This window comes from uncultured Clostridium sp. (assembly GCF_963515715.1).
Taxonomy (GTDB): Bacteria; Bacillota; Clostridia; order Clostridiales; family Clostridiaceae; genus Clostridium_AW.
On the sequence record NZ_CAUPZS010000002.1, the window covers coordinates 230,687 to 285,805 of the forward strand.

77 protein-coding genes and 1 pseudogene (1 of these 78 running past the window's edge) are annotated in these 55,119 nt (G+C 32.7%); 74 read left to right on the top strand and 4 right to left on the bottom strand.

Annotated elements, in window-relative coordinates:
- The 11 genes from RYO54_RS03200 to RYO54_RS03250 all read left to right on the top strand — a co-directional run.
- Nucleotides 1–240, top strand: the end of a protein-coding gene (locus RYO54_RS03200) for a GNAT family N-acetyltransferase (protein ID WP_315115601.1). 267 nt of this gene lie to the left of the window's left edge; 240 of the gene's 507 nt are visible here — the last part of the coding sequence; its start codon lies beyond the left edge, outside the window; its stop codon occupies nucleotides 238–240.
- A gap of 144 nt (nucleotides 241–384) precedes the next feature.
- Nucleotides 385–1,233 (top strand): PhzF family phenazine biosynthesis protein, encoded by an 849-nt coding sequence (locus tag RYO54_RS03205; protein WP_315115604.1) that lies wholly within the window; start codon nucleotides 385–387, stop codon nucleotides 1,231–1,233.
- A 332-nt stretch (nucleotides 1,234–1,565) separates the two neighbouring features.
- Nucleotides 1,566–2,036: a GNAT family protein gene (locus RYO54_RS03210; RefSeq protein WP_315115607.1), complete on the top strand. Its 471-nt coding sequence runs from the start codon at nucleotides 1,566–1,568 to the stop codon at nucleotides 2,034–2,036.
- A gap of 311 nt (nucleotides 2,037–2,347) precedes the next feature.
- Nucleotides 2,348–3,109, top strand: a complete 762-nt coding sequence (locus tag RYO54_RS03215) for a peptidase MA family metallohydrolase (protein ID WP_315115609.1) — start codon at nucleotides 2,348–2,350, stop codon at nucleotides 3,107–3,109.
- Nucleotides 3,110–3,404: 295 nt separating this feature from the next.
- Complete coding sequence (locus RYO54_RS03220; RefSeq protein ID WP_315115612.1) at nucleotides 3,405–4,178, top strand: nucleotidyltransferase domain-containing protein; 774 nt, start codon at nucleotides 3,405–3,407, stop codon at nucleotides 4,176–4,178.
- A gap of 220 nt (nucleotides 4,179–4,398) precedes the next feature.
- Nucleotides 4,399–4,617, top strand: a complete 219-nt coding sequence (locus RYO54_RS03225; protein WP_315115614.1) for a hypothetical protein — start codon at nucleotides 4,399–4,401, stop codon at nucleotides 4,615–4,617.
- Nucleotides 4,607–4,801, top strand: coding sequence for a helix-turn-helix transcriptional regulator (locus RYO54_RS03230; RefSeq protein ID WP_003492724.1), 195 nt, complete (start codon nucleotides 4,607–4,609; stop codon nucleotides 4,799–4,801). The genes RYO54_RS03225 and RYO54_RS03230 overlap by 11 nt, the downstream gene beginning before the upstream one ends.
- Before the next feature lie 308 nt (nucleotides 4,802–5,109).
- On the top strand, nucleotides 5,110–5,388 hold the full coding sequence (locus tag RYO54_RS03235; RefSeq protein WP_315115630.1) for a hypothetical protein: 279 nt from the start codon (nucleotides 5,110–5,112) through the stop codon (nucleotides 5,386–5,388).
- Between the two features lie 62 nt (nucleotides 5,389–5,450).
- Nucleotides 5,451–5,747: a YciI family protein gene (locus tag RYO54_RS03240; protein WP_315115633.1), complete on the top strand. Its 297-nt coding sequence runs from the start codon at nucleotides 5,451–5,453 to the stop codon at nucleotides 5,745–5,747.
- A gap of 101 nt (nucleotides 5,748–5,848) precedes the next feature.
- Nucleotides 5,849–6,496, top strand: coding sequence for a hypothetical protein (locus tag RYO54_RS03245; protein WP_315115636.1), 648 nt, complete (start codon nucleotides 5,849–5,851; stop codon nucleotides 6,494–6,496).
- An 81-nt stretch (nucleotides 6,497–6,577) separates the two neighbouring features.
- A complete protein-coding gene (locus tag RYO54_RS03250) occupies nucleotides 6,578–6,772 on the top strand; it encodes a hypothetical protein (RefSeq protein ID WP_315115639.1) in 195 nt (64 codons plus the stop codon).
- Between the two features lie 71 nt (nucleotides 6,773–6,843).
- Here RYO54_RS03250 and RYO54_RS03255 read toward each other — a convergent pair whose 3' ends face one another.
- Both RYO54_RS03255 and RYO54_RS03260 read right to left on the bottom strand, forming a co-directional pair.
- Nucleotides 6,844–7,710 (bottom strand): NmrA family NAD(P)-binding protein, encoded by an 867-nt coding sequence (locus RYO54_RS03255; protein ID WP_315115641.1) that lies wholly within the window; start codon nucleotides 7,708–7,710, stop codon nucleotides 6,844–6,846.
- 22 nt (nucleotides 7,711–7,732) lie between these two features.
- Entirely contained in the window at nucleotides 7,733–8,239 is a 507-nt protein-coding gene (locus RYO54_RS03260; protein ID WP_315115642.1) for a MarR family transcriptional regulator, read from the bottom strand.
- A gap of 478 nt (nucleotides 8,240–8,717) precedes the next feature.
- On the opposite strand from RYO54_RS03260, the gene RYO54_RS03265 reads away from it, so the two are divergent.
- The 5 genes from RYO54_RS03265 to RYO54_RS03285 all read left to right on the top strand — a co-directional run bounded on the left by RYO54_RS03265 (nucleotide 8,718) and on the right by RYO54_RS03285 (nucleotide 12,612).
- The gene (locus tag RYO54_RS03265) at nucleotides 8,718–9,473 is read left to right on the top strand and encodes a CPBP family intramembrane glutamic endopeptidase (RefSeq protein WP_315115643.1); all 756 of its coding nucleotides are present in this window, start codon (nucleotides 8,718–8,720) and stop codon (nucleotides 9,471–9,473) included.
- Between the two features lie 293 nt (nucleotides 9,474–9,766).
- Nucleotides 9,767–10,024, top strand: coding sequence for a CD3324 family protein (locus tag RYO54_RS03270; protein ID WP_315115646.1), 258 nt, complete (start codon nucleotides 9,767–9,769; stop codon nucleotides 10,022–10,024).
- A 248-nt stretch (nucleotides 10,025–10,272) separates the two neighbouring features.
- On the top strand, nucleotides 10,273–10,839 hold the full coding sequence (locus tag RYO54_RS03275; RefSeq protein ID WP_315115650.1) for a GNAT family N-acetyltransferase: 567 nt from the start codon (nucleotides 10,273–10,275) through the stop codon (nucleotides 10,837–10,839).
- A 320-nt stretch (nucleotides 10,840–11,159) separates the two neighbouring features.
- Nucleotides 11,160–11,600 (top strand): hypothetical protein, encoded by a 441-nt coding sequence (locus tag RYO54_RS03280; RefSeq protein WP_315115653.1) that lies wholly within the window; start codon nucleotides 11,160–11,162, stop codon nucleotides 11,598–11,600.
- 550 nt (nucleotides 11,601–12,150) lie between these two features.
- Nucleotides 12,151–12,612, top strand: a complete 462-nt coding sequence (locus tag RYO54_RS03285; protein WP_399548976.1) for a GNAT family N-acetyltransferase — start codon at nucleotides 12,151–12,153, stop codon at nucleotides 12,610–12,612.
- 398 nt (nucleotides 12,613–13,010) lie between these two features.
- Here the strand turns inward: RYO54_RS03285 and RYO54_RS03290 are convergent, their stop codons facing one another.
- Together RYO54_RS03290 and RYO54_RS03295 are read right to left on the bottom strand one after the other, a co-directional pair.
- The gene (locus RYO54_RS03290) at nucleotides 13,011–13,469 is read right to left on the bottom strand and encodes a DMT family transporter (RefSeq protein ID WP_315115657.1); all 459 of its coding nucleotides are present in this window, start codon (nucleotides 13,467–13,469) and stop codon (nucleotides 13,011–13,013) included.
- A 13-nt stretch (nucleotides 13,470–13,482) separates the two neighbouring features.
- The gene (locus RYO54_RS03295) at nucleotides 13,483–13,911 is read right to left on the bottom strand and encodes a DMT family transporter (protein ID WP_315115660.1); all 429 of its coding nucleotides are present in this window, start codon (nucleotides 13,909–13,911) and stop codon (nucleotides 13,483–13,485) included.
- An 87-nt stretch (nucleotides 13,912–13,998) separates the two neighbouring features.
- On the opposite strand from RYO54_RS03295, the gene RYO54_RS03300 reads away from it, so the two are divergent.
- The 58 genes and pseudogenes from RYO54_RS03300 to RYO54_RS03580 all read left to right on the top strand — a co-directional run bounded on the left by RYO54_RS03300 (nucleotide 13,999) and on the right by RYO54_RS03580 (nucleotide 54,542).
- Nucleotides 13,999–14,688 carry a helix-turn-helix domain-containing protein gene (locus RYO54_RS03300; protein ID WP_315115663.1) on the top strand — a complete coding sequence of 230 codons (690 nt, stop codon included), beginning with the start codon at nucleotides 13,999–14,001 and terminating at the stop codon, nucleotides 14,686–14,688.
- 97 nt (nucleotides 14,689–14,785) lie between these two features.
- Nucleotides 14,786–15,136: a DUF2200 domain-containing protein gene (locus RYO54_RS03305; protein ID WP_315115665.1), complete on the top strand. Its 351-nt coding sequence runs from the start codon at nucleotides 14,786–14,788 to the stop codon at nucleotides 15,134–15,136.
- A gap of 185 nt (nucleotides 15,137–15,321) precedes the next feature.
- Nucleotides 15,322–16,086 carry a MerR family transcriptional regulator gene (locus RYO54_RS03310; RefSeq protein ID WP_315115667.1) on the top strand — a complete coding sequence of 255 codons (765 nt, stop codon included), beginning with the start codon at nucleotides 15,322–15,324 and terminating at the stop codon, nucleotides 16,084–16,086.
- A 51-nt stretch (nucleotides 16,087–16,137) separates the two neighbouring features.
- Nucleotides 16,138–16,869 carry an ABC transporter ATP-binding protein gene (locus RYO54_RS03315; protein ID WP_315115669.1) on the top strand — a complete coding sequence of 244 codons (732 nt, stop codon included), beginning with the start codon at nucleotides 16,138–16,140 and terminating at the stop codon, nucleotides 16,867–16,869.
- On the top strand, nucleotides 16,856–17,599 hold the full coding sequence (locus RYO54_RS03320) for an ABC transporter permease (RefSeq protein ID WP_315115672.1): 744 nt from the start codon (nucleotides 16,856–16,858) through the stop codon (nucleotides 17,597–17,599). The genes RYO54_RS03315 and RYO54_RS03320 overlap by 14 nt, the downstream gene beginning before the upstream one ends.
- An 18-nt stretch (nucleotides 17,600–17,617) precedes the next feature.
- The gene (locus tag RYO54_RS20195) at nucleotides 17,618–17,722 is read left to right on the top strand and encodes a DUF6434 domain-containing protein (protein ID WP_399548999.1); all 105 of its coding nucleotides are present in this window, start codon (nucleotides 17,618–17,620) and stop codon (nucleotides 17,720–17,722) included.
- Between the two features lie 79 nt (nucleotides 17,723–17,801).
- Nucleotides 17,802–18,033, top strand: a pseudogene (locus tag RYO54_RS03325) (helix-turn-helix domain-containing protein); the annotation flags it as partial.
- A gap of 7 nt (nucleotides 18,034–18,040) precedes the next feature.
- Nucleotides 18,041–18,742, top strand: a complete 702-nt coding sequence (locus RYO54_RS03330; protein ID WP_315115675.1) for a response regulator transcription factor — start codon at nucleotides 18,041–18,043, stop codon at nucleotides 18,740–18,742.
- A 7-nt stretch (nucleotides 18,743–18,749) separates the two neighbouring features.
- The gene (locus tag RYO54_RS03335; protein ID WP_315115678.1) at nucleotides 18,750–19,667 is read left to right on the top strand and encodes a HAMP domain-containing sensor histidine kinase; all 918 of its coding nucleotides are present in this window, start codon (nucleotides 18,750–18,752) and stop codon (nucleotides 19,665–19,667) included.
- Nucleotides 19,668–19,825: 158 nt separating this feature from the next.
- On the top strand, nucleotides 19,826–20,749 hold the full coding sequence (locus RYO54_RS03340; protein ID WP_315115681.1) for an ABC transporter ATP-binding protein: 924 nt from the start codon (nucleotides 19,826–19,828) through the stop codon (nucleotides 20,747–20,749).
- Nucleotides 20,742–21,461, top strand: a complete 720-nt coding sequence (locus tag RYO54_RS03345) for an ABC transporter permease (RefSeq protein WP_315115683.1) — start codon at nucleotides 20,742–20,744, stop codon at nucleotides 21,459–21,461. Before RYO54_RS03340 ends, RYO54_RS03345 begins: the two co-directional genes overlap by 8 nt.
- Nucleotides 21,462–21,471: 10 nt before the next feature.
- Complete coding sequence (locus tag RYO54_RS03350) at nucleotides 21,472–22,206, top strand: ABC transporter permease (RefSeq protein ID WP_315115686.1); 735 nt, start codon at nucleotides 21,472–21,474, stop codon at nucleotides 22,204–22,206.
- Nucleotides 22,207–22,256: 50 nt separating this feature from the next.
- On the top strand, nucleotides 22,257–22,424 hold the full coding sequence (locus RYO54_RS03355) for a PspC domain-containing protein (protein ID WP_315115689.1): 168 nt from the start codon (nucleotides 22,257–22,259) through the stop codon (nucleotides 22,422–22,424).
- A 450-nt stretch (nucleotides 22,425–22,874) separates the two neighbouring features.
- On the top strand, nucleotides 22,875–23,609 hold the full coding sequence (locus RYO54_RS03360) for an MBL fold metallo-hydrolase (protein WP_315115692.1): 735 nt from the start codon (nucleotides 22,875–22,877) through the stop codon (nucleotides 23,607–23,609).
- A gap of 196 nt (nucleotides 23,610–23,805) precedes the next feature.
- Nucleotides 23,806–26,043 (top strand): excinuclease ABC subunit UvrA, encoded by a 2,238-nt coding sequence (locus tag RYO54_RS03365; RefSeq protein ID WP_315115694.1) that lies wholly within the window; start codon nucleotides 23,806–23,808, stop codon nucleotides 26,041–26,043.
- A gap of 194 nt (nucleotides 26,044–26,237) precedes the next feature.
- On the top strand, nucleotides 26,238–28,478 hold the full coding sequence (helD, locus tag RYO54_RS03370; RefSeq protein ID WP_315115696.1) for an RNA polymerase recycling motor HelD: 2,241 nt from the start codon (nucleotides 26,238–26,240) through the stop codon (nucleotides 28,476–28,478).
- 290 nt (nucleotides 28,479–28,768) lie between these two features.
- Nucleotides 28,769–29,626 (top strand): DUF6544 family protein, encoded by an 858-nt coding sequence (locus RYO54_RS03375; RefSeq protein WP_315115698.1) that lies wholly within the window; start codon nucleotides 28,769–28,771, stop codon nucleotides 29,624–29,626.
- 145 nt (nucleotides 29,627–29,771) lie between these two features.
- The gene (locus RYO54_RS03380) at nucleotides 29,772–30,224 is read left to right on the top strand and encodes a tetratricopeptide repeat protein (RefSeq protein ID WP_315115700.1); all 453 of its coding nucleotides are present in this window, start codon (nucleotides 29,772–29,774) and stop codon (nucleotides 30,222–30,224) included.
- Nucleotides 30,225–30,272: 48 nt separating this feature from the next.
- On the top strand, nucleotides 30,273–30,656 hold the full coding sequence (locus tag RYO54_RS03385) for a hypothetical protein (protein ID WP_315115702.1): 384 nt from the start codon (nucleotides 30,273–30,275) through the stop codon (nucleotides 30,654–30,656).
- A gap of 69 nt (nucleotides 30,657–30,725) precedes the next feature.
- A complete protein-coding gene (locus tag RYO54_RS03390) occupies nucleotides 30,726–31,034 on the top strand; it encodes a hypothetical protein (protein WP_315115705.1) in 309 nt (102 codons plus the stop codon).
- Nucleotides 31,035–31,095: 61 nt separating this feature from the next.
- The gene (locus RYO54_RS03395) at nucleotides 31,096–31,542 is read left to right on the top strand and encodes a hypothetical protein (protein WP_315115708.1); all 447 of its coding nucleotides are present in this window, start codon (nucleotides 31,096–31,098) and stop codon (nucleotides 31,540–31,542) included.
- A gap of 56 nt (nucleotides 31,543–31,598) precedes the next feature.
- Nucleotides 31,599–32,225 carry a T6SS immunity protein Tdi1 domain-containing protein gene (locus RYO54_RS03400; protein WP_315115710.1) on the top strand — a complete coding sequence of 209 codons (627 nt, stop codon included), beginning with the start codon at nucleotides 31,599–31,601 and terminating at the stop codon, nucleotides 32,223–32,225.
- Between the two features lie 72 nt (nucleotides 32,226–32,297).
- The gene (locus RYO54_RS03405) at nucleotides 32,298–32,969 is read left to right on the top strand and encodes a hypothetical protein (RefSeq protein ID WP_315115713.1); all 672 of its coding nucleotides are present in this window, start codon (nucleotides 32,298–32,300) and stop codon (nucleotides 32,967–32,969) included.
- 202 nt (nucleotides 32,970–33,171) lie between these two features.
- Nucleotides 33,172–34,431, top strand: coding sequence for a hypothetical protein (locus RYO54_RS03410; protein ID WP_315115715.1), 1,260 nt, complete (start codon nucleotides 33,172–33,174; stop codon nucleotides 34,429–34,431).
- Between the two features lie 84 nt (nucleotides 34,432–34,515).
- Complete coding sequence (locus RYO54_RS03415) at nucleotides 34,516–34,911, top strand: hypothetical protein (RefSeq protein WP_315115717.1); 396 nt, start codon at nucleotides 34,516–34,518, stop codon at nucleotides 34,909–34,911.
- A gap of 66 nt (nucleotides 34,912–34,977) precedes the next feature.
- On the top strand, nucleotides 34,978–35,514 hold the full coding sequence (locus RYO54_RS03420) for an SMI1/KNR4 family protein (protein ID WP_315115719.1): 537 nt from the start codon (nucleotides 34,978–34,980) through the stop codon (nucleotides 35,512–35,514).
- Between the two features lie 260 nt (nucleotides 35,515–35,774).
- Nucleotides 35,775–36,293, top strand: a complete 519-nt coding sequence (locus tag RYO54_RS03425) for a hypothetical protein (protein ID WP_315115722.1) — start codon at nucleotides 35,775–35,777, stop codon at nucleotides 36,291–36,293.
- Between the two features lie 36 nt (nucleotides 36,294–36,329).
- Nucleotides 36,330–36,815, top strand: a complete 486-nt coding sequence (locus RYO54_RS03430) for a hypothetical protein (RefSeq protein WP_315115724.1) — start codon at nucleotides 36,330–36,332, stop codon at nucleotides 36,813–36,815.
- Between the two features lie 119 nt (nucleotides 36,816–36,934).
- A complete protein-coding gene (locus RYO54_RS03435) occupies nucleotides 36,935–37,459 on the top strand; it encodes a hypothetical protein (RefSeq protein ID WP_315115727.1) in 525 nt (174 codons plus the stop codon).
- Nucleotides 37,460–37,534: 75 nt separating this feature from the next.
- Nucleotides 37,535–38,044, top strand: a complete 510-nt coding sequence (locus RYO54_RS03440) for a hypothetical protein (RefSeq protein WP_315115728.1) — start codon at nucleotides 37,535–37,537, stop codon at nucleotides 38,042–38,044.
- A 108-nt stretch (nucleotides 38,045–38,152) separates the two neighbouring features.
- On the top strand, nucleotides 38,153–38,599 hold the full coding sequence (locus RYO54_RS03445; protein WP_315115730.1) for a hypothetical protein: 447 nt from the start codon (nucleotides 38,153–38,155) through the stop codon (nucleotides 38,597–38,599).
- An 88-nt stretch (nucleotides 38,600–38,687) separates the two neighbouring features.
- A complete protein-coding gene (locus RYO54_RS03450) occupies nucleotides 38,688–39,239 on the top strand; it encodes a hypothetical protein (RefSeq protein WP_315115733.1) in 552 nt (183 codons plus the stop codon).
- Nucleotides 39,240–39,345: 106 nt separating this feature from the next.
- Complete coding sequence (locus RYO54_RS03455; RefSeq protein ID WP_315115735.1) at nucleotides 39,346–39,651, top strand: hypothetical protein; 306 nt, start codon at nucleotides 39,346–39,348, stop codon at nucleotides 39,649–39,651.
- 11 nt (nucleotides 39,652–39,662) lie between these two features.
- Nucleotides 39,663–39,863: a hypothetical protein gene (locus tag RYO54_RS03460; protein WP_315115738.1), complete on the top strand. Its 201-nt coding sequence runs from the start codon at nucleotides 39,663–39,665 to the stop codon at nucleotides 39,861–39,863.
- A 26-nt stretch (nucleotides 39,864–39,889) separates the two neighbouring features.
- Nucleotides 39,890–40,246, top strand: a complete 357-nt coding sequence (locus tag RYO54_RS03465) for a hypothetical protein (protein WP_315115739.1) — start codon at nucleotides 39,890–39,892, stop codon at nucleotides 40,244–40,246.
- Nucleotides 40,247–40,352: 106 nt separating this feature from the next.
- The gene (locus RYO54_RS03470; protein ID WP_315115740.1) at nucleotides 40,353–40,826 is read left to right on the top strand and encodes a hypothetical protein; all 474 of its coding nucleotides are present in this window, start codon (nucleotides 40,353–40,355) and stop codon (nucleotides 40,824–40,826) included.
- 108 nt (nucleotides 40,827–40,934) lie between these two features.
- Nucleotides 40,935–41,189 (top strand): hypothetical protein, encoded by a 255-nt coding sequence (locus tag RYO54_RS03475; RefSeq protein ID WP_315115741.1) that lies wholly within the window; start codon nucleotides 40,935–40,937, stop codon nucleotides 41,187–41,189.
- A gap of 13 nt (nucleotides 41,190–41,202) precedes the next feature.
- Complete coding sequence (locus RYO54_RS03480; RefSeq protein ID WP_315115744.1) at nucleotides 41,203–41,616, top strand: hypothetical protein; 414 nt, start codon at nucleotides 41,203–41,205, stop codon at nucleotides 41,614–41,616.
- 82 nt (nucleotides 41,617–41,698) lie between these two features.
- On the top strand, nucleotides 41,699–41,971 hold the full coding sequence (locus RYO54_RS03485) for a hypothetical protein (RefSeq protein WP_315115747.1): 273 nt from the start codon (nucleotides 41,699–41,701) through the stop codon (nucleotides 41,969–41,971).
- A gap of 49 nt (nucleotides 41,972–42,020) precedes the next feature.
- Nucleotides 42,021–42,374 (top strand): DUF6547 family protein, encoded by a 354-nt coding sequence (locus tag RYO54_RS03490; RefSeq protein WP_315115750.1) that lies wholly within the window; start codon nucleotides 42,021–42,023, stop codon nucleotides 42,372–42,374.
- Nucleotides 42,375–42,436: 62 nt separating this feature from the next.
- Entirely contained in the window at nucleotides 42,437–42,985 is a 549-nt protein-coding gene (locus RYO54_RS03495; RefSeq protein ID WP_315115752.1) for a hypothetical protein, read from the top strand.
- Between the two features lie 87 nt (nucleotides 42,986–43,072).
- Nucleotides 43,073–43,549: a hypothetical protein gene (locus RYO54_RS03500; protein WP_315115755.1), complete on the top strand. Its 477-nt coding sequence runs from the start codon at nucleotides 43,073–43,075 to the stop codon at nucleotides 43,547–43,549.
- A 65-nt stretch (nucleotides 43,550–43,614) separates the two neighbouring features.
- Nucleotides 43,615–44,004 carry a hypothetical protein gene (locus tag RYO54_RS03505; protein ID WP_216438716.1) on the top strand — a complete coding sequence of 130 codons (390 nt, stop codon included), beginning with the start codon at nucleotides 43,615–43,617 and terminating at the stop codon, nucleotides 44,002–44,004.
- A 65-nt stretch (nucleotides 44,005–44,069) separates the two neighbouring features.
- Nucleotides 44,070–44,444, top strand: coding sequence for a hypothetical protein (locus RYO54_RS03510; RefSeq protein ID WP_315115760.1), 375 nt, complete (start codon nucleotides 44,070–44,072; stop codon nucleotides 44,442–44,444).
- A gap of 132 nt (nucleotides 44,445–44,576) precedes the next feature.
- Nucleotides 44,577–45,020 carry a DUF4240 domain-containing protein gene (locus tag RYO54_RS03515; protein WP_315115762.1) on the top strand — a complete coding sequence of 148 codons (444 nt, stop codon included), beginning with the start codon at nucleotides 44,577–44,579 and terminating at the stop codon, nucleotides 45,018–45,020.
- Nucleotides 45,021–45,070: 50 nt separating this feature from the next.
- Nucleotides 45,071–45,934, top strand: a complete 864-nt coding sequence (locus RYO54_RS03520; protein WP_315115764.1) for a leucine-rich repeat domain-containing protein — start codon at nucleotides 45,071–45,073, stop codon at nucleotides 45,932–45,934.
- A gap of 44 nt (nucleotides 45,935–45,978) precedes the next feature.
- Nucleotides 45,979–46,449: a hypothetical protein gene (locus RYO54_RS03525; RefSeq protein WP_315115766.1), complete on the top strand. Its 471-nt coding sequence runs from the start codon at nucleotides 45,979–45,981 to the stop codon at nucleotides 46,447–46,449.
- A 95-nt stretch (nucleotides 46,450–46,544) separates the two neighbouring features.
- On the top strand, nucleotides 46,545–46,775 hold the full coding sequence (locus tag RYO54_RS03530) for a hypothetical protein (RefSeq protein WP_315115769.1): 231 nt from the start codon (nucleotides 46,545–46,547) through the stop codon (nucleotides 46,773–46,775).
- A 220-nt stretch (nucleotides 46,776–46,995) separates the two neighbouring features.
- Nucleotides 46,996–47,640 carry a hypothetical protein gene (locus tag RYO54_RS03535; RefSeq protein ID WP_315115771.1) on the top strand — a complete coding sequence of 215 codons (645 nt, stop codon included), beginning with the start codon at nucleotides 46,996–46,998 and terminating at the stop codon, nucleotides 47,638–47,640.
- Nucleotides 47,641–47,749: 109 nt separating this feature from the next.
- Nucleotides 47,750–48,241: a hypothetical protein gene (locus RYO54_RS03540; RefSeq protein ID WP_315115774.1), complete on the top strand. Its 492-nt coding sequence runs from the start codon at nucleotides 47,750–47,752 to the stop codon at nucleotides 48,239–48,241.
- An 89-nt stretch (nucleotides 48,242–48,330) separates the two neighbouring features.
- Entirely contained in the window at nucleotides 48,331–48,693 is a 363-nt protein-coding gene (locus RYO54_RS03545) for a hypothetical protein (RefSeq protein WP_315115776.1), read from the top strand.
- Between the two features lie 90 nt (nucleotides 48,694–48,783).
- Nucleotides 48,784–49,527 (top strand): SMI1/KNR4 family protein, encoded by a 744-nt coding sequence (locus RYO54_RS03550; protein WP_315115778.1) that lies wholly within the window; start codon nucleotides 48,784–48,786, stop codon nucleotides 49,525–49,527.
- 147 nt (nucleotides 49,528–49,674) lie between these two features.
- Complete coding sequence (locus RYO54_RS03555) at nucleotides 49,675–50,148, top strand: SMI1/KNR4 family protein (RefSeq protein WP_315115781.1); 474 nt, start codon at nucleotides 49,675–49,677, stop codon at nucleotides 50,146–50,148.
- 39 nt (nucleotides 50,149–50,187) lie between these two features.
- Nucleotides 50,188–50,931, top strand: coding sequence for a YwqG family protein (locus tag RYO54_RS03560; RefSeq protein ID WP_315115784.1), 744 nt, complete (start codon nucleotides 50,188–50,190; stop codon nucleotides 50,929–50,931).
- Nucleotides 50,932–51,135: 204 nt separating this feature from the next.
- A complete protein-coding gene (locus RYO54_RS03565) occupies nucleotides 51,136–52,083 on the top strand; it encodes an aminoglycoside phosphotransferase family protein (protein ID WP_315115787.1) in 948 nt (315 codons plus the stop codon).
- Between the two features lie 41 nt (nucleotides 52,084–52,124).
- Nucleotides 52,125–52,685: a DUF3795 domain-containing protein gene (locus tag RYO54_RS03570; RefSeq protein ID WP_315115790.1), complete on the top strand. Its 561-nt coding sequence runs from the start codon at nucleotides 52,125–52,127 to the stop codon at nucleotides 52,683–52,685.
- A 118-nt stretch (nucleotides 52,686–52,803) separates the two neighbouring features.
- Nucleotides 52,804–53,367 (top strand): hypothetical protein, encoded by a 564-nt coding sequence (locus tag RYO54_RS03575; RefSeq protein ID WP_315115793.1) that lies wholly within the window; start codon nucleotides 52,804–52,806, stop codon nucleotides 53,365–53,367.
- A 479-nt stretch (nucleotides 53,368–53,846) separates the two neighbouring features.
- Nucleotides 53,847–54,542 (top strand): flavodoxin family protein, encoded by a 696-nt coding sequence (locus tag RYO54_RS03580; RefSeq protein WP_315115795.1) that lies wholly within the window; start codon nucleotides 53,847–53,849, stop codon nucleotides 54,540–54,542.
- Nucleotides 54,543–55,119 lie beyond the last annotated feature (577 nt).

A 55,119-nucleotide genomic window follows, 5' to 3' on the forward strand; every position in this document is an offset into this window, starting at 1 on the left:
AAAGAGATAGGGTTTGTTTTATCTGAATTATGCTGGGGACGAGGGGTGGCAATCGAGGCAATTAAACAAATTGTTACTTATGCATTTATGGAAGAACAAGCTTGCTGTATTGTATGTTCTCACTTCCAAAATAATATACAATCTAAAAAAGTAATTGAAAAAAGTGGTTTTAAGTACAAATTAAAGTATAATGATAAGTTTTACTATTGCTTGGAAAATGTATTAAATTTAAGACAGTAATTTTAAACTATTACGAAGATAAAACTAAATATAAAAAAATGAAAATACCGTAGTATTCAAAATGAATATGCAGTATTTACACTATATGTTATAATTTTAGGTAAAATAAATGTTAATTATATTTTTATATAAGGAGGAATTAAAATGGAATATTTTCATGTTGATGTTTTTAGCAATGAAATTTTATCTGGCAATGGATTAACTGTTGTTTTTTGTAATGAGGAATTAGAAGATAATCTTATGTTGAAATTAACACAAGAGTTTAAGCAATTTGAAACAATTTTTGTGAGAAGAATAGATGATAGTATATTTAATGCAAGAATTTTTACAGTAGATGAAGAATTGGATTTTGCGGGGCATCCTATTTTGGGAGCAGCTGCTACTATTCATAGTCATATTTTTAAAAATGAAGAAGATATAGCAATTACATTTCAATTAAATCAAAAAACAATTATAGCTAATTCAAAAAAGATAGAGGAGTATTATGAAGTACAAATGAATCAAGGAAAAGCGGAATTCCTCTGTGAAGTTTCAAAAGAGAAGAGAAATAAATATGTACATGCATTGAACTTGTCAGAAGAGAATTTAAGCGAAGAATTTCCTATGGAAGTTGTATCAACAGGATTACCATACTTATTAGTACCATTAACGTCAGGAATAGAGAATGCAAAAATAATTAGTTCTAAATTTGAAGAAATGTTAAAAGAAGTAGGTGCTAAATTTGCTTATATATTTGATGTGAATTATATAGAAGGACGGACCTGGGATAATCAAGGAAACGTTGAGGATGTTGCAACAGGAAGTGCAGCTGGACCATTAGGTGCATATTTATATAAGCATAATATTTTTAATGTAGGTCATGAGATTATAATAAATCAAGGAAGATTTGTCGGCAGACCTAGTAAAATTAAGGTTTCTATGAGCATTTCTGAAAAAGAAATATTAGTGTCTGGAGAGGTAGCTATTTTGGCAAAGGGAACTATTTTACTATAATAATAAACGTAAAAAATCGCATTATTCAAGAGATTGAATTTGCGATTTTTTATTGCGCAATTCAAATATAAAGTGACGTATTTTGAAAATATTACGAAGTAACCATTAAAATTTAAAATACAAATGCTGTTCTTTGAAAATTGAATAATACGGTGTTAGGAAGTAAAATTACTTTATATTTATTACCATAATAACCATACGTTGGTGCATGAATGTGATATAATTGCTATTAGTTAAATCACAATAGTAAGATATTATAACTTTTTCTTAAATTTCAAAGATATAGTTAAGATAATAATATAACTTAATTTTATAAGTAGGAGGGGTGAACAGTGAATTATAAATTTGTTCCTATGAATAAAGAGTATGCGAATGAGATTGCATACAATTGGAAGTATAATGGAATTTACTCATTCTATGACATGACGGCTGATGAAGATGATTTAATGGAGTTTCTTAATGAGAATAGTTGGACAGACCATTATTTCACAGTATTAGATGATAAAAGTAAATTAGTTGGTTTTTATTTATTTTTCTTTGAAGGTGGAATTATGAGTATAGGTTTGGGGCTCAAACCTGAATTAACGGGAAGAAGAATTGGACCTGAATTTGTGATTGCAGGTATTAACTTTGGAGTGGAAAAGTTTAATTATAAACAGAACTGTATTATGTTGGCGGTTGCTTCATTTAATAAACGAGCAATAAGAGCATATGAGAAGTTAGGGTTTCAATATGTAGAGAAATATATGCAAAAAACAAATGGTGGAGAATTTGAATTTATTAAAATGAAGAAAGTTATATAAATGTACATTTTTCATTTTTAACGTCATAACTGAAAAAGCGAATAATTTAGTAAGACACCGTATTATTCAAGCTTGAATTTTACGGTGTTTTTGCGTCGTAATTTGATTAAAAGGCGACGTAACTTTTGAAAATATAGATACGAATAATGTTCTTTGAAAATTGAATAATACGGTGTTAAGAAGTAAAAACATTTTATATTTATTACCAAAATAACCATTGGTTGGTGCATAAATATGATATAATTACTATTAGTTAAATCACAATAGTAATTTATTGCGTATACACAACATCTTGGGAGGAGAAAACTAAAATGATAGGAAAAATAAAAGAAGAATGTTCGGATAATGTAGAGTTTAAAGAGAGAGAGATGGGGAAGGATTATAAATTAAATTTCAAAAAAGAAACTCAACATTTTATAATTCATTACACTGAATTTGATAAGACATGCATAGATAAAGTTTCAGATGTTCTTGAAAATAGTTATAATAGGATTACCAATAGACTCAATCAACAACTCCAAGAAAAGTTGATTATTGAGGTTCATCCAGACCGTAATCAACTTCATATTGCTTTAGGATTTCCAAATGCACCTGATTGGATAAGGGGAGGGCTTGGAATAGGTAAAATTGTAATAGCGTCTCCTTTAAATCCACCACCAGGTTCCCAATTCTATAACGTATTAAATACGGCAGTTCACGAATTTGTACATATAATAGTAAATAAAATAAATGAGGATACACCCAGATGGTTAAATGAAGGAATTGCTTGTTATGAAGCAAAAGACAATGATGAAAATTGGATAAGAAAAACCGTTAGGAATGGATTAGTAAATAATATGATTCCAACATTTAAAGATCTAGATACTGGCGAGGATTTTGAAACGTTTTTCAAGCGTAATGGATATCAATACTCATATACCATAGTAGAATCAATAATTAATTTATTTGGCTATGACAAGTTGTGTAACTTAATAAAATCACCAAATAGTTTTGTAGAGATTTTTAGTATAACCGAAGATGAACTTCAAGATAAATGGATTGATTATATAAAAGTGAATTACTTGTTAGATTAGACAAAATAGAAATTCTTAATAGTCATGATACACAATGTTCTCATTTAACGTCAAACAATAAAAAACGAATAATTGTTTTAAACACCGTATTATTTATAATTGAATTCTACGGTGTTTTTACGTCGTGATTCAAATAAATTACAACATAAATATAATATTTAAAATACAAGTAATGTTCTTCGAAAATTGAATAATACGGTGTTTGTATATATAATGGTTTATATAAAACACTTAATATTAAAAAAATCAATTATATAAGACAATCTAAAGACCAATAAGAAATGAAGGTGATTATATGAATTTTCCAACTCAGATAGGGACAGATAGAGAAGGATATATAATAAACTATACTTCAAAAGATAATATAAGTTTAAACTATTTATTAATATTAGAAGAGCTAATACAATTATTGAAGCAAGATCTGAATGATAAATTGCATAGCATATATGTATATGGAAGTGTTGGTAGAGGTGAAGCTATTTTGGGAAAATCAGATATTGATTTATCAATAGTATTAAATTTACAGCTCACTCGTCAAGAGTTAGAAAAGTTAAATAATCATAAGAACGAGTTTTTAGAAGAGAATAAAATGGTTCCTAAAATAGATTTTGATATTGGAACACTAAATGATGTTTTGAAAGAGGAAAATTTATACTATTGGGGATTTTGGATTAAGCATATATGTACTTGCATATATGGGGAAGATTTATCTATTAATTTTCCTAAAATGAAACCTAATAGAAGCATATGTCAATCGTTAAATCAAGATGTTATTAGTTCTCTTATAAATTATAAAGATAATATAATTAAAAATGAAGTAGATAGTAATATGCTAATCTCAGCTTTAAAAAGAATTATTCGTGGAGCATATTGTCTTGTTGCAGTAATAGATAAAAGTTGGATAACAAAAATTGAGGATATAATTATTGTACTTAATTATTATTTTCCAAGTGAAACAAGTTTTAAAGATATAGATTTAATGCTTAAGGGGAAGGAAGAAGTTACATCGAAACAAGTTTTAAAGCTTATTGACTATTTTATTCCTTGGTTTAATAGACATAGAATATAGTAAAACGCCGTATTATTCAAAACTGAATTTTACGGTATTTTTTATGTCTTGATTTGATTAAAAGACGACGTAACTCTTGAAAATGCAGATACTAATAATGTTCTTCGAAAATTGAATAATACGGTATAAACAACAAAATGTAAAAAACTCTTTACATTTATAGAAAGATTAGATAATATATAAATGTAAAAACTATTTTACATTTAAAAGGAGGCTTATTATGAGAAAGATGGATGAAATGGAAATGTATATTTCACTAAAGAGTATAAAAATAGCATGGTTCTATACTATAGTTTTTCTATTTATATGGTTAGTATATGAGTATATTACGACATCAAAATTTGGGTTGCCGTTCTTTTTATTTACCACCCAAAATGTTATTTTGATTATATGCCAGCTTATTTTAAAGAACAGAATGGTAGGCAAAAATGAAAAATAAAATTAAAGAATTTAGAAAAAGACTGGGCTATAGACAAGAAGATTTAGCTATTAAGATGAATGTGACTAGACAAACTATTAATGCTATTGAAAATAATAAATATAATCCAACACTAGAATTAGCAATGAAACTTGCAAAGTTTCTTGAGACAAGTGTAGAAGAATTGTTTTTAATAGATGATTAATTATTGAGATACCGTATTATTCAAAGGTGGATATGCGGTATTTTTTGCGTCGTGATTCAAATATAAAGTGACGTATTTTGAAAATATTACGAAGTAACGGCTGAATTTAAAAGTGCGAACGATGGATCTTTGAAAATTGAATATTGCGGTGCTTAAAAATAGAGTTATAATTAATAAATGTGATAATATAGTGTTAACGATATGGAGGATGTGCTATAATTTCTATATTTTAATAAACAATTGTTATAAATTGTTTATTAGTTTTTTGTTTGACTAATATATAAATAGGAATTTGTGGAGGAAAAAATATGTGGATGTTACTTGGAGTAGCTGCAATTATTACAGCAATATTAAATATTATTTTCGCAATACAACGAAAAACAAACAAATGGTTTGGATTTTGTAGTTTATCATTAACAGCTCTGGCTTTATGTGCATTCTATAGCGATGCTGCTAATAGAGTTATTCATGAAGACTGGGCTGGTTTGATGGATATACTGCCTACTATGTCAAAAGCATTGTGGGTTTGTGTGATTGCTTCTATTTTAGTCAACAGTGTTCCATTGCTAATAAAAAGAGAAAACTAACTTCCAGTTTGTAAGATCAATTAGAAATTTAATAGGAAAGATACGAATAGGAGGATAACAAAATGAAATATTTTATTGTTGAAGGAATTATAAAGGATGCTGAGAAGATGAATGAAGAAATTATGAAAGAGCATATGTCATATACTCAAAAAGCCATGGATGAAGGAATGATATTAATGTCTGGGCTAAAAGTAGATATGAGCGGAGGGATATTTATTATTAAGTCAGAGTCTATAGAAAAAATAGAAACTTATTTATCAAAGGAACCTTTTAAAATTCATGGGATACAAGATTATAGATTAATAGAGTTTAATTCCCACTATTTTAATCAATCACTAGGTGAATGGTTTAATAAATAGCTATCTTTTAAATTCCAATTTATATTGAATAGTTGATTAAATAGAAATGAATAATATTAATAAATTAGGAGGAAAAATAGGAATTTGTAGAGGTGAATAATTTGGTAGATAAATTAAAATCATCGAAAGAAAATATAAATAATAAACAAGAAATAATAACACTTATAACATTTATTTTTATTGGATTGATAATGGGAGTAGTAGCAAAATGGTGTGATACTTTCGCACAATGGGGCAATTGGTTAAGTACTTTATTAGTACATATTGGATTTCTTGGTAGTGGTTTTGGTATTTGGATTTTTTTAGGCGCTTATATATCTGTAAAATCTAAAACCCCTTTATGGGCTTGTATAAAAGTACCGTTATTTTTCTTGTCAATGCTATTATCATATTATCTATATTCGATAATAATTGTTGATTATTTTTCTAAAAAGATTATTTATGGTTGGTGCTTTTTCTCTCTTCTAACTACTATTTTTGCTTATTGTTATTGGTATGCAAAAGGTGATAAATTAATTAATAATATAATATGTGCAATACCAATAGGAATGATAATTGCACATACTATTCCTACTTATAGGGGATATAGTGCCACTTATATATTAGAAATAATCTTTGCTATAATTCTATTATTTATAGTTAAAAAGGATAAGAGTAATAGAATTAAAGCTTTAGGGCTTTCTTTGGTTTTTGCTATATTATTCTCAATAATACCTATTTATGAGTTAATATTTGGGTATTTACTGTAATATTAGAGACAGTTTATAAGATAATAAGTAGACAAACTCCAATTTGTAGTGGACGTTATTTACATAATAGGAGGTGTTGACTTGAGCAATAATAAATATGATGGCCTTAATGAATATCTTGTCACTGGAATGATAATTGGTTTATTTGTAGGTGTTGCTTTTTCTATAATTATGAGAAATAATACCTTTTGGGCAATAAGTTCCCCAGGTTTTGGTCTATCATTTGGCTTACTAATTGCAGATATTATATGGTGTGTAAGGTATTGGGAAAAATAATAATAACTTTTTGATATCATCACTAAAAACCACGATAGAAATGTCGTGGTTTTTGATTTAACCTTATATTTTTATATTTTGCTTTTCAATGTTCTAAGAATGAAGGATGAAAAATCATTTGGCTTTCGACCTAATATCCACGTCAAAACATTTGGATTACCGATAAATCCATGTTCATTATAATGTTGAAACATCTTTAATAGTGTATTTACTTGATAGTCTCCTACTCCAAGCTTTTTTAATTGTGCTGCAAACATTTCGTCTTGAGGCGTTTCAACTTTGATTTCACGACCAAAATGCTGTTCCATAGCTGCTATCATATCAGACAAAGATAAATTTTCAGATCCACAAAGTTCATATGTAGCCCCCGTATGACCTGGACTCGTAAGAATTATAGAAGCGGCCTCGGCTAAGTCTTCTAAGTCAACCATACACATGCGAGTTTCTTGAGTAGTAAAAAACTTCTGTTGAAATATGCCTTTTTCACTAAGTGAATTCCAAGACTCTAGTATATTCTGCATAAATACTGCTGGCTGAATAATAGTATATGGGATTCCTGAATTTACTAGAAGTTCCTCAACCATGAGTTTTTTCTGATGATGTGGCATATCTTGAAGTATGGAATGCAATACCGAATGATATACGAAATGCTCTACTTTGGCTGAGCAAGCAGCGTTTATTATCATTTGTCCTATCTCAACCTCAAGAGGGTTTACAGCAGAACAAATGTGGTATACAGCACTAACTCCGATAAATGCTTCATCTACAACCTTTTTATCCATCATATCTCCTGCAACTGCTTCCATCTCACCTAAGGATTTAATTTCCTGAATTTGTTCGGTTGTATGAACGAAAGCCCTAATCCGCTCTCCTTTAGATAATAAAGCCTTAATTATTGCACGACCAGTTTGCCCATTTGCTCCAGTTATAAGTATCATAATAATATCTCACCCTTCTATATTAAAGTAAATTCTTTGATAAAAAATTAAGTAAGGAGGTTAATTCCTTCAATTGACCATCCTCAAGTCCAGACATTAGCTTAGCAATTAAGGTGTAGTGTATAGGCAAAATCTCCTCCAATATACATAATCCTTTTGAGCTTAGACGAACCAAATAACTTCTATGGTCAGAAGGGTTGGGGATTTTCTCTATGAAACCTTGATTTTCAAGGCCAGCTATTAATCCTGTCATAGTTCCCTTAGTAACTTCAGCCTTTTTGCTAAGAGATATTGGAGATAATTGATAATCACTTTGGCGATACAAAAGCATTAAAATTGTAAATTTTCCTTCCGAAATACCATACTTAGAAAAATGTTCATCAAGTATTTTTGAAATATCAGATGCCGTCCTGAGAAGTGCTATACAACTTTCAACTGCATCTACATTTATACCCGGAAATCTGCTAGAATATTCATTTAAAGCCTCTCGTTTTGGTATATCCCTAAGACTAAATTTAAAACCATCCATAATAAAACCTCCTTATTTATATAGTAAGTCGCCTTACTACATTTGTAAAGATTTATTTCATAAACATGACTAGGTATATGTTTCCTGTAATAATAAAAAATACCTTCCTTATATGGTAAAGAAATTAATGGGCAGTAGAGACAAAGTAGGTAGTTTAGTATCATTAACTGCTGAGGATGTAGAAAATATATATCGCTTAGCACTGTAAAATAGAAGATGAAAAGCTATGAGTGAAATGCTCATAGCTTTTTTGGAATGTGGTTATGGTGAAGCGTATCTGTGGAGAACCAAAATTAAAGGGAATTTATAAAATATTTGAATTAAGTAAGCAATGATATTAAAAGTGTCATTGGCTTGTGTTATAATTATTTTAGTAAGTTATTGGAAAAGTATGGTAGGTGAATGGGAATTTGCAGTGAAGTTTATTTATATAATAGGAAGGAGAAAAAAGTGCAAGAGATGAAGAATAAAAAAGGCGGTGGTTGTATTTTTAATAATCACATTAGTGCTAAGCAGTATATGTTATTACATAAGAATAAGAGGTGGTGATGCTGCAGCTGGGATGACATCTATACTGATGTGGTGTCCTGCAGTATCAGCATTTATAGTTAAAGGTAAGTTTTATCGCAAGGAAAAGGTATTAGGATGGAATGGTTGCCAAACAAAATATATTATGGCAGGTGTATTCATTCCAATTATTTATTTGGGATTTTCATATGGGCTTTACTGGATTGTAAATCAAACAGCATTTACTGGAGAAATCTATACAAACTCTATTGGATTACTACTGTTACTAATTCCTTCTTCTTTATTGACTGCAACTGGTGAAGAAATTGGATGGAGAGGATTTTTACTACCAAAACTGACTGAAATTTGGAATGTTAAGATTGCTATTTTGATAAGTGGGTTAATATGGGCAGTATGGCATTTTCCTCTTATGGTAGCAGGTTTGTATCAAACAGGGACAAGTATTTGGTATCAGCTTCCAATGTTTACTGTTGAAATTGTTGCTATGACAACGATAATGGCTTATTTACGTTTGAAATCAAAAAGTGTATGGCCTGCTATTATACTCCATGTAAGCCATAATTATATTGATCAAGTGATATGTGGACCATTAACCAGTGCTAATAAACAAGCGTATTTTGTAGGAGAAACGGGTTTGATAACTGCATTTATGCTTATTATAGTAGCAATAATTGTAATTAGAAAAATAATACAAGAAGCATTATAAGTGCATAAAGATTGTGAGAATAATACGAAGCGTATCTATGGAGAGCCAAAATTAAAAGAAGTACTTTAAATATTAAACATTGACATAGATACAAGCTATGATATACTCATATTTATTAATTCAGAAACTTTGGAGGTGGTAGGTATGTTTATAAATCTGAAATTTGGAAATAATTTTAGTAGTGTTTATACCTATGCAGAGTAGTAGAAATGCAACAAACTGCATGGGATAAAAAGTTGCATTAGCTGCTGATTCTGCACTTTATTTAATTAATTAAGTAAAGGAGTATGAATATGAAATATATTAATGCAGCAGATGTGCTTCCAAAGGAATTATTGAAGGAAATTCTAAATTATGTAGATGGAGAACTATTATATATTCCTGCATCAGGTGAGAGGCAAAAATGGGGAGCATGTAGTGGTTCAAGAGAATACTACAAGAAACGTAATAGAGATATAATCAATCAATATAAAAATGGAGCAACAATAAGCAATATTGCTAAGGCTTATTGTTTATCATATGATTCAGTAAGAAAAATAGTAAATAAATAAATCTAAAGAGATTTTATCATTTTGGTAGGATCTCTTTTTTAGATAGGAAAAAACAATTATAGCTATTCTTAAGGGTATGATTATAGTATTTAAAATTATAAAATAAAAGCATAATCTTAAATAATTTTAAAAACACTATTAAATACTAAGATTGATATGTTTGCGATTGGAATGTAAAAATATATTCTGCAACCTTGAAGTACTGTGTAGTGGAGATTTGGAAAATAAGAATTTTTAGGAGGATTGAAATGAAAATTAAAATGGAATTAGAAACAGAACGTCTCCTATTGAGACCATGGAGAATTGAAGATGCACCTGCTCTATATAAGTATGCCAGCGATCCTAAAGTTGGTCCAATAGCTGGGTGGCCGGTTCATACCAGCATTGAAAATAGCCGAGAAACCATCAGGGAGGTGTTTTCTAACGAAGGGATCTACGCAATTGTTCCAAAAGGGCAGGAAGAACCTGTTGGATGTATCGGACTTTTAATAGGAGAAGCAAGCGATTTTGGCATCGGATCGGACGAAGGAGAAATCGCGTATTGGATTGGTGTTCCTTATTGGGGGAAAGGACTTATACCAGAGGCGATTAGAGAATTGATGCGCTATTGTTTTGAAGACCTTGAACTTAAGACACTTTGGTGCGGGTACTTTGAGGGAAATGAGAAATCGATTCGTGCTCAAGAGAAATGTGGGTTTAAGTATAATCGTACCAATTATGAGAAGCCTTGGGCTTTGATGGGCGATGTAAGAACGGAAATCATTACTTGTATCACCAAGGCGCAGTGGTTAAATAATATATCTCCTTGCGAATAGTTGCACAAATTCCAATTTGTCTCATTGAACAAAACGAGCATAATGCTTGACTTAGTTAATACATATTTTTCTTATTTAGCGTAACAACTAAAAAATGAATAATTTACCTGAACACCGTATTATTCAAGTTTGAATTTTACGGTGTTTTTGCGTCGTAATTTGAAAATATTGCGAACTAAATGATCTTTGAAAATTGAATAATACGGTATTTGGTAAGATATGCTATAATAAATTCGTAATAGTATTAAAATGTGTAATAGAATATCTATTTTGCGAGGAGATGTGAAATGAATAAAAAGCTATTTTTAAAATTAGGATTATTGTTATTATCTCTGTCACTTGTCGCATGTGGACAGAAAAATAATTCAGCAGGAGAAGATAATTCTTCTAAATCAAGTACAAGCCAATTTGTTAGCAGCACTCAAAGTTCGGTAAAAGAAAGTGTAAAAACTACATCTCCCTCTGTTGAAAATGCAGTAGAAAGCAAACAAGAGGATGAGGATGTACAAAAAGATACACAACAAGACACGAAACCAGATACACAACCAGAAGCAACTGAAAAAGAATACTATGACTTAATAAAAGAAGCTTGGCAGAAACAAAAGGATTACATTGATTCTATTGATGATCCTAAAGTAAAACAATCAGTACAAACCACGCACTCTGCAGCTATTTTAAAGTCAAATGAATTACTTTTGGCACATCCTGAAGACTCTAAGGCTATAAATGCAAGTCTAAAGAAGGTTCTCGCTGGCGAATAATTTTCAAGCTTTGGTAAGGTAAAGTTGGGTGACTAAATACGGAATGCTTATATATTCCTCTGTTTTTTCATTAGTGATACTATGAATTTTATTATTTAGGGCATCGTTATCACTATTTAAACCTCTATTTTCTTCTTTAAGTTCAGTGATTATACTTTCATATTCAGATAACTTAACTTCATTTAATTTCAATTGTTCCGTAGCTATTTTAAATTACTACGAATTAGTAAAAATAAATGACATACTTAAATACCGTATTATTCAAAAAGAGAATATACGGTATTTTTTAGTTCGTAATTCAAATATAAAGTGACGTATTTTGAAAATATTACGAAGTAACGGTTGAATTTAAAAGTGCGAACGATGGATCTTTGAAAATTGAATATTGCGGTGCTTAAAAATGGAGTTATAATTAATAAATGTGATAATATGGTGTTAACGATATGGAGGATGTGCTATAATTTCTATATGTTAATAAACAATTGTTATAAATTGTTTATTAGTTTTTTATTTAACTAATATATAAATGGGAATTTCATGAGGTGATTCTATGATGTACAGAGAAAGTACTTTAGATGATTGCAAAGCCATCTATTCTTTAATTTGCGACATGGAAAACAAGGAGCTTTCATATGACAGGTTTGAAGTAATCTATCATGATCAGATAAGTGACTGCCACTATTATTGCCTTGTCTGCGAACAGGACGGTATGGTGATTGGTGCTTTGAACATGCGCTTTGAAGAGCAACTACATCATACAGAACGGATATCAGAAATCCTTGAATTTGCAGTTGCTACTACATGCAGAAACAAAGGCATCGGAAAAGAAATGTTTATCCAAAGTTGCCAGATTGCAAAAGATAACGGCTGTTCACAAATTGAAGTTGACTGCAATCAACTGCGCAAAGATACACATCGTTTTTATGTGAGAGAAGGTATGCATAACTTTCATTCTAAATTCTCTAAACGACTGGCTGGTGATAATGTACAGGAGAATGCTCTTGGCAGATAAATTCCAATTTGTGCAGATGAATGTGTTGAAAACTATTGGATAGAAATGATGATGCCATAAAACATTATATGTATAGATAATTTGAAAATACAAACAGCAGGATAGGTTTTAAAAGCCTATCCTTTTTTCATAAAAATATATAATTAAAACTTGAATTTGAAATAATCTTAATTATATTGTATATGGGAAAATATAAACTTTTTTATATATGGTAGGGTGAAGCGTATCATAAATAAATGAGGTTTTTACAAATATTTAAAAAGGTATAGAACTAAATTTAATTCTATACCTTTTATACTATTACTTATATAGAATTTTTACAGATTAAGTAGTAAAGATTTAAGGTAATTAAAATTAGAAATCTCATAAGTAGATTTTATTGATGTTTTATTTATAATTTAATTATTAAGTAATTTAGGTTGCTTTTGTTTATAGTTTTCATCAGATTTTGCATTAAGTATAATACCTATTAAAAATAGGATACATCCTACTACCTTCCCTATAGAAAAAATATTGAAGTACACATAGTCTATAATTGCACTTGTAAACATTTGACCTATGAAACGAAGTATAACTGTATGCACTGCTGATACTTTATGAACTATAACATTAAATAAATAAGTTGTTAAAATTCCTATAGCTCCACCTAAAAAATAAATTAACGGAATATTTGATATGGAAGAATAGCTAGATATAGAATTTATCATAATAAAGCATAAAACAAGAGAAGAGATTGTACCTATTAAATAATTTATAACTACACTATTTATAATCCCTATTTTTTTAGACAATTCTCCATTTAACATCATGCTTATAACAATTAATACTCCTGTTAAAAATGAAAAAAATATATACATTATATGCACCTCACTATAAGATAATCATAAAAATTAAGCCTGTTATAATTATTGAAAAGCTTAATATTTTTTCTTTTCTTAGTTTATTAACTGGCATACCAAATAAGCCGAAATGGTCTATTAAAGTAGAAAGTACAAGTTGTCCAAATAACCCAATACCTGCGGTAAGTGTTATCCCTATTTTGGATGAAGATAGACTATTTAAGAATATGACTAAAACACTTAGTATACCTGGTGTAAAAAGGATAGTAGGTATTTTATTGAATTTAGGAAGCTTATTTTTTACTACTATTGATACTAGTAAAATTAATAGAAGTCCTAAGGCGTGGTAAATTAATGTACTGATATATAAACCTATCCTTCCTGATAGAACACCATTTAAAAATATCATTATAGCAAGAAGAATACCGTTTAAAACAGCTAAATTTCTATACTTATTCAAATTCGTTCACCCCTTTACAAGTCGTTATAAATAAAATAATATATTTATAACAATTAGAATATGACATTGGTCATGTTAGGAGGTTTTATGAGAAGAATTTTAGATGTTAGGCTTATAAAGCAGTATATTAAAAAACATAATATAGAACAGATATTTGATTATGAAATATTAAAATATGCACAACTTCATTTCTATGAAAAAGAAGAATATATATTAGAATCAGGGGAAAATCTTGAATATTATTATTTACTTGTAGATGGTAAAATTAAAATTTATTATCCTTTTGAAAATGGGAAATCAATGCTTTTAAAATTCTATAAAGATTTTAATACCATAGGAGATTTAGAGCTTTTAAAAGATATTCCTATCCTTTGCAATATTGATGCAGTAGAAGATACTTATTTGATAGCAATACCTACAGCCATACTTAGAGAAAAGTATTTTGATAATATAAAGCTTTTGCATCATTTAGTAGATTCTTTGAGTGAGAAGCTTTATGGAATTATTAATAACAGCTCATATAATTTTGTATATCCACTTATTAATAGGCTATCGAGTTATTTAGTTGAGCATTTGACAGATAAGAGTTATATAATTTTGAATTCATCATACTTAGAAATTGCACAATTTTTAGGTACAACATATAGACATTTAAATAGAACTCTTAAAGAAATGGAATCAAGGTCAATTATAAGATGTGATGATAAAAAAATACATATATTAGATATAGATCAACTTAGGGAATTGTCTAAAAATATTTATATAAAACCACTTTAGAATATAATATGAATAATAAAAAATAAAGGTAACTTTCCTTTGACCCCGACTATTTTTCGTAATACAATAAAGAAAAACATATAAGCGAGGATGTATCATGACCAAACATCATATCTATACAATGAGTGTCGCAAGTGTCTATCCCCATTATGTTACGAAGGCGGAGAAAAAAGGACGTACGAAAACAGAAGTGGATGAAATCATCCGTTGGTTGACAGGATATAGCCAGGAAGAGTTAGAAGCGCAACTGGAAAAACAGACAGACTTTGAGACCTTCTTTGCAAAAGCTCCCCAACTGAATCCTTCGCGGGCTTTGATCAAAGGTGTGGTCTGCGGTATCCGAGTGGAAGACATCGAAGAACCAACTATGCAGGAAATTCGCTATTTGGATAAGCTGATCGATGAGTTAGCAAAGGGAAAAGCGATGGATAAGATTTTGCGAAAATAATAATTAAAAACGAAGAAACACTGATTCCATATATATAATATAAAAGAATCGGTGTTTTTTGTTGAATTGGCAATAATCTTGAAACTTCAGGAAAATGAGTCCAGTAACCCGATATAATAAAACTCTCCACTATATCACCAGACTTTCTATAAGTGTTATGATAATAACATGGAGGTGCAAATAGTATGGACAAGATATATAAAACAGCAGAAGTAGCTAAAAGAGTTGGGGTACATTCCAACACTGTACGTTTGTACGAAAAGCTTGAATTAATACCAAAGGCGAATAGATTACCAAATGGTTATAGAGTATTTACTGACTATCATATAGAGCAGTTTAACCTTGCTAGAACTGCCTTTAAAGTAGAGGTTCTACAAAATGGGCTTAGAAAGAAGATAGTCAATGTTGTTAAGTTATCTGCTAAAGGGGAACTTCAAGAAGCAATTAACTGTACAAATGATTATATAGATCAGATAAAGCAAGAGCGAAAAAATGCAGAGGAAGCCATAGAACTGTCAAAGAAGCTTTTATTAGGGATAGATGCTAAAGATAATTATATATTTTTTACAAGAAAGCAAACTGCAGACTATCTTCAAGTCACAATGGACACATTAAGAAATTGGGAGATGAATGGTTTACTTACTGTTAAGAGAAAGCAGAATGGATATCGAGTTTATACTGAAAGTGATATTAATAGATTGAAAATAATACGTACCTTACGTTGTGCTAACTATTCCCTTTCAGCAATTTTAAGAATGCTTAATGCCATATCAGAAAGTAAGGAAATTGATATTAGAGAGATAATCAATAAACCAAAAGAGGATGAGGACATTGTTACAGCATGTGATAAGCTTCTTACTTCCTTAAGTGATGCAGAAAAAAATGCAAATAGTATGTTAAAGCAATTAGAATTTATAAAAAATGAATTTAATACAGACTCTACACTTTAACACCAGACTTTAGGATGGTGTTATTCTTTTATCAAAAGGAGGGAATAACACATGGAAGCAATAGAAGTTCATAATCTTTATAAATCCTATGGGGATGTCCAAGTGGTGAAGGATGTTAGTTTAACGGTAAAGAAAGGTGAGGTATTTGGATTGCTTGGGGCCAATGGGGCAGGAAAGAGTACTACCATAGAGTGTATTTTAGGTACAAAGAATTTTGATGGCGGACAGGTATCTATCTTAGGTATGAATCCTCAAAAAGAAAGAAAACAACTATTTCAGAAAGTTGGGGTTCAGTTTCAAGAATCTAATTATCAAGATAAGATTATAGTAAAAGAGTTGTGTGAAATAACTGAAGTTCTTTACAAAAATCCATTAGATTCCAATAAATTATTAGAGCAATTTAACCTTCAAGATAAGGTTGAAAATCTAGTAAGCGAGCTATCTGGAGGTGAAAAGCAACGATTATTTATTATCCTAGCGTTAATTCCTAACCCAGAGGTAGTATTCCTAGACGAGCTTACAACAGGGCTAGATGTAAAGGCTAGAAGAGATGTATGGAAGTGCTTATTAAACTTAAAGAAGCAAGGACTTACAATCTTTTTAACATCTCATTTCATGGATGAGGTTGAAGTTCTGTGCGATAAAATATGTATTTTAAAAAATGGAATAATAGATTTTTATGGAACAGTTGAAGAAGCAGTGGCACTGAGTCCATATGAAAAATTTGAGGATGCTTATTTATGGTTTGTAGATGAGGAGGAATTGGATGATGAAAGTATTTAAAGGAATGTTAAAAACTGAATTAAAGTTATCACTAAGAGGCATGGATATGTTCATCTTTGCAATCTGTATGCCAGTGGTGGTAACTGTTATTTTAGGTGTTATTTATGGCAATAAACCTGCATTTCCTGGAGCAGATTTTACATTCATGGAACAATCCTTTGCAGCTGTATCAACCATTGCAATATGTGCAGGTGGCGTCATGGGGTTACCATTAGTATTATCTGAGTATCGTCATAGAAAGATATTAAAAAGATTTAGAGTAACACCAGTTAGCCCATCTATGATTTTAGTAGTTCAAGGAGTAATCTATGCTTTATATGCCATTGTTTCATTAATTCTTGTTTATTTAATAGCAAAAATATTTTTTAAGTTTCAATTTAGAGGTTCATGGATAAACTTTTTAGGAGCATATACATTAGTAATGACATCAATGTTCAGCATTGGATTTATGGTGGGGGGAATAGCGAAAAATATTAAGATGGCAGGTGTTATTGCCAGTATTCTATACTTTCCTATGCTTATATTCTCAGGAGCAACATTGCCATACGAGGTTATGCCAACAGCGCTTCAAAAAATAGCAGATATCTTACCCTTAACTCAGGGGATAAAGCTTTTAAAAAGTGCATCACTTAATTTAAGCATAGATAATACAATACTACCAATTTTAGTTATGAGTATACTTGCTGTGATATGTACTGGGGTATCTATTAAGTTTTTTAGGTGGGAGTAAACTGTCTTTAATACAAGAATAGGAGATAACTTTTCATTTAATGTTACTTTTCAAAAATATTTAAAAAACAGTGCAGGTAAAACATATTCTGACGCAGTAAATGAATGGTATAATGATGGTTGACAAGGTTCCAATTGCTACTGGTGGAAATGCAACCGCGCTTTTTGCTATTATGACACTATCAAAGAAAGGAGTGTCGATCATAAATATTTCAGACAGAATTCAGAATTTAAGAAAAACAAAAGGTATTTCGCAAGAAGAACTTGCAGACAAGGTTGGAGTATCTCGACAAGCTGTTTCAAAATGGGAGAGCGAACAAAGTATCCCCCGATATTGAGAAAATCATTATCATGAGTGATTATTTTGAGGTGACCATAGACTACCTTTTGAAAGGAATTGAACCAAAGAAAGAAGAAACGAAGAGGGGGAAAGCTTTATAACATGAACAATGTTTTGATTATAGACGATGACAAAGAGCTTTGCGCTCTTATGAAAAAATGTGTGGAACAAGAGAGCTTCTCTGTCCATGTTGCTAACAGTGGATGTGCAGGACTTTGTATGGTTGATGAAAACAGGAACAGCCTTTCCCTTATCATTCTTGATGTAATGATGCCGGATTTAGATGGTTTTCATGTGCTGCAAAAAATTAGAGAAATAAGCAATGTACCCGTACTGATGCTCACCGCCAAAAGTGACGAGGAAGATAAAGTTTCCGGGTTACGGCTGGGTGCTGATGATTATCTGACCAAACCATTCAGCATTAACGAACTGATGGCTCGTGTCAATTCTCTTATTCGCCGCTATACTACTTTGAACCATACGGCTGAAAGTGCCACAGACTGCATGATGTTACAAGACATGATGATAGATAAATCCAATCGCATTGTGACTGTGAATGATATGCCGATAGAGCTGACAGGCAAAGAGTTTGACCTGCTTTTCTTTCTAGCAACAAATAAAGGGCGGGTGTTCACTAAAAAACAGATTTATACGCAGGTTTGGGAAGAAGAATATGCTTTTGACGATAGTAACATTATGTCCTTTATCAGCAAATTACGGAAAAAGATTGAGCCGGACCCAGGCCATCCATTTTATATTTTGACAGTCCGAGGTGTCGGTTATCGTTTTAATAAGGAGGCTTGACGTAAGTATGAATGTTTATCTGTTTTTTACGTTGGCTATAGCCCTGCTTATTATAGTATACCTTGTTTCTATCTTGCGGCGTGTCCGAACACAAATTACCCTTATAAAAGATGCTTTAGAAGATATAAAAAGCGGTAATCTCAACCGACGTGTTTTGACAATGGAAAACGATATGACAAGTCAAATTTGTTATGACATCAACGAAATTGCAATTAACAGCCAATCACGGCTTATTCAACAAAAACAATCAGAGCAGGCATATAAACGGCTAATGACAAGTCTTTCACATGACGTAAAAACTCCACTTGCTTCTTTGGTTGGTTATTTGGAAGCAATCGAGAGTAAAATTGTAGTAGGAGAAGAAAAGGACGATTATATCCGTGTTGCGACTAATAAAGCCCATCACTTAAAGCATTTTGTGGAAAATCTGTTTGAATGGGTGAAATTAGATTCTGGTGAACAGGTTTTTCATTTCGAAATTTTTGATTTGAATGAGTTATCCCGTAATATTATAGCTGATTGGATTCCTATTTTAGAAAACAGCCATTTTGAATATGAATTTGATATACCGGAAACAGAATATTCCATACGTATAGACGCAAACGCATATACCCGTATTCTCAATAATCTATTACAGAACATTATCACACACAGCGAGGGTGACGATATGGTGTTGCGTATTTTTGAAAATAATCAGCAAACCAAAATTGTAATAACAGATAATGGAAAAGGAATACTTCCCGATAATCTTCCTCATATTTTTGAAAGAATGTACCAATGCGACCATTCACGAGGTGCAAAAGGAAATGGTTTAGGTTTGGCTATTGCAAAGGAGCTTGTCAGCGTTCACAAAGGAACTATCACTGCTGACAGCACTCCTGGCGCTGGAACTACATTCACGATTTTATTGCCGAAAGTCCTGTGACAGCACAGGGCTTTCTTGCTGTAAAAACAAGATAAAAGCAAGATTACGGCAAGGTTTTGGCAAGGTTAATGTTTTATACTTTTAATTGTGATTGTTTCTGCTATCATATTGGTTATCACATTGCGAAAGCAAAGTTATTGAAAGTGAGGAAATTTTATATGAGTGATTTTTTGATAGAAACTAAACAACTGACAAAAATTTATGGAGAACAGACGGCCGTTAGCTCCGTCAATCTTCATGTAAAGAAAGGTCGGATTTACGGACTGCTCGGACGCAATGGAGCCGGAAAAACCACCATAATGAAAATGATTTTGGGGTTGACTTCTATCACATCGGGCGAAGTAGATGTGTTCGGAAAGAATATTAAGGGTCAGGAGAAACGGGTATATCCACGCATCGGTGCAATCATCGAAACACCGGGTTTTTATCCTAACTTGACCGGGACGGAGAACTTGGAAATTTTCGCAAAGCTGCGTGGTACAGCTGCCCCTAATGCAGTTGAAAAAGCATTGAAAGTAGTTGGATTACCGTATAAAGACAAAAAGCTGTTTGGAAAGTATTCTCTCGGAATGAAGCAGCGTCTTGGTATTGCCAACGCCATTTTGCATGACCCGGAATTGCTGATTTTGGACGAACCTACAAATGGTCTTGACCCCATCGGCATTGCAGAAGTAAGAGAATTCATTAAGAATTTGAGTGCCACACAAGGAAAGACAATTCTTATTTCCAGTCATATTCTTTCGGAAATATCATTGTTGGCTGATGATATTGGAATTATTGACCGCGGTGTTCTTTTGGAAGAAAGCAGTATGGATGAGTTGGAAAAGAAAAATAGTAAGTATATCCTGCTGCAAGTTTCCGATGTGCCAAAAGCTTCTTTGATTTTGGAGCAGCAATTCAAGGTTAAAGACTACTCGGTGCAAGACGACCATATTCTACGACTCTATGATACATCCCTTGATATGGCGGCAGTCAACAAAGCGTTAATGATGCAGGATGTTGCAGTTGCAGGCTCACAGCTTTGTAATGATACTTTGGAGGACTATTTCAAAAAAATTACAGGAGGTGAAGGCATTGCTTAACCTTATTCAAACAGAATTTCTTAAACTGCGCCGCAATAAGCTTATTTGGCTCATGTTGTTAACCGCTCTCATTATGCCATTTTTCGCACTATTATATTTTAATTATTTTGGGGATAAAGGTGTTGACCCGATACATTTTTATAAATGGTCAGCACTCGGCTATACTATTATCATTATCTTACCTGTTATTTTGGGAATACTTAGTACCATGCTTATGCATGAAGAAAATCAGTATGATATGTTAAAACAACTTTGGATTGTTCCTATCAGCAAAATGGGATACTTTTTTAGTAAATTTTTTGTGGTTTTGGTTTACTCCATTTGTTTCATGCTAATTACATTCGTAGCTTCCGTTATGTTTAGTGTGCTTTCAGGATATGTCGTATTTGAATGGGGAAGCGTATTATATTTACTGAAAAAATGTTTAGCGGCTGGTTTTTTTACTGCTTTTGCAATGTTGCCGATTTTAGCAATAGCCTCATCGCAAAAAGGATACATTCTCCTGATTTGTATTACATTGGTTTATACCTTTTTTACATTTTTTATAATGCCTGTAAATATGTATCTACACCCCATATCCAGTATGGCAGTTATATTAGATATTCCGGGCATTGTTCAAGCAATTAACGTCCCTTTAGCGTTTCTTTGTATTTGCGTTTGGGATATTATTGCAGTATTACTTGCAAATGTCGCATTGAAAAGAAGGAAATGAGGTGTGCATAATGCGAAATTTACTTTGGGCTGAACTCCAAAAGATTCGCCGTTCAAATATTGTTTGGATTACAATTTTTGCAACAGTTATGGTAGCTGTTATTGTTTTTATACAGGGATGGTTTACGTATAATGGTTCACGGGATATAGACAGTGCAGGATGGTATATGACTATGGCTCAGCCTTTGGCAACAATTTTTGTTCTTCCCGCAGTCATTTCTCTTTTGGGAAGTTATATGATCTGTCGTGAAGAAGATGAGGATACTATAAAATCTTTGCTACTTATTCCCGTAAATGAAACAAAGTTAATTGCTACAAAAATGATTATTACTTTTTTATTCAGTATTTTCATTTACTTGCTGCTCTTTGCAATAGCATTTTTGACTGAGGCAATATTACATCTTTCCGATTTATCGGTAGGAATGGTTTTAGATTTTCTGAAAATATATTTTCTTCAAGGTGTTGGAATATTCCTTGTTATCTCGCCCATTATTGCCTTGGTATCATATATGAAAAAAGGCTATTGGATTGCATTAGTATTAACTGAAATGTACTCTTTTGCGGGACTATTCATGAGTATGTCAAACACCCTAAAAACATTCTATCCTATTACGGCGGCATTTGGGGTTTCCGGTTACTATGAAGCTACTGTCCAAAATCGGATAGAAAGTATTATAGTCTTGTTACTATGTGGTTGCCTTTCTGTTTTTATACTCAAAGGTTTCAAATATAGTGAAAAAAATTAGCCATACGCTTAGACGTATGGAAAAAAACAATGACAAAAAGGTAAATATTTATGAAAAAAAGATTGTATAGGATTAGACAAGGGAAATGGATTGCTGGTGTTTGTGGTGGTATTGCTAAATACTTTGATATAGACCCCAAGGTAGTACGGTTGCTCTGTGCAGGGCTTATCGCAGCATATGGAAGTGGATTATTGATAGCAAATAAACAGGGGTTATGAGAATGATATGAAATTATCTTAATTATATTTTCTTATATGTGTATGTTTTTAAAACAAAAAAGTGTTGACTGTAAGAATGGTAAGTTATATACTTTAGAAAGATTATATTTATAGAAAAGGAGAGTTGAAGAGATGATTTCAGTTGTTCTTAACTAAACTATTAAGATTAAATAGTTTAAGATGCTTTAAAGTTCTAGTTTAGAGCTTTATTTGATTTTGCATTTAAGAACAATATCTTCTATTAAACTCTTTTATAAAAAATAAAATAAATTTAAATACACATATAATATTATATATGCTTATTTTTATTAAGATAAAATATGGATATATATATTTTGTATTAAGTTTAATTTGATAAAATAAAAGATCTTTATATAAATAAATTCCCCATAGATGGTATTGTTCGTCTATGGGGATTTTTGTTTTGTATTGAGAAAGGTGGGAGTTTTTATGGCTTTAACAAAAGTTACAGAAAGAATTTATTATCTTATAAACGACAAGGAAACTGATAGGCCAGTACTTGGATACATTAAAGGAGATAAGTATTCTTTGATGGTGGATGCAGGAAACTCAAAAAATCATGTTGAAAAATTTAATAATTCTATAGAAAAATTAAATTTAAAATTACCTGATTATGTTGCAATTACTCATTGGCATTGGGATCATAGTTATGGAATGCATGCAGCTATGGGAAAAACAATAGCATGTGAAATAACTAATGAACAATTAAAGGTTATGACTAAATGGCAATGGACAGATGAAGCAATGAAAAAGCGTCTTTTAACGGGAGAAGATATTGAATTTGCGGATACTAATATTCGCAAAGAATATAAAACATTTCAAGAGATAAAAATTACTGCTGCGGATATAGTATTTAAAAACAATTTAGAAATAGATTTAGGAGGATTAACAGTTATTTTAAAGAATGTTATTTCACCTCATTCTGAGGATTCAGTAATAGTTTATGTACCAGAGGAAAAAGTAGTGTTTATAGGAGATGCTTATGGAATGGACTATTATAATAATTGCAAATATGATCCAGTTAAAGTAGAGGGTTTTATAAATACGCTAGAGAATTTAGAGTTTAATCTTTGTTTTCCAGGACATTCATCACCTATAAATAAAACTGAGATCATTAAGTTTTTAAAATCACAACATAAAAAAATTTGCGTAAGAAATGAGTAAATTTTATTGAAATCACAACCCTACACTATAGCACCAGGGTTTATAACATGTGTTATAATCTGAATAGAAGAAAAAGAGAAGGATATAAAGAATTTGATTTCTCATCTAAGTACATTGATTAATAAATAATAATATTTGTGTAAGTTGAAAGATAAGTTATAAATTAAAAACAAAGGAGTAACAAGGAGGGATATAGATGAAGCAGGAATTTATAGTTTTAAAGGGATGTAAAGAAAATAATTTAAAGGATATTTCATTAAATATACCTAAGAGAAAAATAACAATATTCACAGGGGTATCCGGTTCAGGGAAGTCATCAATTGTTTTTGAGACAGTAGCAAAGGAAGCTCAACGTCAATTGAATGAGACCTTCACTGCCTTTATAAGAAATTTTTTACCTAAGTATGGTGAGGTTAAAGCTGATCATATAGAAAATTTATCAACACCAATTATTATTGACCAAAGCAGGCTTGGTGGTAATTCAAGGTCAACTTTAGGTACTATTACAGATATAAATTCATTCCTTAGAGCTTTATATTCAAGGTTTGGAAGTACTTATATCGGTAAGGCCAATATGTTTTCTTTTAATGATATTAACGGTATGTGTCCAGAATGTCAGGGCCTTGGTAAAAAGTTGGTTCCAAATATGGAGGAGATATTTGATAAGAGTAAATCCTTAAATGAAGGAGCTATTTTACTTTCAGGTTTTGGAGCTGGTTCCTGGCATTGGAAGATATTTGCCCAGTCAGGATACTTTGATAATGATAAGAAAATATGTGATTATTCAAAGGAAGAATTAGATAAGTTTTTATATGGTGGGCCAGATAAAATTAAGATAGATGAAACAGGTGGAATGAACATAACCTATGAAGGTTTATTGGTTAAATTTAATAGGCTATATTTAAGTAAAGAAGGAGAAACCTCTGAAGCTGCAAAGAAAAAGCTAAGTAAACTACTTATAGAAGACCAGTGCCCTACTTGCAGGGGAAAAAGGCTTCATGAAAGAGTATATGGATCTTTAATTAATGGTTATAATATAGCGGATTTAACTAGTATGCAAATTGATGAATTGGTTGAGGTAGTTAAAGAAATAAATGAGCCAGAAGCAGAACCTTTAGTTAAAGGGATAATAGAAAAGCTAAATAATATTATAGATATAGGTCTTGGATATTTGACTTTAGATAGAGAAACTTCATCATTATCTGGTGGAGAATCTCAACGTATAAAGATGGTAAAGCATTTAAATAGTAATCTTATAGATTTAATGTATATATTTGATGAGCCTAGTATAGGTCTTCATCCAAGGGATGTCGATAAATTAAATAATCTATTAAAAAAGCTACGTGATAAAGGTAATACTGTAATAGTTGTTGAACATGACCCTGATGTTATTAAAATTGCAGACCATGTTATAGATGTAGGCCCAAGGGCAGGTAAGCATGGTGGTGAAATTGTATATGAGGGAACCTATGAAAATTTACTTAAATTAGGAACATTAACTGGAAATGCATTAAATAAAACTCTTTCTATTAAAGAAAAGGTAAGAGAGCATAAGGGATATTTAAAGGCTGTAAATTGTAATAAGAATAACTTGAAAAATATATCTGTTACAATACCTAAGGGTGTATTAACAGTAGTGACAGGAGTTGCAGGATCAGGTAAAAGTACATTGATTAAACATGAATTTTTAAAACAAAATAAAGATGCAATACTAGTAGATCAAAGTCCTGTGTCAGCTAATTCTAGGTCCAGCTTAGCCACCTATAGCGGAATTATGGATGATATAAGAAAGGCTTTTGCTAAGGCAAATGGTGTTAATGCATCATTATTTAGCTCAAATTCAAAAGGAGCCTGCGAAAATTGTAATGGGAGCGGAATAATAGAAACAAATCTTGCATTTATGGATAACATAAAAAGTACTTGCGATGTTTGTGAAGGCAAGAAGTATAAAAAAGAAGTTTTAGATTATAAATTACATGACAAAAACATAATAGAAGTTCTTGAAATGTCAGTTTCAGATGCAATTGAATTTTTTAACTTAAAGTCTGTTAAGGCAAAACTGCAGTCTATAGAAAATATGGGCATTGGATATTTAAATTTAGGGCAAACTCTCGATACCTTATCTGGTGGAGAATGTCAAAGATTAAAGCTTGCCAGTGAATTGCATAATGAAAGTTCTGTATATATATTGGATGAGCCTACAACAGGTCTTCATATGGCTGATATTGAAAAATTTATCAACATAGTTGAAAGCATTGTGGACAGTGGCAATACAGTTATAATAATTGAACACAATGTAGATATTATTAAAAGAGCAGATTGGATTATAGATATGGGACCTGATGGTGGAACAAAAGGTGGAGAGATAATATTTGAAGGGGCTCCAAAACAATTATGTAATTCTGAAGCATCATTAACAGCTAAGTATATTTAGTTAATAATTAAGGAGAATTCTACTTGTAGAACTCTCCCCTCACTTTAATTATAACATATGTAAAGCGTAAAATATAGACTACTAAATTTTGAACCTAACTGCTAAAATATAATAATCAAAGATGTGACTATATTTCATGTAAAAAAGACATTTGTCATTGGACAAGTGTCTTTACTATTTAAGGAGGGGATATAATGAAGGATTTTGAATGGAAGCTTGAAAAGGAATGGTTGCAGGAGGTTCTTCAAGAGGTTCAAAAACAGTATAATGAAAAACATGATCTTAAAGAAAAGTTTAAAAAGGATGCCCTTGAAACACAACGAGAACTATGGAATGATTTAGGATCTGTTTCGATAGCCAATGGATTAGAGCAGGTTGCAGACTTTATGGGATTTATCAATACCATGAAAATACAGAAGAGAAGCCACGAGTTCACAAAAAAACTTGAGGAAAAATACGAGAGAATGCTCCTATCACCCTACTTTGGAAGGATGGACTTTATTGAAAATGGAGAGGACAAAGCTGAAAAGTATTACATTGGAATTTCAAATCTTATTAATGATAACTATGATTTTCTTGTATACGACTGGAGAGCACCGGTTTCCAGCATGTTTTATGATTACGAAATTGGAGAAGCTAATTATAAATGTCCTGAAGGAACAGTAGATGGGAAGCTTACACTGAAAAGACAGTACAAAATTAATAATGGTGAAATTAAGTATATGTTTGACAGCAATATTAAGATAGACGATGAAGTGCTACAGGATATCTTGAGTAAAAGCGCGGATAGTAAGATGAAGGCAATAGTAACAACTATTCAAAGAGAGCAAAATAAAGTAATTCGTAATGAGGAGTATAAAAATTTGATTGTACAAGGGCCTGCTGGAAGTGGGAAAACCTCTGTTGCTCTTCATAGAATTGCCTATCTATTATATAAGCATAGGGATAAAATAACACCTCAAAATATAGTAATATTCTCTCCAAATGATGTTTTTAATGATTATATTTCTAATGTATTGCCCCAGCTTGGAGAAGATAATATGTGTCAGACCACATTTAAGGAATACATGCACAAGGCCTTAGGCAATGAGCTTATAAAGGAAAACTATTCTGAGATGATGGAGTATATTCTTGTCTCTAAGAAGGATGGTGACTATGAAAAGAGAATAAATAATATAAAATTTAAGTCTTCTATGGAGTTTATAGATGTATTAAAAGCATATGTATGCTACCTAGAAAAAATGGATAGAAATTTTACAGATATTATTTTCAGAGGGAATTTGATAATCTCATCTAAGGATATAGAAGAATTATTTTTTGAAGATTATGTAAAGCTCCCACTTAAAAGAAGGCTTCAAAAGATAAGAGAAAGAATTTTGTTCCTAATGGAGCCTTATGAAAAATATTGGGTAAAAGAAGAGGCTGAGGAGCTTAGGGATTCAGGTAACTATATAGATAATGTAGAAATTATGGAGCGCAGTATAGCTATTGTAAAGGATGAAATAAATGATATATACCATGAAATCAATAGAATGACGGATTTTGATTTAGTGGATGCTTATAAAAAGCTTTTTGAAAACTTGGAGTTTTTCTTAAAAAAATCAAACACTGAATACCATGAGAAAAATATTGATGAAATCAAAAACTATACTTTAGAAATCTTAAGAGCAGGAAGACTTAACTATGAGGATCAGCCACCCCTTTTGTATTTAAAAGGTGCCTTAGGAGATCTGCCAAAAACCTCAGAAATCAAATATGTTATTATTGATGAAGCTCAGGACTATACACCGCTACAGTATGAAATCTTTTATCAGCTTTTCAACCATGCCAATATGACCATACTAGGGGATTTACATCAATCCATCAATCCATTCATGAACGTGGGCGATTATGGTAATATATCCAATGTATTCCCAAAGGATAATACATGCATAATAAATTTAACCAAGAGTTACAGATCCACAATGGAAATTACTGAGTTTTCAAGGAGGATACTTAACAAGAAAATTACTGACCAGTGGGTAGAAAGAAGCGGAGACAAGCCTTTAGTCCTTGGCCTTCCAGATGAAGAGGCTATAAAAGAAAGACTTCTAGAGGATATAAAAATATATAAGGATAAAGGACACAAATCTATTGGAATCATAACAAGGACTATAAAGGAAGCACAAGATGTACACAGTTTCTTAAAAGACAAGATTCATGTTAAAGCCATAATGAAGGATGATGATGAATATGCGAGTGATACCTTGGTAATCCCCGCTTATCTTGCTAAAGGATTAGAATTTGATGTGGTGCTGATATATAATGCAGGGGATGAAAATTACAGCTGCGAAGAGGAAAGGCTGCTGCTTTATACTGCATGTACTAGGGCACTTCATATTTTACGCATATACTATTCAGGAAAGGTTACACCTTTGTTAGGAGGAAGTTATTAAATTTAGTAAGGAAGTTATTAAATTTAGCTCTGTAAAATAGAAGATAAGAAAGCTATGGGCGAAATGCTCATGGCTTTTTTTATCATATCTGAAAGGTTTGGAATGTGATACGGTGAAGCATATCTGTGGAGAACCAAAATAAATAGAGAGTTTTAAGAGATTAAAGGTAAGCCAATGGTATTAAAGAATCATTGGCTTATGTTATAATTAATTGGTAAGTACTGGGATAGGGACAGATAGAAAAATAGGAACTTATCGAATGCTTGTAATAGGGATATGAGGTGGAATATATGCTTTGGATAGTGATAGTTTTGATTGCGCTGGCAATCATAGTGATGTACTTGGCGATACCCGGCGGCAGACTTTGGAAGCAATATCTGACAGATGTAAAAAGTTCTTTGACCGAAACAAATAGGCAAAGAAGCATACAGAGTATATTTACGGAAGATTATGCTGCTGAACTGCCTGCTCTGCTCCGTCAGCACATCATCAATGGGGGGTATATGGGAAAGCCCTTTATGGATAACATGCTGATATATTTTCATAACACAAAGTTTCGTATGTCGGCAGGCAAAAAGCCAATTAAAATTAAATTCATGCAGGTTAATTTTGTAAATAGACCAGACCGACACGCTTTCTTGACAGGACGAATTGCGGGGATTCCATTGCAGGCCAAAGACAGCGTGTTGGACGGATTCGGCTCTATGACAGGTGTGCTTGCCAAGCAGTTCCAGCTTTTCCGCTCTACTGGGGCAGAAATGGACCAAGGTCAGTTGATAACAGCGTTGGCAGATGCAGTATATATGCCATCCTTGTTTTTACAGGAATATGTGTCATGGACAGTCGTTGACGATTGCACCGTTGAAGGTGAGATTTCATGGAAAGGCGTTACTGCTAAAGGAAGATTTACTTTTGACAATAATGGCAACATTATACGTTTTGATACCGATGACCGATATATGGACGAAAACGGAAAAGGCAGCTCGCTGGTGCCGTGGTATGTAACCTATTCTGATTACAAAGAACAGAATGGTTACTTTCAGCCGGGAAGCGTTAGTGTAAATTGGATGCTCCCGGATGGTGACGACACATATTTTGTGAGCGACCACATTGAGGTTCAATATTCAATAAATGAAGCAATTTTATGACTTGATTATTTGGTCTTTGCAGCAGTAGGCTGAACAGTTTGGTTTACTTTATCCTAAGAATATGAATCTATCAAATTCCAATTTCAAGTGCCGATTATTTATATAACAAGATAGAACAATAAATCAGAATTGGAGGAAATTTGAGATGGATCAATTATCTGAAAAAATGAAAAATAAGATAGAGGAACTTGCTGAAATTGGTAATGGCTTTTATGATAGCGAACAATATGATGAAGCTTTAAAAGTTTGGGAAGAAGCATTAAGTCTTATTCCCCACCTGCAACAATTTTATAGTGAAACTGTATGGTTTTTGGCTTCGATAGGCGATATATATTTTATACAGAATAACTTTGATAAGGCATATCAATGTTTTGATGCTGCAAGAGGAAATCTTTCTGGTGAAGGCTATGGCAATCCATTTGTCATGCTTAGACTTGGTGAAAGTTGCTTGGAGATAGGTGATGAAAAAAACGCCTTGGAATATATGTTAAGAGCATATATGTTTGAGGGCGAAGAAATTTTTGATGAAGATAACCCTAAGTATCTTGAATTTTTAAGTACTCATATAGATCTAAGACAAGACCGCACGAAAGAATGATTATTTATGTAAGCTACACAAAATTATATTTTACGAGGAGGATTATCTGTGAAAAAGAAAATTCGAATTGTTGCCGTACTTTCATTAATAATAGTAACCGGATTACTATTTTTAAGCACTGGGGGAAAAATAACAGGTATTATGCTAACTGATTACTCAATATCCGAAGATGGCAATGTAATGACGCTAGAAGTTGGTGTTGCAAGTAGTATAGGGTATATAAGAACGCTTAAAGCGAGTGAAGACGGAAATAAAAAATACATTACCTTTTATTCAACATACGGATTTAACAGTAATATCGGTGCTAAAGATGAATTTCAAGTTGAATTACACCCATCCTGCGATGAGATATATTTTTATCGTGGGAATGGCGAGTACAAGCTGAAGTTGCAAAAAAATAGCGGAACGAATGAATGGGAAAGAGCTAAGTAACGACAAGGGTATGTAGATAATGAGAATAACCGGAAGCTGACAAATTCTAATTTGAAGAGGAGGATGACAATGAATATACATAATCATAATTTGAATATACATTATACTGCACCAGCCGAAATATGGGATAAATTGAATGAGTTATATTTTGAAATGCCATTTTGGAATGGGTTTGTGAATGGCTGTCCACAATGGTATGGCAATGATGGGAAGCTGATAGAAGCATCTGTTGAGCCTAGCGGACTACAGTTCTATGCCAAATTACCTCAAGAAGAATGGAACTTATGGTTTGAATTGTTTAAAAGTAGAGCTTCTGAATTATTAGGTTTTCAAGTTGGGGAACCAGAAGATGGTTTTGAATTTTATATCTATGATTGAAGTATAAATTCCAATTTGAGATTGAGTAATATAAATAGTAATTTTAGTAGAGGAAGAATGTATGAGAAAAGAATTAGAATTTCCTGAAATTGATGAAAGTAAAATAGAATATGTTAGTAGGCTAATTGACGTTATTGCTGAAAATGGTACAGAGGATTATCATAAGGAATTGATAGAAATTAATAGTATTACAGGTAAAGAGTTTAATGGAATTGAGTTTGCGGAATATTGGGGCTGGACATCATTAGAGATGATTTCAAGACAAGCATTAACTCCCAATCCTCCATGCATTCGTGATTTAAGTAAAAGTGAAATTATAGAAATGATAGGTATTATAAAAAATCATTTTGAAAATGGGAAAGATGTAGAGGCTGAATACTATACTGAACTTTTACAAAAAAGTTTACCATTATGTGATATTTTACACTATGTAATGCTTGAAGGCGAACCAGAGCAGATTGCTGATAAAATGCTTGAAGATTCAAGAAATAGTATTATTCATTTATAAGAAATAAATTCCGAATTTGTGAGTTTGATAAGTTGTTGCTTAAAGGAGAAATGAAAATGGGATTGTTTGATAAATTTAAGAAAAAAAATATGGATAAAAAAAGTGTGACAAATAACACTTTTTCACAATTTACAAGTGTATTTGAGCCATCTGATGATTTGGTAAAACCTACAGAAGAGGAACTGAAGCAATTTGAGGATATATTACCATCTGAATTATTGCACTTTTGGAAAGAATATGGATTTGGCAATTATGGTAATGGAATAATAAAGGTTATTAATCCACTTGACTATATGGAAAGTTTATATGAATGGCTTGGAAAAGAAGACTTCTCAAAATTGCCTATTTTGGTAACTGGCTTTGGAGATATTTTCTATTATCGAAAATTATCAGAAGTGGATGAGGATATCTGTCTTCTTAATATTCATTATAGAAATATTATAGTATGTTCATACAGTTTAGATGATTTTTTAAAATCATATATTGTAGATGAAGTTAACTACAGTAAAATATTGAGAAAAGAATTATTTGACCAAGTATATGCTGTTAAAGGGAATTTAAAAGCAAATGATATATATTTCTTTGTACCATCGCTTATCTTAGGAGGTAAAGAACCAGTAGAATTAATTGATAAAGGGAATGCAAATGTACATCAAAGTTTATTGTTTCAATTGGGCAAATGATTTTTTAGTATATATTTTAAAATTACAATTTGAGGTTGAATAATATAAATAGTAAATTTGTGGAGGTAAAGTATGTTTAAGTTAGGGAAATTAAAGTTTGATGTGGAGAGTGCGACATTTAGTGGGAGTTTTATGGATTCTTCTATGAGTAAAAGAATGCAGAGTACTGGACTGCCAGAATTTCACTGGTTTATAGAAATAGATATGAATGCAGGGGATTTTGTAACAGAATTAGATGATGAAGAATTGGAAGATTTAGAAGATGATGAAGAAATTTATTATGAATCGGTTTCACCTCGTTTGTATCATAACAACGGTTTTAGGCTTGATATAAAATCATGGAAAGATATAGAAGGACTTTCTTTAAAATGGGATTCTCAATATAATGCAAACGGTGAAGAAGCGGGAACATTGTATGTTTTTGAACATGAAGATGTAACTAATGGAATAATTGAATTCTTGGAAAGAAATGGAAACAAGTTTCTGGTTCGATGGACAGGAACTGCAAATGTGTATTGGGATGATGAATATGGGGAAGATGTTCCATTTTCTTTTGAAGGAGAAGTGGAATTTAGTGGAGTTAGTGCTTATTGTGATGATATATCAACTTTAGATGAATTAAAAATAGTCATGACAGATTTTATTAATTTAGATGAATATAAATGTATATTCAATGATACACATGAGATTAAAACAGGGATTTCTTATGTGTGGAAATTTTTCCCTGAAAATATAGATAAATGATAAATAGTTGAGTAATATAAATTCTAGTTTGTCATTCAGATAGTGAGTATTATGGGAAAAAGGTTTTGAGTTTTATATTATTTATACAATAGGAGGTAATTACTATGCATAGTTTTTGGAGATTTATCTCTTAAAATATTGTTTGAAAAGAATAGAGAGGAAATTTATATAATACTTAATGAGATATTTGATGGAGGGTCATATGCGAGTTTTTATATCAATAACACAGGATTTAAAAAAGGCTGTTCCATTCCAAAGGATGCTGCCCTATATATTGGACAAGCTTAAAGAGCAAAGTCTTACACCTGCACGTTACTTATTCGCATTTCAAGATGTGCCGAATACTAAAAATCAACTATTTTCTAAAACTTCTATGGGCAAACTGGTGAAAGCGTTCCCGCAGTTTGAAGATTATCTGTGGCCGCACAGTGAACAAAGACCGTGCGAGACTACAGCCTCTAATTTTCCTGCTGTGAGCGGGCTTACCTATGTGCAGCAGGGAATCCCCAATGCAATAACACCGGAGATGTTGACAGCGGTGGCTGAGAAAATTCCCAAGCCGTATTCCTTCTATAGTACCACCATCCTATTGGATGCCATTCCGTGGTTTGGAGACAGCAACCCCGAGCCGGCATTATCTTGCGGTATACAGGATGTTCCCTGTGCAACGGACGGTATGAATCTATACAATGAAGAGTGCAGTTTCTATCAATCTGACAGTATTGTTTTATCAAAATGCTTTGATTATGGAACCAACTACAATCCCATGCATCTGCGCTTCGAAGTAACGCCATTTATCGAAACTGATATGCTTGAGCAGATGGATGAGCAAATCGAAAAAATCAGCGCGTTGTTTGGTGGTAAACGCAGAATGAAGCAGATGGTCTGCTGTTTTCCACCTGAAGAAATAGCTCGTTTTGATGCTGCTGCAAAACAGATGGAGTTGTTTTTGCAGAAACGAAGTGAGGCATGGGCACAGTTGCCTATGCCAAGCGGAATTCCATTTGGCGGAGGGGCTTACCAATCAGTTGCAAATGCTCCCAAGGACAAGGATTTTCAACATCGAAACACAGCCTCTTATTTCAAGAAGATACTCAAAGAAAACGGATTTCTCTGGCATCACCCGAAAATCAACGGATATTGTGACTTTGGAAAAATTGTTACAGAGGGTAATTATGCGCTGAATATAAGCACAGAGCTTCGTCGCGGAGATTCGTTGCATATCTACTTACGGTGCTCAGGCTACAATTTTTTTATCAGTCATGTGTTGGCTAGCGATCGCCCATGTCATTCGATGTATGAACTGGAGCTGTATACCTCCGATTTGAAGAAAGTCATACAGCTTTGGGAGAGTGAAGTTGTTCCGGAAATTCGACGGCTTTTCGGGGATACCCCAGATTGGTATGCGCATTCCATCCATTATGACAACTATATTGGATGTACTATCCGCAATCAGCCGTAGCCACATTATGAGCATTAGCTCTTGTATGCGAATTAAAACAAAGCTATAGGAAATTTATATTTGTTGAGTCTTATGGAGGTTTTTATGCTATGTACGAAAATATATATAAGTGACACTAAGAAACCTATGACAATAGAAAGCACATCTGGTATTTCGGAAAGCCAACATAATGCTATATTGGATAAAATAGGTAAAGACTATATTTATTTAGAATACACTGTAGGTGATATCAGTTTATCAGTTGAGTTTAACAAGGAAAAAGCAGCATTTATTGGATGGGTTGACGAATATAATGATGACATTTCTTATTTTGACAATGGAAGTCAAAATATCTATTCCGTAGATTTAATTATCAATGCTTGCCCTCAAGAAAGAATGATGTGCTATTCATTGAAGGATATTAAAGTTATCATTGTGCATTTTTGTAAAACAGGAGAAAAGCATCCATCTTTTAAATGGACTTCGGATACTGACATCTGATATAAAGAGTGTGGCATTTTTCAGTATTAAAACAACGTTGCAGAAATTTATACAAGGAGGATAAATATGCCTATCTATCAACCAGAGCAGTATAATTTAATAATAAAGAGAATAAAAGAAAAATGCATGGTCCAAGATATTTTCTTGGGGGAGCAACTATCGGAAGAAGAAATTTGCTTATTTGAAAAGAAGCATGATACCATACTTCCTCAGGTTTATCGAAAATTTTTGCTTGAGGTAGGCGATGGCTGTGATATGATTGGTGGATTCAAAATGAAATCTCTTGATATGATAGACAGATTGATATCAGAAAAATTATCAGCTACTTTTCCCTTTGAAGATCCTTGGATTTGGGAGGATGAAGAATGTCCATCCGAATCTCAGTTATTGGAAGTTGGGAATGGAAACATTGAGCTTATTCATATTGGAGATGCACAATCCTATAATTTAATTGTTACAGGGAAATGTCGTGGGGAAATTTGGTTTTTTTGTGATGTAGGAATACAACCCTGTTGGCAGCGTCAAGATTTTTTGGATTGGTTTGAAAAATGGCTTGATTATGGTAATGATGTTGATTATTTTACAGAATATCAGTATGAATAAGATGAGCATTCGCCCTTGTAGGCGAATTAAAGCAAAGTTGCAGGGAATGAATATTCTCTATTATTAAAGGAGGTAGTACCTTGACATACGTTTTACAAGACTATTTGAATATATATCAACGCTTTCCTGCACATGGCACATGGAAGAAAAGTGATCGAAAAGAAAGGCATCGCATGTTGACATAATGGCAAAATTGCCATTATTCACAAATGCCTGATGTGGAAGAAATCCGTTCTTTTATCAAATATAATCCTAATTTAGTGTATGAACGGCCTTTTTTCCTAAAAGTATTAGTACCTTGCATTTATGCGGACATTGAAAATAACAGTATTGATGCTATCCGTTTTATGTTTGAAAATAATAGCAATCATTACATTGGTACAACCAGAGATTTCGTGGAAATATTTTGTGAAGCATCGAATTGTACATATACTCCCTTTGATGTGGCCGGGTTTATATTGAAGAAAGAGCCGGATAATAAAACCGTACTATATTACAAGTATGTATTGATGAGCAGAATCATTGATTTTACTATACATGAGGTTCCTTGTGGTATTTTGAATGGTATGAATGGTGCTGAAAAATCCGCAATACCAAAAATGTTAGAAGACTTAAACGAGTTTGAGCAGCTATGTAGTGTGGTGGGAGAAAATCAGAAAGCATTTATCGACTTATGTCGTAGGCTCTATGTGGCTTGGGATGAATATCTTGATAATAAAAGCAGTTACAATAATTTTGTGGACTACTTAGATAAACATCATATTTGTTATAAGGAATAGTATCGTAATACCTGGCTGTTGTGGAGGTGAGTATTATTGATTGAAAAAAATCAGTTGTTAAAGAAAAAGATAAAGATACAACAGGTAAAAAACAAACTAAAATTACTTAATGGGATAGAAATCTTAGAGACATTTGAAAATGATGAAAATAGAATACTCAACGAAATGTTTTCAGATTATTATGCAGTAATGTATTCAAACAATACACTGCCACATAGTAAATTATCTTTTGAATCTTCCGATTTGGAAGTATTTTCTTGGATTTCATCTAAAATGCGATTAGAAAATGGACAAGAATATTTCTTTTTGTGTGATGGTATATGGACAAGAATCAGAATCATTGATCTACAGTGGGCAATCAAAAGTTTATGGGAACATAATAGGTACAAACAAGGTAAGCACAAAATAGGGTCTTTCGGTTTTTTGCTTATGGAAGTGAACTTGAATTATATTATGGAAGCAGGTTGCGATTCCAGGGATGAGTACAACTATCTAATTGATATTTGGGCTTGTGCTAAATGAGCTTTCGCTCCTGTAGGGGAATAAAACAAAGCTATAGGAAATTTATATAATCTTGCTTTAGGGGATAGTCAAATATCTTCTGAGTGTCAAATGATTCAATCAGTAAGAAGGTGATAGGAATGCAGTATGACTTATCAAGAGAATTTGCAGCAAAACTAAGTGTTTTGCTCGAATCATCATTGATTCATTATAAATATTACGAATTGTGGTGTGATGAAATAATTGAAAGTATGGATAATCCCCCATACTGGATTATTGATTTAACAAGCACCAAATATTTGCCTGACGCAAGAAATGTTGTATACAGCTATGCATTTTCAGAGTCCTTCATAGATTTTTACTATTTAGAACTAAGGGATTTTTATATTGCCTGTAAATATGTAAAATATATAAAAAAGCACATTTCCTGGGCCACCTTTTTATCATCTGCTGGAAGCTATTCTGATGGTAATAGTTGCTGTGTGGAGTGTGAGTATTTTTATTACTTGCTCAGCCAATTTGAAGAAAGTGAATATTCCAAAAAGATGGAATATGAACAGTCAGAAGAAGTGGGCAAGAAATTTTCGAACCATATTAAAGAAAGTGATAGATTATATGAGTATTTTCTAAAATACTTTAGACAATATGTTTCAAAAACAAAATGAGCATTCGCTCCTGTAGGTGATTTAATACCCATCTACAGGAAATTTATATAATCTCGATAATTAAGGAGAAAAATAATGAATAACATAAACAGAGATATAAACATTTACATAGCTGGTTTGGGAATTGCATTTTATTCTCCGGGTATGGTAACAGATATTGCTATCGGAAGCAATTTTTTGATGCAGGAGTTTAATCGCCCTGCTGATATTGGGGAACACATCCGAAAAGGTGATATAACTACTTTCTGCACTGGAACACCCGGACAATTTGACCTGCGCTTTAGAAGTGGGTATCCCGACGAAACCATAAGCAAGGAATATCCTGTGGCTATACGGCTTGGACTTCAAGTAAAAGGCGGCAAAATCCATGTCATAGATTTGTATTGGCTTATGGAATTTGACGCTGAATGTCCGCAGGAACAAGTAGTAGAAGTCCAAGATGGTTTCTATCATATCACAGCACTCACCAGAAAGCCGAATTCTGGAAAATGGGGAGATGATCAAACAATCTATATTTATCTCAATGAACTCCCTGAAATGCCAGAATTAACATGGAATGGGGCACCACCATTGTTTGTTGAATAAACAAGATTGCCAACATAATATGAATGACAAAACAAGAACTTGCTAGGGTAGCTCAAAATAAAGCAAGGCTATAGGAAATTTACATAACATTGTATGGGAGGAACAATTATGAGTTGGGAACTAAAACAAATCTTTATGCCAAATCCAAATCCGAACAATGACTATACAAACTATGAAAAGAAGTTACAACCTCAAATGCGGTTTGCCGATCCAAAACTGAAAGATCTTTTTGAAAATCATGAAGATGAGATCATGAAGATCGTGGTCAAAGAAATCACAGAGTATTTAGAAGATGAAAGTGCTTGCAATGATGATTTGCATATGTTTCCTCGCAGATGTGAAATGACAGGCGAATGGTATGTTGGTGGTATTGCGTTACGTGAAGAAAACGGAAGAATTTGGGGGAGCGTTTTTACGCGCTTCTTGGGATATTATCCCGATCCCTCTGTTCGTATGCCAATAGATGATTATCTCGGATTAGAAGTATGGATAGAATATGATCCAGAGCATAAAAAATTTATTTTTGATGGAGGACTTGACAGTTCTTCGATTTAAATTGTCTAAACGAACAATGTCAAATTAAAATATGTTTAAAAGGAGTTTCGTTATGGATATTATTAAACTGTTGCAACAGGATGAAAATTTGTCTGACCTTCTATGTTATATTTGTGATGTTGAAATTCTTTCGGAATTCAAATCTCCACAAGATGAATTTGGTCATTTAGCCTATAGTATAACTGGAAAAACATTCGCAAAAGAAGGCACAGGAAGTGAATACATCTTATTGGAGGATGGTTCAGTTGGATTTTGGGGAAGTGAGGGCGAAAGTGGAAGAATTGCCGATAGCCTTTATGATTTTTTTGTGTTTATGGTAAACTGCCCATTTTGGCGTGATTATGTGAATGCTGCATCATATCAAAATATGGAGTGTCTCCAAAGCTTCGCAAAAGAACTCATGGAAGAACATAGACAAATGGTTGAAGAAGATATGGATATGGACTTGGATGAAACCCAAAAAGAATTGGCAAAGGGTTTGAGCATTCCACTTGATAGCGATATTTCTAATGTGCTGATGAAGTTTTACCATAGTGCTACCAGAGAGCCACGTTTGATAACCACATATACGGAAAATGACGGAAGTACACATAGCAATACAGGTTCTCTGTTTGAAAGTAAAGGTATAGTTCGATTCTAGGCTAATGTGAAGAAAATGAGCATTCGTTTCTGTAGGCAAATTAAAATAAAGCTACAGAAATTTATATAATTTTACTGAACAGTAAAATAGAAATTTGGAGTGAAAGATGAGGATTATAGAATATTATTTAATGCCCGAGGCTAATTATCATGGCGAATATGATAGAAAAGAAGCTCATTATTTAGTGAAAAAAGGTTCGGTTGCAGATATGATACACGATAGTGCCATGCTATGGGGATACGATTTTAATAAGGTTATTCCTGATTTTGAACGATTAAATACTATCTTACTTAGTGGAGTGTTTGGAAGATTGGTTGAATGGGATCCATTTAAAATAACAAAAAATGAATATTCAGAAATTGTAGAACAACTTCTAAGTATCTCCATGAACCAATCCTATAGAAAAGGGTAATATCCAATCTATTGTCGAGAGTGAACAATACAGTTATAATGGTCACTCGTGTTTTACAGGATAGAACGATGTTATATGACCTTTCAAAAAAACTAATTAAATTCGGAGCTAACCCATTAAGCGAAGACAAGTATGGAAAGTTACCATCACAGATAGCGACTGACGGGGTAGATGAAAAATTAATTGCAATATTAGAGAATAGTGCAGATTAATCAGAATTTGGAAAGGAGTATTAGAAATGAGCATGGATTTAGATTTTTGGAAATATAAAAAAGGGACATGCCTTGATAACAAAGAAGTATATATAAAAGCGTGTTGTGATGGAGAAGAAATAGACGCTTTGGAGCAACTGCCTGTTGAGGAAATTTTGAATAAAGTAGCTGTAGTTTTTAAAGATTGGACTGCTCTTGATAAAAACAATTATGAGAAAGAAGGACATGGTGCATTTAGTATTTTTACAACATCACAAATAGTACGCTTTGATTGTTATGGTATCAGTGGAGATGATATGAATTTGATCATAGATATAATGTTAGATTTTGGTTGTCCACTATATGATCCTCAAATATCAGAACGATTTGACGTGGATAAATAATGATCTCTAAGTTAAAGTTTTTCTGTGAGGTTATTAGCATTCGTTTCTGTGGACGAATTAAAATAAAACTACAGGGATTTTATATAATATGCAAGGAGAGTACTTGGTGAAGAATATATATGGATTTATTTCCCGTATCAATGAAATAAAATGGTTTTCAAGATGTGGAACGGCTGAAAAACGGTACATTGTTGTTACTTCCATTTTTGAAGCATACGACAGTTACAACTCCAAAATGTTAGCTGTATGGGGACCTAAAATTTGTGCTTTGGAAACTCAAGCCATAGAGATTATTACGGATGAGAAAATAGACTGTATTTTTGAGACCGTTTCCAGTGATATACAAAACTCTTTATGGAATGGCTACTGCAATTTCATAAAGAGATGTAAACTTGAAAATGAAAGCGGATTAGAGAACGAAATTATGGATTGTGTGAAAAGGGATATGTCATGGGCAGCAATCGAAATACAGCTTGGACAAAAAGACTTTTTCAACGATCTTTTAAACATTTACGAACAAGGTCGATGGCCGTGCTCATACGATGGAGTTTATCCACACGGAAAATTCGTTGTTATGTAGACAAATATGAGGCATAGGAAGGGGAATTTTATAGTGAAAAACAGGATTCAAAAGCTAATACAATTAGGACCGATCCCATGAAATAAAGAAATTAGTTATGAACTCTTTATGACCTATGATGATTTATTGCAGATGGAAGAACCTATTACACTAGAAGAAGCAGGGCAAATTATTAATTTTTTCTCAGAGGATTGTGACGATTTGAATTGGGGATTGCTGCATTTGATTGAAAGTGCACCACTTATTACAAAAGGTAATATAAAAGAATATAGAAAATTGATTGACCAGTGTAGACAGAGTGAGTTTCGGGAAATATTGCGTATTAGATTGGAAAACTGGGAAAAGAAAAATAATCTCTCTTAGGAGGCAGAGTTAGATGGAAAAATACATGGTAACTGTGATTGAACTAAAAACGCAGCATGAAATAAAATTAGTCATTGAGGCTGATGAAGCAGAAACTACTGAAAATATCATTTTAAGAACACAAGTGAAGGATAGTCTAATATCGGTATTTGATTATAGCTATTTTCCAGCATACCAAAAGTTAAGAGACAAAATTTTGAGGCTGGGCTATGGTATAAAGTGTAATGGCTCACGACTCAATGCGGTGCAATCCGCTATGATGGGTACAAGCGGAAATATCTATGTTGTCGAGTTAGGTAGACAGGCATTTACAAAAGATATTGTAAGTCTTTATGATTATGCTGAGATAAGTGCTTTCCCAGATACACAAGAGCAAACGGCGTTTTTTCGAAGATGGGTCGACTCTTTGAACCAAGGGCAATCATGAAGATTATAAGCATTCGTTTATGTGGTCGAGCTAAATCAAAGAATAGGAAATTTATATTTATTCAAATTAAGGGATGATTTTGATGGTGATAAAAAAGTATAAAGAAATATGGATATACAACGAGACAGATGAACAAGCCTTATGTGCACTAATCAATGGAGAGTATGGCTGGTTAATGTATCTACGTGAGGAAGGTGACGCAGGGTTCAGTTCCCGAAATCCCGATTATAAAGGTACGGAAGATGCTACAATTGAATACTTCAAAAAATACCATAAGCCACCTAAGTTTGTTGTATGGCACAACGACTCTGGTGATGGTGTGTCTTTGAATCATATCTTAAGCAATAGGTTATGAGCATAATCCGAAGGTTGACAAATTTCATTTTGGAAAGGAGGACCTTATTGTGGAAAAGGGGCTTTTATATTACAAAGAATTCATAGACAAATTAGTTGATATGTCAAAATCCTGTACTGATGCTAATAATATAAAAAATGGCAGTTATCCAAAAGTAGCAGTGTACCAAAACATGAATGCAATTTTAGAAAAACTATCACAAGAAGAACGCCAAGTGCTTTCTGATAGTATACAGTCGTGTTATAGCAGTGCTGTTTTTGATGTTTTGAGTTATTTAGAATGGCTAAGCTGCTGTCGTAATATGCAAATATCAATAGATGGAGAAATTTTATCGTCAAGTACATTCGAAGGATTTTCAGATGATTTTATAGGGCGTTCAAATGATTGGGAATGGCCTAAATAAATTCTTATCTACAGAATTTGGAATGTAGATTATTTATATAATGTGAGGAAGGAGAGCCTATTATGAAAGAAAAAGATATAGAGGCAATCAAACACTATTGGGACGCGGCCTTTGACAAAAAATTATATATTGATGAAAACAATCCCAAAACAGCGCAGGCAAGGAAAGACCTCCTATCTTCTTTGTCAGAAGATATTACTCAGATTGAAATATTTAATGCTTGGTTGAAACGTGAGTGTCTTAACAGAAATGCCGACGGACTTGACTATATGCTTACTCTCGGTACAACATTTGATTTATTTGATAGGGAAAGTTTGAAAGTTTTGCAAATGATTGCTTGCGATGATTGGCATCATGATGCTGAAAATCTGGTAGCGGTTTTTGAAGAGCACCCCACAGATTTCACGAATAAAATCTTATACGATATGGCTCTGTCACGATATCCAAATCATTATTATAGCGACGATGAAAACGGAAGTGTCACAAGAAAATGTGTCTGGGCTCTTTGGCGTTTAGGGGATATCGACAGCATAAAATCTTTATCAAACAGCGGAGATAAAATTGCCGAAGGTTATGCTCAGCATCAACTTGAAAAGCTGAAAAAGAAATAATTTTGAAGCGTACATTATGAGCATTTGCCCCTGTAGGCGAATTAGAATAAAGCTACAGAAAAATTTATATTTGTAAGGGTGTTTATTATGGATGAGAATATGAAAAAACATTTGGAGTTTTTGAAAGAACAACAAAAGCAGAAAGAACGTGAGAAACGTATCGCCTTTGAGAAAGAGCGCTTGTTCTCTGAGAACATTAACTTTATACAACACTATAGGTTTGCCAGCAATATGGAAGCAGAGAAAATCAACGCATTTCTTGACGGACTCCCAGCCATTACACCTACAAGACCGGACTTTTCTAAAATGGCGATTGAACAACGGTTTCAAAATATAGAAGAATTATTGCTATATGAAAATAAGGACATTTGGATATATTGTCTTTGCGGTTCAAGCGAGCTTATCGATTTGTATTCTTATGGCAGTGTGAGAAGTTTCATAAATGATTTTGAAAATTGGTGTTACATCAGCGCTTATCTGGTACTCTTGTTTGATAACTTGAGTGACTTTATTTTTGTTGATGACAATGGGAATATCATCAAATCAAAGAGCATCGAAAAATGAGCATTCGCTTCTGTAGGCGAATTAAAACAAAGCTATAGGAAATTTATATTTTTAGGTGTTAGTTTATGGGTAATTATAATGATTTTTTAATGGATAAAGAGCGCGAATTGACAAGCATAAATCCTATTGACATAAGTGGTAATTATATTGAGAAAATTATTCGTGAATATTTGATTTATAGTTGTTCAAATACAATAGGAGCAACATTTGAAAAATTCTTTTTAGAGCGATTGTTCGATGAAAAACTTTTGGTCACTCTTTTTCAAATATTGCTTGATGAGAGTGAAAATTATTCCAATGATGCCAGATATGGTGCCGCATTTTTTATTTCAAAATTCGATGAGAGGATACTAAAAAAATATAAGGACAAATTAATTTATGTGCAAAATTATGATATATATAGTTTAAGACCATTTGCCAAAGAAGACCTTCCTCATTGGTTGAATTTTGAGTGAGAAAATGAGCATTCGCTCCTGTATGCAATACAAAGCTACAGGAAATTTATATAATAGGAGGTAGCATGATACATATTGAAAGAGGAAAAGAAAAAGAAGCATTTATTGCTTTTGCCAATATGGCGGTTGCAAAATTAGCTGAGAGTGACTACTCTTCGTTTTTAGCATTATTTGATAGTAGTCGTTTATCTGAAACAGATTTGATTTTAGCCCTCAAATATTTAGATGATTCTCGGCCAATACTTAAAATTGATAGCCCAATAAAATGTAAATGTGAGAATCGACGAATCGATATAATACCCTATAAAAGTGGACGGGGATATGCTATGGACTATGACTTAACAACAAATGGAGAGATAAATGATTTGACTATTCAATTTGAGTTTTTGGTAGAAGCAGAGGGATATTCTGTTTCCCTTGAAGATTTACATACTTTATAGATTGTTCTTAAGATTATGGGTATTCGCTCCTGTAGGTGAGTTGAAACAACGCTACAGGAAATTTATATTTGGCGTGGTATGTAATATGGTAATAAGACAAACAGTGAAAATCGAAATTTGGAGATGATATGTATGAAAAAAAATCAATTTTGGAAAATAATTAAAATGTTGGATTGGAGCAGCGAGGGAAATGATGATAAGGTTTTAGCGCCTGTTATTCAGTATTTATCAGAGCAATCTGATGAAGAAATATTTGAGTTTGAAAATATTATGTCCAAGCTATTATATGATATTGATAGTAAGAAAATAGCCATGCAATTATATGGAACATTAGAGCTTTTTTCCAATGATTTATTCCTTTATCAGCGGTGTGTTGCAATCGTAAATGGACAAGGTTATTATAGTTCTATTTTGTATGGAGGAGAAATATTAGACCCAGATTTAGAGTTTGAATCAATATTATATGTACCAATCAAAGCATGGGCTAAAAAGCATCAACAGGATACATCCAACTACCCACATATTGCAGAGCCAAGTTATGAATCATGTAGTAATGAAGAGCTTTGGAAAAATTAAATTTGTAATGGATTTTTCGCTCTTTAAATATAAGATGGGAGGTTTTTACAATGAAAGCTTATTATAGTGATGGGAGAGGACGATACGGCACTGGAGAAAGCTACGACTGGTTCTATAAATACGAGAATGAAGATGTTGAAATCTTTACGAGTTCGGATAGCTTATGGACATATACTCCGATTGACGGCGGGATAGAGATTTTGCGTTATAACGGTAATAATATTAATATCGTTGTTCCGGCTGTCATCGATGGGAAAAACGTCGTTTCACTTAACAGTACGTTTGATGGGTTTTATGAGCTAAAAAGAGCGGTTATTCCAGAAGGTGTAATGTCGGTAGTTGGCGCTTTCTATGGCTGTGAGGGTCTTGAAGGTGTTACTCTACCGAAAAGCCTTGTTGATATGACTTATACATTTAACTGCTGTTATTCTCTGAAAAATATTGATATACCATCCAGAGTGAGGAATTTTTCATGGGCATTTGAAGGCACCAAGTTTGAAAGTTTAATTTTCCCACAAGGCACCGAAGATATTTCGCATGTTTTTTGCGGTTCTGAATACATTAAATATGCTTTTATTCCAAATAGCGTGACAAATTCATACGAGGCTTTTTCCGACTGTGATGTGCTTACCGAAGTTGTTATTGAGGATGGTGTTACAAACATTGACGAATGGGCGTTTTTTCATTGTCCCTCGCTCCTTGAACTTACAATTCCAGCAAGTGTTACGGAATTCGGCAAAAATTCTGTTGGGTTTATGGAAATAAGAGAGTACACTAGCCCCGAAAAAACCGCTTACAAGATAAAAGGTCAACAGGTTGTTCCAGGTTTTAAAATAAAAGGTACTCCAGGTTCAGTTGCTGAAAAGTATGCCAAGGAAAATGGGATTGAGTTTGTATCATTACTACAGTTATAGGTTAAGCGAAAGACAGGGGTGGGTGGTGGCAAGGAGAAACCATTATGGATATTAGAAATGAAATAAAGAATATCGACTGGAGTCAATATGAAACTGCTTACGGAAATGCTAATCAGGACATTCCGGAATATTTGGACCAATCAAAATATATTGCCAAAGTTTCGAGCTTGTTGTTAGATTTATTTTCAGAAGATAAAGAATGTGCCATGAGAGCAACGCATTACTTATGGTGTGGCTTATGCCACCAGCATGCGTTTGTATCTTCTGCTACGCTTCCAGCCTATGATTTTCTTATTTACGGTCTAAAGAATTTGGATGACAATTTGAAGATTGAAATATTAGACATACTACTAGGCTTTTCTATTTGTACAGCCGGATCGAGTCTATCTGATTCATGGCAAGGAAAATTAAGAAGTAAGTTAAAAGAGGATATGGGATATTTTCAAGAATTGGCATTGAATACAAATGAAGAAATTTTAGCTTTTGCTGAAAGTATTATTGAATGTTTAGAGTAGATTAAATTTTTGCGGAAAATGAGCATTTTCTCCTGTAGTCGAATTAGAACAAAACTAGAGGAATTTTATATTTGATGAAACGGGGGTGAAGTTCAGTGAATATTTCTGAAGCAAAAGAATTGCTATCATTTCATTCTTGTCGGAATAGTGATATTGATAATCCAAAATGGAAAAGTGGATTTTTAGGATGTTTGCGACCGTTTCAAGGTCAATTATCTGAAGAAAATTTCAAAGAAATAATGGAATGCTTAAAGGTATTAGCTAATGAGTTCAATAATCCTCAAATTGATAAAAATATTGTGGCTATAATTCGTTGTACAGAATAGTGGATAAGCCCGGGTGGGATGTTAACGAGCAATCATTTGCTTACTTCGGAACAAGAGACTATGTTGCGTGAATGGGTTGACATCATTTCTGATGCCCTGTTTTGGCTATTAGATGGAGTAATCGATGAAGCGTTTACGGGATATAATGAACACTTTGAGAAGTACAAATAGGAAGTTTTTTCTTTCTATGCAAGAACAAAAAGGTTCGTGGAGAAGATAAATGGAAAGTGAGGAGGATAAAATGGGAGACAATATAAAGCCTACCAAAACGGAAAGTTATATAAGTCCAGAAGAAAAGGTTCTGTTTGATGAAATCAGAACGGAGCTTTTCGATGAAGTAACCCCCGGTCTTTTCGTAAAAAAAGAAGAACCGCCAACTGTAAATCCGAATGAAGCGTGCTATAATGCCATAGCTGTTTATGTCTATGGTTTTCAAGAATATGCTGAGAAGATTGACTATGTTACAGATATTAACTATACAAGGCAGCAGTTTCACAAAAGTATGCTCCATGAAAGCATTTCAACAAACAACAAATTTGATATTGCTATTGACCTCATCCGGCGTGGTATAGATGTGGATATTCAAGACTACAACGGTAATACAGCACTTCATTATCTTGCAGGAGATATAAACCAGCCAGGGGCATGTCAAGTGTTTCAGCTTATTTTAGAGCAAAGTCTCAACGTAAACATTCTGAACAAAAGGGGGCGCTCTATCCTCTGGCTTTTGCTTCCTTGTGTTAGGACAAATTCTAAGATTGAAGAGAGATCCTTGGTTAAGCGGTTAATGGAGATGGGAGCGGATAAGAGTATCTTGCCTCAAAGGCTTCAGGAAAAGTTAGAACTGATTTTGAATATGATCTAAAAATGCAAAGCCCCAGTCTATTGGTAAGATTATGAGCATTAACTCCTGTAGGCGAATTATAGCAAGGCTACAGGAAATTTATATAACTCTTTGTAAGGAGGGTAAGTGTATGGAAATTAGTGAAACTCTTTATAACAAGCTCATAGAATGTAATTGGTTAGAAAACTGCGGAACAAAACGAAAATGTCAGTATAGTTTTGAGACGTATCAAGTGATGGATACTCATAAAATGTTAAAAAATATACAATCTATAAAATGGGAAAATGCATGCCTTGATAAACGAGGATACTTAACAGAGTATTTGTGTTTAAACGTACAAGGTGAATACGATAGATATTGGAATACTACTGTAAGGACGATTAAAGCGAATTATTTACCGAAGATTTTAGATAAAATCCAAGTTGCAATAGGTGACAATAATTTACCGGAGGAAGTGATGCAGGATATTCGGTTTAATGTGCTAAATATCTTTATGGCGGAGTTCTATTCAACGTATTATGTAAGTGAATTTTCAAAGCAACTATTGGAGATATATTTATCAGGACACTTGCCCTGTGGCTGGCATGGAAAATATCCTTACGGAATGATTATGATGTTTTAATACAGCTAATGATTATTTGCTCCTGTAGACGAATTAAAAAGCTACAGGAAATTTATATAATTTTTCATAGATGTGTGGAGGTAAAGATGATGCTTAATGAGTTATTAGAGAAAATAAACCAAGAAATGTTTGACGAAATAGATTGTGATTCTATATTAGGCCTGCGTGATTGCGAAGTGTTTGATTCTAACTGGATGAATCTTTATAATCAAATAGAGCAATTAAAACTGACAAAAGAGTATTCAGAAGAATCAAAACGCTTTTATGATGAATATAGAAAAAAAGCTTTTTTGGAAGTGTATAATTTATCTCAAAACAGTGATTTAGCTGCCTGCATATCGGATGATTTTGGACTGATTTTTGATAGTATGCAGCTTGGTGTCACAACATCCTGGTTAGACAAATTGATACAGTCATATCGGTCATCTAAAATTCCGTGTGGCGATTTGTAATTCTCACAGATTATGAGCATAATCGGGAGTTGATAAATTCCAATTTATTCAGTCTTCGTAATTGACAAGCAGGAAAGTGGGTGAATATAAATGACAAAAGCGGAAGCAAGGCTGAAAATAGCCGTTCATGCAGGGAGAAACGATAATTTCTCAGAGGGATATGTATATGCTTTAAGATATGGATTTAAAAATTTACCTGAGTTGCAACAAAAATTTGATGAAATTTTTGTATGTTTGAAAGAATTGAAAGAAACCTTTTACTCACCAGAAATTGAACGAGAACTTCTTGCAGACTTAAACGAAATACTATATGAAAGCATTTTGTATATTAGCAACAAAAAATCGGCTTATTGTGTAGTTGAGATTTTTGCAGAAATTTTATCTGAAACTTTGGTTTATCTTTTGGAAAATGCTGAATATCCATTTGAAGCATTTGATAACTACAAAGAAAACTATGATTTCTTTGTAGATTTTAATTTTAATGGTGACGCTGGTGAAGTTGAAATCCTATCTATAAATGGAATCAGCTTGCCTCAAGATTACATTGAGTTTATGAAAAAATATAATGGTGGGGAAGGTAGTATCGGCAAAGGAACATGGTTAATATTATTTCCATTAGAAGAATTAGAAGAAATAAACGAGGACTATTGTATAAATGAATTTCTTCCCAATCATTGCATTATAGGTTCTTCCGGCGGTGGTGAATTATTTGGAGTGGATATAGATGGAAATTATTTTGCTGTTCCGACGGTTTCGATGTCTGATAAAGATAAGATTGTTTTAGGGAATACATTTTTTCAGTTTATTCAGCGTTTAGATACATATTTGGATTGATAGTTCAGAAGTAAGAATTTGTAGGAGAATTAAAAAAGGCTATAGGAAATTTATATTTGGTGAAGGAGGAGAATTAAAATGGCATTACAGAAAATTTATGATTATTTCCGTAACTATGACAAAAATACATATCAGGTGGTTGCCTGTATGGGAAATGAACCGTCTGAATCGGACATATCTGCATTCGAAAAAAGTATTGGAAGTATGCTACCGCAGGAGTTTAGAGAGTTTACTATGTCACCGCTAGGCGGACTTTATATGAATGTGAGAGAAGAAGTTTGGCCGCAAGCAAAGCAGTTTGATATTGGTCCGTTTTGGTCTTTTTGCCGTGGCATCATTGTTTATGGAATAGCAAAAGAAATACCAGATTTTTTAGATATCCGTGTCAAGACAAAAGAACTACATGAAGCAGGATTTATAGACTACGTTCCTTTCCTATCCATTATTGGAAATGGTGACGAAATATTCTGTTTTGATAAGAAGGGTAATATTGTCATATTAGATTACTATCAGACAGGTGAAACAACTTCAATAGAGGGGAGTTTTTCGGATTGTTTGATGAAGCAAATTGAGGAATTGGAAGAACGCAAGAACAAAAAGGTCCGTGGAGAAGATAAATAGTAAATAGGGATGAAATTGAAACATATTGGAGGAAATAAAATGATTAAGTATGAAATTCCTGAGACTTTAAAAGAGCATGAAAATATAATAAAAAGAACTTTTAGGTATAGTAATGAGATAATTTTTAAATGTGAAGAAACAAAACCGTGGGAGAGTAAATTAGGTGGATGTCCATATTTAAAAAATATTGAAGAGTATCCAGTAGATGAAGAGGGAGAACCCATGTTATTTTTAGCACAGATAAATCTATCAGACCTTGAAAAACTGGATGATTTACCCCAAAAAGGGTTATTACAGTTTTTTGTTGTAAATGATGATATGTTTGGATTGGAAAGTCCTATTTTTGTAAAATATATAGAAAGTTATGAAGAGAATGAAGCACAATTAATAAAGGAAAATCCTTATGAAAATAATGAAGGATATAAGCAAGGTCTACCTTTTTCAAATAACGGAAAAATGTACTTTGAAACAAGGGAAATGCCTATATCTTCTTCATTAGAGTTATTTGAAACGCTTTTTAAAAATGAGCTTTCAGAAGAAGAATATGAGAAACTGAGTGAGGATTGTTATAGCTGTAACAGCAGAGTTGGAGGTTATCCCTATTTTGTGCAACATGATTGTTTAGGTTTTGATGATGAAGATTTTCTTTTATTGCAGCTGGATATAGATGATGAATGTGGTATTATGTTTGGAGATTCTGGAAACTGTGTTTTTTCTATTCCTAAGGATGCTCTGAAGAATAAGGATTTTTCAAAAGTAATATATGATTGGCAATGTTGCTAGATTATAAAAATTATATATAGATGCTTATTTGTTGAATAGATAATAACTATTACAATAATAAGTTACTTGTAGACATTGATAAATCAAATTACCCTAAGAAAAGTGAATTTAATTACCAAGAAATTATTTACCATTATTAAATTCAGCAGACATGCTGGTAAAAAGGAATTTGAAGTGCAGATTACTTATGGTGGGAGAAGATATATGGAAAATATAATAAATATACTAAAAACAGAATACGGGATAAACTGCCTGTCTGTTACCTCTCAAAAAGGTGGATGGTCAGCTTCGGCATATAAAGTGTCTGATGGTGTGAAAAATTATTTTTTGAAGGCTTATGAAATAAATAGGGCTTCTACTCCTAAGTTAACATCCATGATTGATATATATATTCCAATTACCATTTGGTTGGATCAAAACACAAAGTTGTCCGGCAAAATTCCTGTTCCTGTAGTAACAAAGGATGGGAATTATAGATGTCAAGATAACCATGCAATTTATCTTTTGTATGAATATATTGACGGCGAAACTATTGGTGATGATGAATTGTCAGATGACCAAGTAGCGCAACTTAGTGAGATGATTGCAGAACTCCATTCTTTCAGCAGTACACAAATACCTTGTGATAGTTTGAAGATAAGAGAGGATTTTTCTCTACCTTTTTTACAGCCATTAAAGGAACATATTATTCAAAATTTTGAGCATCTTGCTAATGATCTAAAAGAATTGCTGAAAGGACGAATTGGGTCTATTGAAAAACTGATGCAACGTGCAGAGACGCTTTCATTGTTCCTTATCAATAACAAGCCCAAAATGGTTTTTTGTCATACTGACCTTCATAATTGGAATTTGATGCAAAGTAAAAATTTATTGATTTTAATCGACTGGGAGGGGCTGAAGGTTGCTCCGCCCGAAGCTGATCTTATGTTTTTGAAAGAAAAGCCTTACTATAAGTATTTTTTAGATGTATATCAGGAAAAACATCCAGACTTTCAAGTGAATTCGGATGCAATGGAGTTTTACTTGGCTCGACGTATACTAGAGGATATTTGGGAGCTTGCTGAGCAATTATTGTTTGATTCTCAGAACAAAGAAAGTCGTTCTCAAACACTTAAATACCTTAAGGCTTTGTTAGATGATATGGAATTATAATTGAAAGCTCCAAATTTCAATTTAACAGAGGAGGTACGGAAATGAAAAATTTCATAAGAAACTATCCTTTATTTTCTCTATGTGGCTTAAACTGTGGGCTGTGTTCAATGCACTTGGATAATTATTGTCCTGGTTGTGGTGGTGGAGCTGGTAATCAACCATGTGCAATTGCAAGGTGCAGCCAACAGCGTGGCGGAATTGAATACTGCTATTTGTGTGATGAGTATCCTTGTGAAAAATATGATGGTATAAATTCGTTTGATTCCTTTATTACTCATCGCAATCAGTTAAAGGATTTTGAGAAAGTCAAGAAAATAGGAATAGACTCCTATCAATCTGAACTTGCTGAAAAAATAGAAATTTTAAAATATTTATTGGCAAACTACAATGATGGACGGCGAAAGAGTTTTTTCTGTATAGCTGTTAATCTTTTGGAACTGCAAGATATAAAATCCGTAATGGAACAAATTGCAACTGAAACAGAATCGGACAATCTGATGCTAAAAGAAAAAGCTACACTTGCAGTAAACCTGTTTCAAACTATGGCAGAGAAGCGAAATATTGTGTTAAAACTTAATAAGAAAATCAGCAAGAAGAAGTAGTTAAATTTCAATTTAAGGTTGAGTAATATAAATAGTAATTTGATAAGAAGATTATATTTATATATTTGAATTTCTCAATCAAGTTAATACGAAGAAAGGAAAATTGATGTTTATGAATATGAATGAATGCAAAGAGTTTATTAAGAGCTGTCTTGAGAAACGTTATAAGGATATAGATGATATGTTATTGATGATGCCAGATGTACCGGAAGAAATGAGAGCTGGTGAACTTGATGAAGAGGGATGGGTTAAGTGGAAAATGATACCTTCAACTGTAACCGAAAGTGATTTTGAAATAATAGAAAATGAATGGGGTGTTAAATTCCCATTAATGCTTAAAGCATATTTTAAAGTATACTTCCATTACTTTGAAGAAAATGTTGGCAGGGTTCCGCCGGACGAACCATTCTATAGTCTTGATAATGCATATAACCCAGAATTACTAAGGTATGGATATTTGGCTTTTACCTGGGATTCGGAAGGATATTTTATCCGTTGCATAGATTTAAGCAATATGCCTGATGAAGATAGTTGTCCAATATATCAGATTGATCATGAAGTACTGTTTGAGTATGATGAGGAAACTATAACTAAAGAGGATATAGACAAAAATATGGTTAAAATCGAAGAAAATCTGAAATCATATCTTGAAAAAGTGCTTATAGAAAATTACAGTTACTAAGAAGAACAAAAGTTTATGTTGAATTGGTTGAAAGTATAAAGGTTGATAGTAATAGATGTATAATTAAAATTACTATTTAGCCATCAAATTCCAATTTATGCAGATGAATGTGTTGAAAGCGATGAGATAGAAATAATGATACTATAGAAATTTAAGAAATTCAAATAAAAGGATAGGTTCAATATAAAGCCTATCTTATTTGACAAAAATATAATTAAAATTTGAAATGAAAATTAAAATGATTATATTGTAAGAGAGGAAGTTTTTGCCTTACAGTGAGTGAAGCATATCTGTGGAGAATCAAAATAAATAGAGAGTTTTAAGAGATTAAAGGTAAGCCAATGGTATTAAAGTATCATTGGCTTATGTTATAATTAATTGGTAAATATTGGTATGGGGCATATAGAAAAGTAGTAATTTGTAAGTGAGATTATTTTTATAACAGGAAAATAAATTATATTTTAAGGAAGTTGAATAATATGAAGATTATTGTGATAAATGGAACCGAAATAAAAGGTTGTACCTATAATATAAAAGAAAGTTTTCTAGAGATTTTGCGGGATGGAAATGAAATAACGGAATTTTATTTGCCAAAGGATTTGCCACATTTTTGCTGTGGATGTAAAAACTGTTTTTTTAAAGGTGAGCAGTTTTGCCCTCACGCAGAGCGTGTTATGCCTATCTGGAACGCTATTTTGAATGCTGATTTGCTTATATTTGCTTCCCCTGTTTATGCATTAAGAACTACTTCGCAGATGAAAGCTTTGCTTGATCATCTGTGTGTGTATTGGATGGTACATAGACCCGATGAAAGAATGTTTAACAAAAGAGCTGTGATTTTGACGAATGCTATAGGTATATTTAACGGTGGGGCACAAAAAGACATTGCAACAAGTCTATCTTGGCTTGGCGTCTCTGATATTAAAAAGTTAGGCATAGGATTGCTTGAGGGTGTTATTTGGAATGAACTATCCAATAAGCGAAAAAATATTATTATCAGAAAAACGAAAAAGATTGCTGAAAAATATAAAAAAACGCGTGTAGCACATAAGGGAATAAAAGTAAGCATTAAATTCGCCATAACTAAAATGATGCATCAGGCTGTTGCCAAAAAAGAAATAACATTATCGCTTGATAATCAGCATTGGGTAGATAAAGGGTGGATAAATGTATAAACGATTATTTTTAAATCGATTATGAGCAAATCTGTGCTCGTCAAATTCTAGTTTAACTGGCATATAAATCGGAATTTTACGCTTGAAAATATCACCATCCGTTTGCCGGAGGGGTTTATCATGGGGCTGATCGGCCCAAAAGGTTCAGGCAAAACAGATTGGTGTTTCCGTCAACAGCTATATAATAGCGGCGTTTTACAGGCAGACAGTAAACTTAACTGTACTTGACTTACCAACAACTTATGGCTGCTGCAAAATTGAAAAGATGATTTTTGTTCCCCCTGCGGTTTCTTATGCTCACAATATTATTGCTGTTTTGACTGTGAATGGGAAAATAGCTCTTACATATCATAGCATGGAGAATGGCAACGGTGCAGACAAAAATTTCTTTGATAGAGGTATTAAAAACCTCATATTGTAGGCCAGACGCAAAGATGCAGAACTTAAAAGAGAAAAATGAAATAACAGCAAGTAAAATCAAGCAGTAATCCCTCTATTTCTTTATAATAAATGTAGAACGGCTGAAACGAGGTGAACAGACGAATGTACGAGTGGCAGAAGCAAATTCAAATAATCG

Bases quoted from the DNA above. Each gene is read 5' to 3' on its own strand.
- RYO54_RS03310 (WP_315115667.1), top strand. From the start codon at position 15,322: ATGGACAAGATATATAAAACAGCAGAAGTAGCTAAAAGAGTTGGGGTA.
- RYO54_RS03365 (WP_315115694.1), top strand. From the start codon at position 23,806: ATGAAGCAGGAATTTATAGTTTTAAAGGGATGTAAAGAAAATAATTTA.
- RYO54_RS03300 (WP_315115663.1), top strand. From the start codon at position 13,999: ATGAGAAGAATTTTAGATGTTAGGCTTATAAAGCAGTATATTAAAAAA.
- RYO54_RS03380 (WP_315115700.1), top strand. From the start codon at position 29,772: ATGGATCAATTATCTGAAAAAATGAAAAATAAGATAGAGGAACTTGCT.
- RYO54_RS03400 (WP_315115710.1), top strand. From the start codon at position 31,599: ATGGGATTGTTTGATAAATTTAAGAAAAAAAATATGGATAAAAAAAGT.
- RYO54_RS03495 (WP_315115752.1), top strand. From the start codon at position 42,437: ATGAAAGAAAAAGATATAGAGGCAATCAAACACTATTGGGACGCGGCC.
- RYO54_RS03545 (WP_315115776.1), top strand. From the start codon at position 48,331: ATGCTTAATGAGTTATTAGAGAAAATAAACCAAGAAATGTTTGACGAA.
- RYO54_RS03410 (WP_315115715.1), top strand. From the start codon at position 33,172: ATGCGAGTTTTTATATCAATAACACAGGATTTAAAAAAGGCTGTTCCA.
- RYO54_RS03465 (WP_315115739.1), top strand. From the start codon at position 39,890: ATGAGCATGGATTTAGATTTTTGGAAATATAAAAAAGGGACATGCCTT.
- RYO54_RS03390 (WP_315115705.1), top strand. From the start codon at position 30,726: ATGAATATACATAATCATAATTTGAATATACATTATACTGCACCAGCC.
- RYO54_RS03535 (WP_315115771.1), top strand. From the start codon at position 46,996: ATGGAAAGTGAGGAGGATAAAATGGGAGACAATATAAAGCCTACCAAA.
- RYO54_RS03580 (WP_315115795.1), top strand. From the start codon at position 53,847: ATGAAGATTATTGTGATAAATGGAACCGAAATAAAAGGTTGTACCTAT.
- RYO54_RS03475 (WP_315115741.1), top strand. From the start codon at position 40,935: ATGACCTATGATGATTTATTGCAGATGGAAGAACCTATTACACTAGAA.
- RYO54_RS03485 (WP_315115747.1), top strand. From the start codon at position 41,699: ATGGTGATAAAAAAGTATAAAGAAATATGGATATACAACGAGACAGAT.
- RYO54_RS03570 (WP_315115790.1), top strand. From the start codon at position 52,125: ATGAAAAATTTCATAAGAAACTATCCTTTATTTTCTCTATGTGGCTTA.
- RYO54_RS03320 (WP_315115672.1), top strand. From the start codon at position 16,856: ATGAAAGTATTTAAAGGAATGTTAAAAACTGAATTAAAGTTATCACTA.
- RYO54_RS03230 (WP_003492724.1), top strand. From the start codon at position 4,607: ATGAAAAATAAAATTAAAGAATTTAGAAAAAGACTGGGCTATAGACAA.
- RYO54_RS03335 (WP_315115678.1), top strand. From the start codon at position 18,750: ATGAATGTTTATCTGTTTTTTACGTTGGCTATAGCCCTGCTTATTATA.
- RYO54_RS03350 (WP_315115686.1), top strand. From the start codon at position 21,472: ATGCGAAATTTACTTTGGGCTGAACTCCAAAAGATTCGCCGTTCAAAT.
- RYO54_RS03505 (WP_216438716.1), top strand. From the start codon at position 43,615: ATGGGTAATTATAATGATTTTTTAATGGATAAAGAGCGCGAATTGACA.
- RYO54_RS03235 (WP_315115630.1), top strand. From the start codon at position 5,110: ATGTGGATGTTACTTGGAGTAGCTGCAATTATTACAGCAATATTAAAT.
- RYO54_RS03255 (WP_315115641.1), bottom strand. From the start codon at position 7,710: ATGATACTTATAACTGGAGCAAATGGGCAAACTGGTCGTGCAATAATT.
- RYO54_RS03340 (WP_315115681.1), top strand. From the start codon at position 19,826: ATGAGTGATTTTTTGATAGAAACTAAACAACTGACAAAAATTTATGGA.
- RYO54_RS03355 (WP_315115689.1), top strand. From the start codon at position 22,257: ATGAAAAAAAGATTGTATAGGATTAGACAAGGGAAATGGATTGCTGGT.
- RYO54_RS03480 (WP_315115744.1), top strand. From the start codon at position 41,203: ATGGAAAAATACATGGTAACTGTGATTGAACTAAAAACGCAGCATGAA.
- RYO54_RS03270 (WP_315115646.1), top strand. From the start codon at position 9,767: ATGAAATATATTAATGCAGCAGATGTGCTTCCAAAGGAATTATTGAAG.
- RYO54_RS03415 (WP_315115717.1), top strand. From the start codon at position 34,516: ATGCTATGTACGAAAATATATATAAGTGACACTAAGAAACCTATGACA.
- helD (WP_315115696.1), top strand. From the start codon at position 26,238: ATGAAGGATTTTGAATGGAAGCTTGAAAAGGAATGGTTGCAGGAGGTT.
- RYO54_RS03375 (WP_315115698.1), top strand. From the start codon at position 28,769: ATGCTTTGGATAGTGATAGTTTTGATTGCGCTGGCAATCATAGTGATG.
- RYO54_RS03445 (WP_315115730.1), top strand. From the start codon at position 38,153: ATGAGTTGGGAACTAAAACAAATCTTTATGCCAAATCCAAATCCGAAC.
- RYO54_RS03550 (WP_315115778.1), top strand. From the start codon at position 48,784: ATGACAAAAGCGGAAGCAAGGCTGAAAATAGCCGTTCATGCAGGGAGA.
- RYO54_RS03515 (WP_315115762.1), top strand. From the start codon at position 44,577: ATGAAAAAAAATCAATTTTGGAAAATAATTAAAATGTTGGATTGGAGC.
- RYO54_RS03510 (WP_315115760.1), top strand. From the start codon at position 44,070: ATGATACATATTGAAAGAGGAAAAGAAAAAGAAGCATTTATTGCTTTT.
- RYO54_RS03500 (WP_315115755.1), top strand. From the start codon at position 43,073: ATGGATGAGAATATGAAAAAACATTTGGAGTTTTTGAAAGAACAACAA.
- RYO54_RS03435 (WP_315115727.1), top strand. From the start codon at position 36,935: ATGCAGTATGACTTATCAAGAGAATTTGCAGCAAAACTAAGTGTTTTG.
- RYO54_RS03240 (WP_315115633.1), top strand. From the start codon at position 5,451: ATGAAATATTTTATTGTTGAAGGAATTATAAAGGATGCTGAGAAGATG.
- RYO54_RS03315 (WP_315115669.1), top strand. From the start codon at position 16,138: ATGGAAGCAATAGAAGTTCATAATCTTTATAAATCCTATGGGGATGTC.
- RYO54_RS03225 (WP_315115614.1), top strand. From the start codon at position 4,399: ATGAGAAAGATGGATGAAATGGAAATGTATATTTCACTAAAGAGTATA.
- RYO54_RS03290 (WP_315115657.1), bottom strand. From the start codon at position 13,469: ATGTATATATTTTTTTCATTTTTAACAGGAGTATTAATTGTTATAAGC.
- RYO54_RS03330 (WP_315115675.1), top strand. From the start codon at position 18,041: ATGAACAATGTTTTGATTATAGACGATGACAAAGAGCTTTGCGCTCTT.
- RYO54_RS03260 (WP_315115642.1), bottom strand. From the start codon at position 8,239: ATGGATGGTTTTAAATTTAGTCTTAGGGATATACCAAAACGAGAGGCT.
- RYO54_RS03275 (WP_315115650.1), top strand. From the start codon at position 10,273: ATGAAAATTAAAATGGAATTAGAAACAGAACGTCTCCTATTGAGACCA.
- RYO54_RS03205 (WP_315115604.1), top strand. From the start codon at position 385: ATGGAATATTTTCATGTTGATGTTTTTAGCAATGAAATTTTATCTGGC.
- RYO54_RS03220 (WP_315115612.1), top strand. From the start codon at position 3,405: ATGAATTTTCCAACTCAGATAGGGACAGATAGAGAAGGATATATAATA.
- RYO54_RS03285 (WP_399548976.1), top strand. From the start codon at position 12,151: ATGATGTACAGAGAAAGTACTTTAGATGATTGCAAAGCCATCTATTCT.
- RYO54_RS03555 (WP_315115781.1), top strand. From the start codon at position 49,675: ATGGGAAATGAACCGTCTGAATCGGACATATCTGCATTCGAAAAAAGT.
- RYO54_RS03360 (WP_315115692.1), top strand. From the start codon at position 22,875: ATGGCTTTAACAAAAGTTACAGAAAGAATTTATTATCTTATAAACGAC.
- RYO54_RS03420 (WP_315115719.1), top strand. From the start codon at position 34,978: ATGCCTATCTATCAACCAGAGCAGTATAATTTAATAATAAAGAGAATA.
- RYO54_RS03575 (WP_315115793.1), top strand. From the start codon at position 52,804: ATGAATGAATGCAAAGAGTTTATTAAGAGCTGTCTTGAGAAACGTTAT.
- RYO54_RS03455 (WP_315115735.1), top strand. From the start codon at position 39,346: ATGAGGATTATAGAATATTATTTAATGCCCGAGGCTAATTATCATGGC.
- RYO54_RS03405 (WP_315115713.1), top strand. From the start codon at position 32,298: ATGTTTAAGTTAGGGAAATTAAAGTTTGATGTGGAGAGTGCGACATTT.
- RYO54_RS03520 (WP_315115764.1), top strand. From the start codon at position 45,071: ATGAAAGCTTATTATAGTGATGGGAGAGGACGATACGGCACTGGAGAA.
- RYO54_RS03395 (WP_315115708.1), top strand. From the start codon at position 31,096: ATGAGAAAAGAATTAGAATTTCCTGAAATTGATGAAAGTAAAATAGAA.
- RYO54_RS03560 (WP_315115784.1), top strand. From the start codon at position 50,188: ATGATTAAGTATGAAATTCCTGAGACTTTAAAAGAGCATGAAAATATA.
- RYO54_RS03525 (WP_315115766.1), top strand. From the start codon at position 45,979: ATGGATATTAGAAATGAAATAAAGAATATCGACTGGAGTCAATATGAA.
- RYO54_RS03565 (WP_315115787.1), top strand. From the start codon at position 51,136: ATGGAAAATATAATAAATATACTAAAAACAGAATACGGGATAAACTGC.
- RYO54_RS03540 (WP_315115774.1), top strand. From the start codon at position 47,750: ATGGAAATTAGTGAAACTCTTTATAACAAGCTCATAGAATGTAATTGG.
- RYO54_RS03305 (WP_315115665.1), top strand. From the start codon at position 14,786: ATGACCAAACATCATATCTATACAATGAGTGTCGCAAGTGTCTATCCC.
- RYO54_RS03440 (WP_315115728.1), top strand. From the start codon at position 37,535: ATGAATAACATAAACAGAGATATAAACATTTACATAGCTGGTTTGGGA.
- RYO54_RS03215 (WP_315115609.1), top strand. From the start codon at position 2,348: ATGATAGGAAAAATAAAAGAAGAATGTTCGGATAATGTAGAGTTTAAA.